The organism is Janthinobacterium psychrotolerans, assembly GCF_001677885.1.
In the GTDB taxonomy this organism is placed as follows: domain Bacteria; phylum Pseudomonadota; class Gammaproteobacteria; order Burkholderiales; family Burkholderiaceae_D; genus Janthinobacterium; species Janthinobacterium psychrotolerans.
Genome location: NZ_LOCQ01000052.1, coordinates 114618 through 171093 on the forward strand (window position 1 = coordinate 114618; position 56476 = coordinate 171093).

Genomic DNA, 56476 nt, shown 5'->3' on the forward strand with positions numbered 1-56476 from the left:
GTGACCGACCGCGATTTCGACGACGTTGGCGCCACCGGCTGGGATGCGCCACGCCAGGCCGACGGCAGCCTGCCGGTGCTGCGCAGCTATCACCTGCGCAGCAGCAGTGCCCTGATCGGCCAGGGCGTCGATGTCGGCCTGCCATTCAAGGGCACGGCGCCGGACCTGGGGGCGTTCAGCGCACCGTGACGAATACCGGATTCGAATAGAACCACAGGCTGCGGTAGTTGCGGTCGTTGATGTCGTTGAAGCGCTGCAGGTTGTCGGCGCCGGCCGTGCGCTGGTCGGCCAGCGGTTCGCCGCCCTGGGTCAGGCCGGCCACGTCCACGCCCAGGTTGGTGCCGCGCAGGCGAAAATACTGGCTTTTTGAAGCGACGGTGTCGTAACTGATGGTGTAATAGCCGTCCGCGCCCAGCTTCCAGTCGGCGCTGGTAAAGCGCTTCACCACGCGGGTAGATGCATTGGTGGCCACCGCATACGCCGCCGTGCCCTGCGCCGCTTTTGCGCCCACATCGCCGGCGATCAGGTCGACATGGTCGACCACCGGCTTGACGCTGGCGGCCATGCCGCTGTCGACCGGCTTTTCGTAGTTGTTTTTCGCCGGGCTCTTGAAGCGGATGGTAATGGTGACCTTCTCGCCGCTGACGACCTGGAGTTCGCCGCCCATTTCCTTGCGTTCCCTGGCGCCGGCCAGGTTGAAGTCGAGCGCGTTGATCAGGTCACCGTAGACGGAGAACATTTTCCCCGAGCGCAGTCCCTGCAGCAGGTCTTTCGCGGTGGCGGCGCCGCTGGCGCCGTTGAACACATAATTTTTTGCGTATTCGCCCGGGAAGTAACCGCTGCTGTTGTTGCCGACGATCTTGAAGTGGGTGTCCGAGTCGGTCAGGTTCCAGACCCGGCGCCCTTCGCCCAGCAAGGCGTCCCACACGCCACCGACTTTCGCCACCACGTAGTCGACGCCGCCATAGGCGCGCAGCGGCGCGTTCTCGGGCGTGTAGGCGGCGGTATAGCCGCCACGGTCCGGCTCCATCTGGTTGCCGACCATGCCTTCGATGGCGAACACGATGTTGGGCGCCAGGTCGTTGAAGCGGCGGAAGTCTTCCACCGTGTAGCTGCCCTTGTTGCGCGACGGGTGGTTGATCACCGCATAGCTGGTGTTCGGGTAATTGTCCTTGAGCCAGCCGATGGCCTTGAGCGCATCGTCGCCGGTCTTGTTGTAGCGCGTCGCGCCGTATTTGGCCTTCCAGGCCGCCACGTCGGTCGTATCGAACATGGTGGCGTCGCGGGTGGTAAACAGGTATTCGAATTCGCGCACGCCACCGGTGCTGACGGCCAGCTTGTCGCCGCCGTCGAAAATGCCGATGCCGATATGGTCATGGGTCGGCATATCCCATTCGAAGCCCGAGAAAATCAGCTTGCTGGCGTAAGCGGCGCCCGGCGCCTGCAGCGCGGCCAGGCGCGGCAGCTCGTAGCGCTCGACGCCGGTCGCCATCGGTATCGGCGCAGCCAGCAGATTGCCCTTGTCGTCACGGGTCGACACGCGCAGGTGATTGGTCACCGCCATCCAGTCCAGGCCATAGGTATTGAACGCCTTGCTCAATACCTTGTCCAGGGTCTGGCTGACGTCGGCGTCGGCCGACTGCGTGGTGTGGGTGTGCAGGTCGCCGGCGATCCAGCGGCCCTGGGCGATTGGCGGCACGACGAAGGTATCGTCGCCGCCGCAGGCAGCGGCGACGACGCCGATGGCAATCGCGGTGGGGATCAGCAGGTGGCGCGGGGACAGGCGTGGCAGGTGCGGCATGATGGTTTCCGGACGGTGGGTTGACAGTGCCGGCACGATAGCACCAGTCTGTTACCGCCTGATGACGACAAATGGTTACCATAAAAACAAGCGATGCCAGCAGGCAATTACGGCACGCTTTTAGTGCGCCGCACCATTTCGCTGTGCGAACGAATGTTTCACAAAACGGTTGACATGGGGGGTGTCGCTGGGCAAACTGAATGACAGGAGCGAGACAAAATGAACGCCAATCTGAACAATATGCAGCCTGCGATCGATCCGGAAATCGTCGTCTTCAGCGACGAGGACGAAGGCAAGGACCGCCAGTTCGTCAATGCGCTGGCGCGTGGCCTGGAAGTGCTGCGCTGCTTTCGTCCCGGCGAAATCTACCTGTCGAACGCCGACATGGCCAGGCGCACGGCGATCCCCAGGCCGACCATTTCGCGCCTGACCTATACCCTGACGAAACTGGGCTACCTCAATTATTCCGAACAGCTGGGCAAGTACCAGTTGGGCGCCGGCGTGCTGGCGCTGGGCTACCGCATGCTGTCGAACCTGGACGTGCGCAAGATGGCGCGCCCGCTGATGGAGGAACTGGCCGAGCATGCGCAGGCGTCGGTGTCGATGGGCACGCGCGACCGGCTCAGCATGGTGTACGTGGAAACCTGCCGCAGCAGCGCCAATGTCACCTTGCGCCTCGACGTCGGCTCGCGCATTCCCCTGATGACGACGGCGATGGGCAAGGCGCTGCTGTGCATCCTGCCGCAGTCGGAACGCGACTACCTGATGGACCATGCGCGCACCCACGACACCGAACGCTGGCCGCGCATCAAGGCCGGCATCGAGCAGGGTTTCAGGGACTACCAGGAGCGCGGTTTTTGCATCTCGGCCGGCGAATGGCAGAACGACATCCACGCCGTGGGCGTGCCCATGCTGGGTCTTGATGGCGAGCAGGTGATGGCCTTCAACTGCGGCGGCCCGGCTTTTCTGCTGTCGCGCGACAAGCTCGAATCGGACCTGGGCCCGCGCTTGGTGGCGCTGGTGAAAAACATCGAATCCAATCTGGGCCGCGGCTAGGCGCCCTTCCATCTACGCAAAAGGATCACATGATACGCGACGAAGAAACCCTCAATATCCTGCTCGACAGCATCAGCCGCTTCGTGCGCGAAGTGCTGGTGCCGAACGAACAGCTGGTGGCCGAAACCGACACCATTCCGCCGGCCATCGTGGCGCAGATGCGCGAACTGGGCCTGTTCGGCCTGTCGATTCCCGAAGCCTACGGCGGCCTGCAGCTGAGCATGGAAGAGGAAGTGCGCGTGGCGTTTGAAATCGCCCGCACCTCGCCCGCCTTCCGCTCGCTGATCGGCACCAACAACGGCATCGGTTCGCAGGGCATCGTCATCGACGGCACGGAAGAACAGAAACAATACTACCTGCCGAAACTGGCGGCCGGCGAGATCATCGGCTCGTTCGCATTGACGGAGGCCGGCTCCGGTTCGGACGCGGCGTCGCTGCGCACCACCGCCGTGCGCGATGGCGACTTCTATATCCTCAACGGCAGCAAGCGCTATATCACCAACGCGCCCGAGGCCAGCATTTTTACCGTGATGGCGCGCACCGACCCGACCAGGCGTGGCGCCTCGGCCATTTCCGCGTTTATCGTGGAAAAAAACACGCCGGGCCTCTCGCTCGGCAAGATCGACAAGAAAATGGGCCAACAGGGCGCACACACCTGCGACGTGATCTTTGAAAACTGCCGCGTACCGGCCGCCAACATTATCGGCGGCAAGGAAGGCGTGGGCTTCAAGACGGCCATGAAGGTGCTCGACAAGGGCCGCCTGCATATCGCCGCCGTCTGCGTGGGCGCGGCCGAACGCATGCTGGCCGACGCCCTGGCCTACGCCATGGAGCGCCAGCAGTTCGGCCAGCCGATCGCCCAATTCCAGCTGATCCAGGCCATGCTGGCCGACAGCAAGGCCGAGATCTATGCGGCGCGCAGCATGGTGCTCGATTGCGCGCGCCGGCGCGACAACAAGGAAGATATTTCGACGGAAGCGTCGTGCTGCAAGCTGTTCGCCTCCGAGATGTGCGGCCGCGTGGCTGACCGTTCGGTGCAGATCCATGGCGGCGCCGGCTATATTTCAGAATACGCGGCCGAGCGCTTCTACCGCGACGTGCGCCTGTTCCGCATCTACGAGGGCACGACGCAGATCCAGCAGATCGTCATCGCCCGCAACATGATCAAGGCAGCGCAAAAGTGAAGGAGGCCGCGATGGACGACATCCCCGCCCTGCTGGCCAGCTTGCCGGCGCGCCTGTCGGCGATCCCAGAGCGCTGGGCCGCCAGCACGCCCGAGGCGCCCGCGCTGCATGAAGGCGGCCGCCACTGGACCTATGCCCAGCTGCGGCACAGCGTGGAAGACGCGGCGCGGCGGCTGCGCGAGCTCGATGTGCGGCCCGGCGACCGGCTGGTGGTGGTCGGCGAAAACTGCGCGCTGCAGGTGGCGCTGATTTTCGCCGCAGCCCGCCTCGACGCCTGGATCGTCAATGTCAACGCGCGGCTGTCGGCGCGCGAGATCGATACCATCACCGCGCATTCGACGGCGCGGCGCGTGCTGTACCTGCACGCATCGTCAAAAGAAGCGGCCGCCCATGCGCAGCGGGTAGCCAGCAGCGCGGTGACCATCGACGGCATGGGCGAGCTGCTGGCCGGCCCCCTGAACCACGACGCGGTGGCCGAAGCCACGCAGCCGGGGAACGAACAGGTGGCGGCACTGATCTACACCACCGGCACCACCGGCCACCCCAAGGGCGTGATGCTGACGCACCGCAACCTGCTGTTTATCGCCGCCGTGTCGAGCAAGCTGCGCGGCCTGACGCAGCTTGACCGCGCCTATGGCGTGCTGCCGATCTCGCATGTGTATGGCCTGGCGTCGGTGGCGCTCGGCACGCTTTACGCGGGCGCGGCCCTGTTCCTGGTGCCGCGTTTTTCCGTCGAGGGCCTGCTGTCGGCATTGAAGGACGATGGCCTCACCATCGTGCAGGGCGTGCCGGCCATGTATGCCAGGCTGCTGCAGACGGTGGGCGGCTCGGGCACGCCATTGCCGACGCAACTGCGCTTTGCCTATGCGGGCGGCTCGCCGCTGGCGCCATCGCTGAAACACGAGGTCGAGCAGCTGCTGGGAACGCCGCTGCACAATGGCTACGGCATGACGGAGAGTTCGCCCACCATCAGCCAGACGCGCCTGGAGTCGCCGCGCCAGGATGACTCGGTCGGCGCGCCGATTCCCGGCGTGGAAACGCGCATCGTCGACGCCGATGGCGTCGATGTGGCGCCGGGTCAGCCTGGCGAACTGTGGATACGCGGGCCGAACGTGATGGCCGGTTATTACCGGGAGCCGGAAATGACGGCCGCCACCATGCGCGACGGCGGCTGGCTCAATACGGGCGACATGGCGCGCCAAGGCGAGGACGGCGCGCTGTTCATCGTCGGGCGCACCAAGGAACTGATCATCCGCTCCGGCTTCAATGTCTATCCGCTGGAGGTGGAAACGGCCTTGAACGCCCACCCGTCCGTGATCCAGTCGGCGGTGGTCGGCTGCGGCACGGCCGATGGCAATGAAGAGGTGGTGGCCTATGTGGAACTCGATCCGCGCCAGCCGGTCACCCTGGAAGCCTTGCAGGCCTGGCTGGCCGGCACGCTGTCGCCGTACAAATGCCCGAGCGACATTATCGTGATGGAGGCGCTGCCGGCGGCGGCCACCGGCAAGATCCTGAAAGGACAGCTGCGGCAGATGGCGCAGCAAAGAAAGCATCATTGATTTGCACTGAACGCCAATACACCCGACAATAAAACACCAGCGGGCTGCTTTGAACGAATCACAGAGGAGACAAACATGAAACGCACACTGACACGTATCGCCATGGCCACCCTGGTTGCGGGCGCCTGGATGTCCACCGCCGGCGCCGAGGAGTTCCTGGTCGGCGCCGAAATTCCGCTGACCGGCAACCTGGCGCGGGTCGGTGCCGGCATGCAGGAAGGCATCATGGTGGCGGCCGAGGTCTTCAACAAGACCAACGGCAAGCACACGGTGAAAATCATTACCGTCGATGACGAATCGGCGCCGGCAAAAGCCATCGCTGCGGTCGAAAAACTGGCCAGCCAGGGCGTGGTGGCCATTACCGGCGGCTACGGTTCGAACAATATCTCGCCGGCCTCGGACACGGCGAACAAACTGGGCCTGGTGTACATCACCTCGGGCGGCGTCGACGACAGCCTGGTGACCAGCGGACGCAAGAATTTTTTCCGCATCAATAACACGGCCGGCTACGAAAAAGCCATGCTGGGCATGCTGCAGGACGTGGGCGCAAAATCGGTCTCCATCGTCTATTCGACCAAGGACGCCACCACCGGTCTTGCCAAGGACGTGGAAAAAGCGCTGGCCGCAAAAGGCGTGAAAGTGACCTCGCATTCGTTCGATCCTGCGATTACCGACTTCAAGCCCATCATCAACAAGATCAAGCTGCAGGACAAGTCGGAAGTGGTCGCCATGGTCGGCTATGAGAACGATTATGTGGGCATTATCCGCGCCGCGCGCGTGCTGAAACCGAAGATCAAGGCGATGGTGGGCGTGTGGTCGCTGGCGACGCCGAAAATGGCGGCCGACTTCCCCGACCTGATGCCGAACGTGTTCGGCACGGCGCTGTTGCCCTTCCCGACCGAATTCAAGACGCCCGACGGCAAGGCCTTCAGCGACGCCTACAAGCAGCTGTACAAGAAGGAACCGGACTACCTGGGCCAGTTCGGCTATGTGCAGTCGATGCTGCTGTTCGAAGCGATCGCGCGCGCGGCCGACAAGGGCACGGTAAAAAAAGGCGGCGTGGCCGACGAGATGCGCAAGACCGACCGCGAGACCTTGATTGGCCGGGTGCAGTTTTCCGCCAACGGCGACAACCTGAATTTCGTGCACCGCATGGCCCAGCACCAGGACAAGAAAGTGGTGATCGTCTGGCCGAAGGAAAACGCCACCGGCAAGCTGGTCTACCCTGCCCTGCCCTGGTAAGCAGTCCTGCGCGCCAGCATTGGCCGCGCACCGATAAACGACAGCCCGGCCATTCGTCCCTTGCGGACACTGGCCGGCTGCCTGACGGGATAACGACATGACAGAATTAATCCTGCAGGCCCTGTATTCGGGCCTGCTGCAGGGCGGCTCCTACGCCCTGATCGCGCTCGGTCTGGCGCTGGTGTTCGGCACCATGAAGATCATCAACTTGGCGCACGGCGAACTGGTGCTGCTGGCGGCCTATATCGCCTACAGCGTGGAGTCCGGCCTGGGCCTGGGGCCGATGTTTGCCATTCCCATCGCGCTGGTGATCGTCAGCCTGACCTCGGTCGGCGTCTACTACATCGTCAGCCGCATCAAGAAGGATCGCGAAATCAATTCGCTGATCCTCACCTACGGCATCGGCGTCATCCTCACCAATTTCATTTTGCTGGTGTGGAAGGCCGACATCCGTTCGACCTCGTCGAGCTGGCTGCAGGAAGGCTTTGAGATCGGGCCCTTTTTCAGCATGCGCAGCGAAGTGATTTTCTTCGGCGTCAGCCTGGTGCTGATGGCGGCCCTGTGGCGCTGGCTGGCCACCAGCTGGTATGGCCGCGCCGTGCGCGCCGTCTCCAGCAACCGCGATGCGGCCAAGCTGATGGGCATCGACCCGGGCCGCACCGAGATGGTGTCGTTCCTGGTGGCGGGCATTCTGGCCGCGTTTGCCGGCGTGGCGCTGTTCAGCTATGGCGTGATCCAGCCGGCCTACGGCGGCGCGCTGACCGTGAAAGCTTTCATCATCACCGTGCTGGCTGGCATCGGCTCGATCCCGGGCGTGCTGATCGCCGCCGTGTTGCTGGGCGTGGCCGAAGCGCTGACGGTAACGCTGGCCAGTTCGGCGCTGCAGGAGTTGTCCGGCATGGTGCTGTTCCTGCTGGTGCTGTTCGTCATGCCGAACGGCCTGTTCGGCGCGGTGCGGAGGCGCGGATGAAATCTTCTTCCTTCATTTCCACCATCGGTCTGCTGCTGGCCGCTTACGTGGCCGTGCCGCTACTGCTTGGCAGCAATCAGTATGTGATGAGCATGGTGGTGGCGGCCCTGATCATCGGCGGCGTGGCGCTGTCCTGGGCCTTGCTGGGCAACCTGGGCGGCATGGTCAGCTTCGGCCATGCGGCGTTCTTCGGCGTCGGCGCCTATGTTTCGGCGCTCACCACCGTCAAACTGGGCCTGCCCGTGTTTGCCGCCATGCTGCTCGGCGGCGTCGGCGCGACGATTTCGGCCGTCATCATGCTGCCGGTCTTGCGCCTGCGCGGGCCGTATTTTGCGCTGGCCATCCTGGCCTACGCACATATCTTCCGCATCGTGGCCACCGAATGGAGCTCGCTCACCGGCGGCTCGGGCGGAGTGGCCAATATTCCCACCCTGCCCACCGTGTTCGGCGTGGACCTGGCCAGCAAGACCGGCGCCTACCTGGTGGTGCTGACGCTGGTGGTGGCCTGTGCGTTTGCCTACAGCCGCATCCGTTCGAGCCACTACGGCATCGCCCTGCGCGCCATGCACGACAGCGAGGATGCCACGCGCGTGGTCGGCGTCAACAGCACCTTGCTGAAAGGCGCGATGCTGCTGGTGTCGGCTTTCATGGCCGGCCTGTTCGGCGCCTTCAACGCCCACTACATCAACTTCCTGGAACCCGACTACGCCTTCAACGGCCTGTGGGTCACCTTGCCCATCGTGGCGGCGATCTTCGGCGGCTACCGCACCATCCTCGGCCCCGTGCTGGGCGCGGTGGTGGTCTACCTGGTCGACCAGCTGATCTTCAAGTCGCTGATCCCCACCGGCCACCAGCTGGTGCTGGGCGTACTGCTGGTGGCGATGGTCGTCTTCAGCCCGAACGGCCTGCTGCCGCTGCTGCAAAAATGGTCAGGCAAGGAGAAAAAACATGCTTGAACTTGATCATGTATCGGTGCGCTTCGGCGGCCTGACGGCCGTCGATTCGGTCACCCTCTCGATCGCCAGCAATGACGTGCTCGGCCTGGTGGGCTCGAACGGCGCCGGCAAGACCACGCTGTTCAATGCGATTTCCGGCCTGGTGCGTCCGACCAGCGGCGCGATCCGCTTCGAGGGGCGCGACGTGATGGCCACGCCGATGTACCAGCGCGCGCGCCTGGGCATCGGGCGCACCTTCCAGATTCCGCAGCCCATGCATGAACTGACGGTGCGCGAAAACCTGGTCGTCGCACAGCGCTTCGGCACCGGCAAGGTCGATCATCGCAAAATCGATGAAATCCTCGACTTCACCAGCTTGACCGCCAAGGCCGGACGCGATGCGGCCAGCGAACTGGCGCTGACGGAACTCAAGGCGCTGGAAGTGGCCAAAGCGCTGGCGACCGATCCGAAGCTGCTGCTATTGGACGAAGTGCTGGCCGGCCTGGAAACGACGGGCAAGCGCCGCTTCATGGGCATGCTGAAAGACCTGCACGCGAAGTTTGGGGTCGGCATCGTGATGATCGAGCACGATATCGAAACCATCAGCAATCTGTGCCCGCGCGTGGCGGTGCTCAATTTTGGCCAGCTGATCGCCGACGGCGCGCCGGACGCGGTGTTTCGCGATCCGGCCGTCATCAAAAGTTATACGGGAGCCGCGGATGCTTGAAGTGACCAATTTGCGCGCCGGCTATGGCGCCATCAATGTGCTGTGGGACGTCTCGTTGACCGTTCAGAAGGGCAAGCTGACGACGATTATCGGCCCCAACGGCGCCGGCAAGACCACCCTGCTGCGCGCCATCATGGGCCTGGTGCCAGCCAGCGCGGGCAGCATCAGCCTCGATGGCAAGGTCCTCAACGGCACGCCAACGTGGAAGATGAGCGACGCGGCCGTCACGATGATACCCGAAGGCCGCATGACGTTTCGCGACATGAGCGTGGAGGAAAACCTGATCATGGGCGCGTTTCCGAAGGCGCACCGCGCCCATATGCGCGAGCGGCTCGAGAGTTCCTACGCCATGTTCCCGCGCCTGCGCGAGCGCAGGAAACAGCTGGCCGGCTCGCTGTCGGGCGGCGAAGCGCAGATGCTGGCGATGGCGCGCGGGCTGATGTCGGACCCGCAGCTGCTGATCGTCGACGAGCCGTCGCTGGGCCTGGCGCCGCTGGTAGTGAACGAACTGTTCGAGATCCTGGCGCGGCTCAATGACGGCCAGCGCACCATCGTGCTGGTCGAGCAGAACACGGCGCGCGCGGTGAAAGTGGCCGACCACGTCTACCTGATGCAAAGCGGCAAGGTGGCGCTGTCGCAGAAGGCGAGCGAAGTCGATCTCGAACATCTGCACGAGCTGTATTTCGCCCGTTAGTATCTTTATTCCTCTTCGTCGACCAGCTTGTCGAACGCGGCCAGCGCGCCCCTGCCCAAGCCGGCCACCACGAACGGGTCGTCAGCATCGAGCTGGGCGGCATCGACCAGCATGCGCAGCTTGCTCAGGCGCTCGCCAAGCGCCAGCGCCTGGGCTTGCGGCGCCGAGCCGGCCTGCCCGGCCTGCGCAATGGCGCTGGTGACGGACTCGGGAAACTCCCACAGTTCGGCGATCCTGACCGACAGGATGCGCGCTTGCGCAAATACCTGGGCAATAAAGGCATCCGACTGGGGAAAGGCTTCGGGCACGTGCATCTGGTCGATCAGCCGGAACGCCACCACCAGGCCGACATTGACCATCAGGCCGGCAAGATAGGCGTCAAAGGCGCTGGCCTGCATGCCGGGGGCCACCAGGCTGGCGGCCAGCGCGCATTTTTCGGACTGGCGCCAGATCAGCGGCGCCGTGCGCACGGTCAGCCCGCCGTTTTTCATGCTGACGATGGGACGAAAGGCGACCCGGGCCAGCAGCATGCGCATATTGCTTTGCCCGAGCAGCGTGATGGCGCCTTCCATGGTGCTGATCGACGGGCTGGAATTGTAGCGCGAATGGTAGCTGGGCCGGTTCGCTTCGCGGTAGACCTCGGCGACCAGCACCACATCCTGCGCCAGCTGGCGCGACAGCTCGGTCGCGCTCATGTTTTCTTCTTGCAAGGTACGCATCAGTTGCGGAATGATGGCCGGAATGCGTGGCACCAGGGCGGCGCCAGCGATCGGTTCAGTGGCCAGGCGCGTCAATTCGTCCAGAATATGCTGCTCGGCCTGCGCCGGCGCCTGGGCCGAGCCCACAGCCGCCAGCCAGCGGTAGTAGATGGCATCGATTTCGGCAATGGTGGCCGGTTCGTGTTCGACCTTGGGCGACGCCGCCGCTGTCGTGGCTGGTGCAGGCTTGTTTTTGTCTTCGCCGCCGCTCAGTAATTTTCCTATCCAACCCATATTCTGTCCAAGCCCTGTATGCATCACTATCGGGAAATTCCAACCGTGATTTTACCTGATACAGTGGCGCCTGCGCGCAAAGCATCCCGGGCCGCGCCAGGAAATTGAACAGAGGTCATCATGCACAACAGCCTTGCCCATTACATCAGCACCCAGGCCTACAACAATGCCTGGGCCAACCATCGCCTGTACCAGGCGTGCGGCCAGTTGTCGCCGTCCGAGTTCCGGGCCGTGCGCACCAGCTTTTTTCCCACCATCCAGGCCACGCTGAACCATATCTTGACGTGCGACTGGTTTTACCTCGATGCGCTCGAACGCGAACTGCGCGGCGAGCCGCCGCATCCCGATTGCTACGTTTTCTTTGCGCAAGACGAACCGTTCGACAATTGCCCTGCGCTGCAGGCGGCCCAGCGCGCTTCGGATGAACGGCTGATCGCGCACTGCCGCCAGCTCATCGACGCCGACCTGGCGCGCCCCGTCACCATCCTGCGCGACACGCCGCAGGTCGATACGCGCATGCGCCTGCTGGCGCATCTGTTCCAGCACCAGATCCATCACCGGGGCCAGGTGCATGCCATGCTGGCCGGCACCCACGTCGAACCGCCGCAACTGGACGAATTTTACTGTGCCGGCGAGGCGGAGCTACGGGCGCAGGATTTTGCCGAGCTGGGCTGGACCGAGCCGGAGGTATGGGGCGCACGCTGAACTATTCCTCCTCGTGGCAGCACACGCACAGCTTGTTGCCATCGAGGTCGCGAAAATAGGCGCCGTAATAATGCGCGTGGTAATGCGGCCGCAAGCCGGGCGGACCTTCGCACACCGCGCCTTGCGCCAGCGCCGCCCGGTAGCAGCGGTCGACTTGCGCGCGGCTGCTGGCCAGCAGCGCCGTCATCTGGCCATTGCCGGGCGATGCCGCCTGGCCATCGTGCGGCGCACCGAGCACGAACAGCGGACGCGGCACGCCAGGCGTCATCCAGCCCGCCCAGGGCTTGGCCGGGTCGTGAAACTTCTGCACCAGGCCCAGTTCACCGAGCAGGTCAGTATAAAACGCGCAAGCACGTGCAAAATCATTGGTACCGAGACAGAGATGGGACAGCATGCAATTCCTTTCAACAGGCGGCGGTGCGAACGGTAAAACCCTTGCCTGATTATAATGGCGCATCTCTTTTTGATACGCCACCATGACCGACGCCCACCGCCTCGCCTTGCATCCCCCCACCCCCGCCGACACGCATGATCTGCTGGCGTTCGAACTGGACAACCGTGCCCATTTCGAAACCTGGGTCACGGCCCGTTCACCGTCGTATTACAGCGCGGACGCGATCGCCGCCATGATCGACCAGGCACAGCGCGAACGCGAGCAGGACCAGTCTTACCAGTTCCTGGCCAAGCTCGACGGGCGGATCGTCGGCAGGGTCAATCTGACGGGCGTGACGCGCCCCTACTTCAACAAGGCGCAGCTGGGCTACCGCATCGGCGCCCAGTTTGGCGGCCGCGGCTATGCCAGCCGCCTGGTGGCGCTGCTGCTGGAACAGGCGTTCGGGCCGCTGGACCTGTGGCGCCTGGAGTCGATCGTGCGCCTGCCCAACCTGGCCTCGGCGAAGGTACTGCAGCGCAATGGTTTTCATCAATATGGCATGTCGGAACAAGCCATGTATTTCGACGGCGCCTGGCGCGACTTGCTGTATTTCGAACGCCGCAGGCAGCAAGACCTCACCTAGGTCAAGAAAAACCGAGCAATTGCTCTGCAAAATGGGATTTTCTCCGTAAAAGTTATAAGCTGGGCATGAAGGCGCGCTCTCCCGGCGCTCGATGGCCTGGTCTTCTTGCGCACTGCGTGCGCTCACTTTTACGGAAAAAAGCATGACCCATACAACGAAAAAAGCCTGGCTGGTTGGCGGCGGCATCGGCTCGCTGGCGGCAGCCGCCTTCATGCTGCGCGACGGCGGCATGCAGGGCAGCAATATCACCATCCTCGAAGCGGCAAGCCTTGCCGGCGGCAGCCTGGACGGCGGCGGCAATGCCGAAGACGGCTACACCTTGCGCGGCGGCCGCATGCTGACCACCGACAATTACGAATGCACCTGGGACTTGTTCAAGAGCATCCCGTCGCTGGAAAACCCGGGCCAGAGCGTCCATGAAGAAACCATCGCCTTCAATCAGCGGCATCTGCCTCACTCGCGCGCGCGCCTGGTCGACCGCAACCGTTACAAGGTCGATGTCGGCAGCATGGGGTTCTCCATGCAGGACCGGCTGGAACTGCTGAAACTGACGGAAGCCGGCGAAGGCGCGCTGGGCAACAGCGCGATTACCGACTGGCTGTCGCCCGAATTTTTCGACACCAAATTCTGGTACATGTGGGCCACCACCTTTGCCTTCCAGCCCTGGCATAGCGCGGTGGAATTCAAGCGCTACCTCCACCGTTTCATGCTGGAGTTTTCGCGCATCGAGACGCTGGCCGGCGTCAAGCGCACCATCTACAACCAGTACGATTCGCTGGTGCGCCCGCTAGTCGCCTGGCTGCGCGGGCAAGGCGTGATCGTGATCCACGATTGCACGGTGACCGACATCGCCATCGACGAACAGGACGGCAAGCTGACGGCCACCGCCCTGCACTGCCAGCGCCGGGGCCTGGCCGACGTGATCGCCGTCGAGCAGGGCGACCTGGTATTTTTCCAGAATGGCTCGATGACGGATGCTTCCAGCCACGGTTCGATGCAGAGCGCGCCGCGCAGGCTGACCAAGGCCGACAGCGGCGGCTGGCGCCTGTGGGAAAAACTGGCACAGGGACGCCCGGACCTGGGCCGCCCTGCCGCCTTCAACAGCAGCATTCCCGAATCGTACTGGGCCTCCTATACGGTCACGCTGAAAGACCCGGCGTTTTTCGACAAGATGGAACAGTTCACGGGCAACCAGGCCGGCACGGGCGGCCTGGTCACTTTCAAGGACAGCAACTGGTTGATGTCGGTGGTGCTGGCGCACCAGCCGCACTTTGCCGGCCAGCCGGAAGGTGTGCAAGTGTTCTGGGGCTATGCGCTGCACCCCGACCGCATCGGCAACTTCGTCGCCAAGCCCATGTCCGACTGCAGCGGCGCCGACATCCTGCGCGAGTTGTGCGGCCACCTGAATTTCGACCTGGCGATTATGGACAGCGCCATTTGCATTCCCTGCCGCATGCCGTATATCACCAGCATGTTTATGCCGCGCAACAAGAGCGACCGCCCGCTGCCCGTGCCCGAGCGTTCCACCAACCTGGCCATGGTCAGCCAGTTCGTCGAACTGGCCGATGACGTCGTATTCACGGTGGAATACTCGGTGCGCGCCGCACAGACGGCCGTGTACCAGTTGCTCGACATACAGCGCGAAATACCCCCCATCCATGACCACGACAAGTCGCTCAAGGTCCAGCTCGATGCCATGATCAAGGCATTCAAATAAGCGGCTTTCCTGGCATCCAGACTGTTTTTTTCTTTGCACTGGCGACTTTGCGCCAGCGCAAAGCGTGGATGCGTTTGACTGACAGACTCAAGGTTCGGGAATCTTATCAACCTTGGCGAGTCCAACATGAAACTGCGCAATCGCCTGTTTGAACACGTGCTGCTGATGCTGCTGTTGGCCCTGGCCATTTTCGGCGCCGCCATCGTGCTGGCCTGGATGACGCAATGGGCTGAAACCCTGCAATTGCCGGCTTACCTGGTCTACGGCATGCATCTGATCGGCATGGTGCTGTTCTTTCTCGACGGCTGCGTCGTCATTGCGGCCAGCAGCATACTCGCGGCACGCCTGTACCAGTTCTTGTCGAAGGAGGACATATGACAACGTTACACCCGATATTCACGCTGCGCCACCCACGCCGATTCTGGCTGAGCTCGCTCGCCATCGCCTTGATCTGCGCCATCGTGCTCGCGCCATGGCTCGACAATTCTCCCTGGCTGGTGGCCATCCCCCTGGTGGTCGGCGGCCTGCTGGTGGCGCTGGGCGAACTGTGGGAAGAACTGCGTGGCCAGCCATTGCCGGGCGGCGGAAACGACCGCGCCACGCCTTGCCGGCGCCCCTGATCCCATTCCATGAGGCCGGCGCGCAACAGCTTCAGGCAATTTACAGCGGCCAGCGCGCCGTTTAAGAATGGCTTCAGTCTCGCCGGGCATCGTGGCCATGTGCTGCAAACAAGACAGCAGCCCCACCATGCCACCCTGACGAGAAAGAATGACCATGCCGATCAGCACCTAGCTGCGCGCCAACAAAGGTTTTATCCTGTTCCTGATGCTGTTCGGCGTATTCCGCACGGCCGTGGCTGACTGGAATCCCATCCCCTCGGCCTCAATGCGCCCCAACCTGCTCGAAGGCGACGTGGTCTTCGTCAACCGCCTGGCCTATAACGTCAAGGTACCGCTGACCGACATCGTGCTGCAGCAGACGGGCGAACCGGAACGCGGCGACATCGTCACGTTTTCGTCGCCCCTGGATGGCACGCGCCTGATCAAGCGCATCATCGGCCTGCCCGGCGATACGGTGGCCATGCGCAACGAACAGCTGTTCATCAATGGCCAGGCGGCGCAGTACGGCGCGTTTGACACGGTCGCCGAAACCGTCACCACGGTCGGCCAGTTGCAGGCCCGGCGGGTCAGCGAACAGGGCAGCGGACAGGCGCAGGCGCATCGCATCCAGTTGCTACCGCAATTGCCGGCGCGGCGCAATTTCGCCGCCGTCACCGTGCCCGCCGGCCACTACATGATGCTGGGCGATAACCGCGACAACAGCGCCGACTCGCGCTACTTCGGCTTCGTGCCGCGCGCACTGCTGATCGGCAAGGCCGAGCGCATCCTCGTGTCGGCCAATATCCAGGAGCATTGGCAGCCACGGTTCGACCGTTTCGGCATGAAGTTGCAGTAACACCATAGCGCATGCGCAAGGGATTTTTGGCGTAGCATGTGGGCATCATGCATACACCACTATCCCCCAGCCAGCCCTGCGCCAGCCACGGCGAGGCCGCCGATCAACTGGCGCAGTTCCTGCAACGCCATTCCGACGTGCTGCTGCTGACGGGCGCCGGCATCAGCACGGCGTCCGGCATTCCCGACTACCGCGATACCGATGGCGTGCGGCGCGGCAATGCACCGGTGCAAGGACCGGAGTTCCGCCGCCAGCCGGCCGTGCAGCGCCGCTACTGGGCGCGCAGCATGGTCGGTTATCCCGCCCTGGCGCGCGCGCAAGCCAATCCCGGCCACCTGGCCATCGCCCGGCTGGCCCAGCAGGGCAGCATCGGCGGCCTGGTCACGCAAAATGTCGATGGCCTGCACCAGCAGGCCGGCAGCAGCGGCGTCACCGAATTGCACGGCAGCATACATGCGGTGGTCTGCCTCGATTGCCACGCCCACTATGCGCGCCGCACGGTGCAAAACATGCTCGAATACGACAACCCGCAGATGATAGGGACTACCGCCACGCCCGCGCCCGATGGCGACGCCCTGCTCGAACCGGGCCAGCTGGCCAGCTTTATCGTGCCGCGCTGCCTGCACTGCGGCGGCATGCTGAAACCTGACGTGGTGTTTTTCGGCGACGGCGTCCCCGCCGCCTGCGCCGCCGAAGCGGCGCAAAAGATGCAGGACGCCAGCGCCCTGCTGGTGATCGGCTCGTCCGTAATGGTGTATTCGAGTTTTCGCCTGTGCCGCATGGCGGCGGAAAGCGGCAAGCCGGTGGCCGCCATCAACCTGGGCAAGACGCGCGCCGATGCGCTGCTGGCGTTCAAGCTCGACACCCCGGCGCAGGACATCCTGCCGCTTGTCGCCGCCTTGCTGGCATGACGCTGCGCGGCATGGCCGCACTGGCTATACTATGCAATTAACAAGGAGAATACATGCTGGAACTGTTGAGTGAACATGCCTGCTTTGGCGGCGTCCAACGCTTTTATCGCCACGCTGCGCAAGCGATCGGCTTGCCGATGCGTTTCTCGGTGTTTATTCCAGGAAGCGCCAAGGACACTGCACGCAAGTCTCCTGCCCTGTTCTACCTGGCTGGCCTGACCTGCACCGAAGAAACTTTCATGATCAAGGGCGGCGCCCAGCGCGTGGCGGCCGAGGAAGGCCTGATCCTGATCACCCCCGACACCAGCCCGCGCGGCGCCAATATCGCCGGCGAGAGCGATGCCTGGGACTTCGGCGCCGGCGCCGGCTTTTATGTCGACGCCACCGTCGCGCCATGGAGCAAGCACTACCGCATGTACAGCTACATCCTGGAACTGCGCGCGCTGCTGGAGCAGGAATTGCCGATCGACCCGCAACGCACGGGCATCTTCGGCCACTCGATGGGCGGCCACGGCGCGCTGGTGCTGGCCCTGCGCAATCCCGGACTGTTCCGCTCGGTGTCGGCGTTTGCCCCGATCGCCGCGCCTTCGCAATGCCCATGGGGCAAGAAGGCATTCACGGGCTACCTGGGCAGCGATGCGAGCAGCTGGCAGCAGTACGACGCCAGCGCGCTGATGGCAGCAATGCAAGGCCATGCTGTGCCGTTTCCGGATGGCATCTTGATCGACCAGGGGCTGGCCGACAAATTCCTGCCCGACCAGCTGTTCCCCGATGTCTTCGAAGCGGCCTGCCGCAACGCCGGCCAGCCTTTGGCCCTGCGCCGCCATGCAGGCTATGACCACGGCTATTACTTCATTTCCACCTTCGTGGAAGACCATCTGCGCTTTCATGCGCGCAACTTGCGCAGCGGCACCTGAGTCTCAGCCGCCGCTGGGGCGCCCGTTGAAATGGCGGGTGTACCAGTCGCAGGCCAGCAAGGCGGCCTGGTGGCGCGCATCGGCGCTGCCGGGCGCGGCGATCTGTTCCAGCTGCTTGTCGCAACGCAGCGCGGCAAAGGCCATGCGGTTCAGGCCAGCCACGTCGGGGTCGCGTCCGCCGACGATCAACAGCGAGGGCACGCGCACATTGTCCAACGCGGCCTTGCCGGCCAGTTCCACCTGGGCATCGCACACGGCCAGCGCCGCCACATCGCCGGCACGCCAGGCCGCCAATTGCATCACCACCGCCGCGCTGGCGCCATGGCCGTACAGGCCGCACGGCAGCTTGCGCGTGCTGGCATCGATGCGCAGCCAGCCCAGCGCTTTTTCGAGCTGGCGCGCCAGCTGGACGATATCGGCATGCACATAATAACGGTGGCCGCCATCGCCGCCGCCTGGCCCGATGCCGGACTGGTCAAAGCAGAGAGTGGCAAGCCCGGCGCGCACGAAGTCAATGGCGGTTGCTTGCGTGGCGGCATTGCGGTAGCCGCCATCGACGCTGGCGCCATGCGCAAACAGCACCACGCCGACCGGCCGCTCCGGCAACATGAGTATGCCGTCCAGTTCCACTTCGTCTGCCGTAATGCTGACAAATTGCTCTTGCATGATTGCCTCCCAAGCACAGGAACCGGACTTCCGGGCGGCACCTTGGCGGGAGCCTGGCCGCATGCTCAGTGTAGCAAAATCGCCGCGATGTTCAAACCGCGCCGTAGCGGTCCAGCCCCTTGAGCACGGCTTCGGGGCGGATCGGCAAGTGACGTACACGCGCGCCGACAGCGGCAAAGATGGCGTTGGCAATCGCCGGCGCCACCACCGTGGTCGGCGGCTCGCCCATGCCGGTCGACGCCTCGGTGCTGTGGATAAATTCGATATCGAGCTCGGGCACATCGGCGATGCGCAGCGGCGTATAGCTGGTGAGGTTGGTGTCGCGCACTTCGCCGTTCAGGAACGCCGTGCCTTCGTGCAGCGCCATGCTCACACCCCACAGCGCGCCGCCTTCGGCCTGCGCCAATGCGCCATCGGGGTCGATGATGGTGCCCGCGTCGATCACCATGGTCAGCTTTTCGACCTGCACCATGCAGGTGTTGCGGTCGACCCGCACGCGCGCCACGCACGCGGTCCAGGTCGGCATATCGCGCTCCTGGCCAAAGGTGGCGGCGATACCCAGGCCCGTGTCTTTCGGCATCGCCTTGCCCCAGAGCGCTTTTTCCGCCGCGCGCAGCAGCACTTGCGCCAGGCGCTGGGCGCCGCCAACGGCGTTCGGCGCGCTGCCCGCGTTGCGGCCCGTGGCCTGCAGCAGCGACAGGCGGAAGTCCAGAGGATTGACCTTGGCCGCCTGCGCCGCCTCATCGATAAAACTTTCCACCGCCCAGTTGGTCCAGCCAGGACCGACCGAGCGCAGCCAGCCTGGCCGGAAACTGCTGTTGGCCAGGTCATTCGACATGGCGCGCACGCGCTGCGCCCCCACCGTGTACCAATGGTCGGCGCCGGCGATCGCGAACGGGTCGTAAGGATGGCCCCGCTTGTCCTTGGCCAGCAAGCCGGGCGCCAGCGCCTGCGTCGGCCAGCCGGCGCTCGCTTCATGCTGCATGGCGGTGACCTTGCCGGCGCCGTCAAACGCCATGCGCAAGTGCTGCACCGACGGCGAGCGCGGTGAATCGAAGCGCGCATCGTCGGCGCGTGAACAGATCATTTTCACGGGCCGCCCCAGGGCTTTTGCGCCCAGCGCGGCCGGGATGCAATAGTCGCCGTTCAGGCGCCGGCCAAAGCCGCCACCGAGCAGGTAGGTATGCAGCACCACCTGGCTTTCCGGCACCTGCAGCGCCTTGGCCAGCACCGGCAAGGTCAGCGATTGCCACTGGGTGCCGGCATGGATATGCCAGACGCCATCGGCCAGCTGCGCCATCGCGTTCACCGGTTCGAGCTGGAAATGCAGCACGGTGGCCGTGGTGTACTGGCGCTCGAGCGTGAGGCCGGCATCGGCAAAGGCCTGCTCCACGCCGTCGTCATCGACCACGCGCGCGCCCAGCGTGGGGTCGGCGATTTGCCTGGCGCCGTAATGCAGGATGTCCTGCTCCGACACATGGGCCGCCGCACCGGCGCGCCATGTTACTTGCACCAGGTCGGCCGCGCGGCTGGCCGCCGCATAGCTGTCCGCATACACCAGCACCCAGCCCGGCACCGTGCCGCTGGGATCGGTCAAGGCTTCGGATTTCAGGTAGCCACGGATTTTTTTCGCCGCCGAGTCGTCGATGGACAGCACCTTGGCGCCATAGCGCGTCGGTGGAATCTTCGGCCGCGCATATACCAGGCCTTCGACCTCGTCAGCTATGCCGGCATCGATGCCGTAGATGGCCTTGCCGTTGGTTTTCCCCGGCACGTCGAGCGCCTGTGCGGGTCGCCCGATCAGCTTGCGCTGCGACGGTGTCTTGAGCACGATGGCGCCCAGTTGCTCGGGCGTATAGTGGCGGCCCAGCTTGCCACGCCGCACGATATCGCCATAGGCAATCGAGCGCCCGCGTCCATGCACCACGCCCAGCCTGGCCGAGCAGGCCGCGACCGGCACGCGCAGCAGCCGCGCGCCTTCTTCGATCAGGGCCAGGCGGCCGGCCGCGCCGGCGCGGCTCAGCGGCTCGAAACTCTGCCAGACGGACCAGCTGCCGCCGGTCACCATCAGGCCCCACTTCGGGTCGCTGTCCACGTAGTGCAGCTTGACTTTGGTCCAGTCCGCTTCCAGCTCGTCGGCGACGATGCGCGCCAGCGCCGTGCCGATATGCTGGCCCATTTCTGCCTTGGCAATATTGATGGTCACCAGGCCCTGCCGGTCGATCTCGAACCAGATGGTGGGATCGAACACGGACGCGCCATGAGCCACGGACGGCGCCACGGCCGGCCCGCTGGCCGCCAGTGTACTGTCGGCCCGCAAAAAGGCCAGCGTAAAACCGGTGCCGGCGGCGGCGATCAGGAAGCCGCGCCGCCCCGGCGAAGGGGGTGCGCCAGCGGCATGGTGTTGCGGCAGCTCAGGCATGCGGCGTCTCCCGCATGCCGGCGGCCAGCTTGATCGCCTTGCGAATGCGCACATAGGCCATGCAGCGGCACAGGTTGCCACTCATCACCGCATCGATATTGGCATCGGTCGGCTGCGGATAGTCGCGCAGCAAGGTCGCCGCCTGCATGATCTGGCCCGACTGGCAGTAGCCGCACTGCGGCGCCTGGGTGGCGATCCAGGCTTGCTGCAAGGGATGCTTTCCATCGGGCGACAAGCCTTCGATGGTGGTCACGGCAGAACCTGCCACAGCCGACACGGGCGTGATGCAGGAGCGCACGGCGCGGCCATTGACATGCACGGTGCAGGCGCCACACAGGCCGATGCCGCAGCCGAATTTGGTACCGCTCAGTTTTGCTTCGTCGCGCAGCACCCACAGCAATGGCGTGTCGGCGTCGACATCGGCGGCAAAGGGTACACCATTAATGATCACGTGATGCATGGGCTTGCTTTCGTAAAGATTTACTTGCCGGCGCGCACGCGCGCCACTTTCGCTTCGAGACCGATCCAGGCCGGCTGGTGGCTGCGGCTGCGGCGCAAATACGCTGCCAGCTGGGCAATGTCGGCGTCCGACAGCGAGTGGGCAAAGGCCGGCATCAGCGCGCCGGGCAGGCCCTCGTCCCTGGCCACGCCATGCAGGATGACCTGGATCAGATTGGACGGGTCGGGCGCGCCGACGGCGCTGTTCAGGCTCAGTTCCGGGCGCAGCAGCGAGGGCTGGCCATCGCTGTTCGAGTGGCAGGAAGCGCAGGCGGCCACGTACAGGCTGGCGCCACGGTCGTTGTCGACCATGGCGACCTTTTGCGAACGGCCGATGTTGGACTTGATCACCGCGGCGGCATCGACCGGCGGCCCGTCCGCATCCTGCGGCCTGGCCAGGTCGGCAAAATAAGCGGCCAGCGCGCGGATATCGGCGTCGGGCGAGGCCTCCATGCCCTCATGCACCACTTCCGACATCGGGCCGGCCGCCACGCCATGCAGGGCGGTGGCGCCAGTGCGCAGGAACGCATACAGCTCGTCCTTGTTCCATGGCAGCGGCGCCGTATTGGCGGCCGTCAGCGGTGGCGCATACCACTGGTCGATGGCGGCGCCCTGGTAGGCCAAGCCGGCAATTTCGGCGCCCAGCGCATTGCGCGGCGTATGGCAGGCGGCGCAGTGGGCCAGGCCTTCGGCCAGATAGCGGCCACGGTGCCAGTCGGCGCCTTGGGCGGCATTGCGCGGCATGCTGCCGGGCTTGAAGAACAGCAATTTCCAGCCGGCCTGCAGCGCACGCTGGTTCAGGGGAAACGGCACGGTGTTGGCCGGGGTCACCGCATACACGGGTGGACGCGTCATTAACCAGGCATACAGGGCGGCAATATCGGCCTGGCTGGCCAGCGCGAAGTGCGTGTAGGGAAATACGGGAAACAGGTGCTCGCCGTTGCGCGCCACGCCCTCGCGCATGGCGCGCTGGAACGCCGCCAACGACCAGCGGCCGATGCCGGTCTGCGGATCGGGCGTGATATTGGTGGCGTAAATGGTGCCGAACGGCGTGGCCATGCCGCGCCCGCCCGCATAGGCGGCGCCACCCTTGACGGTATGGCAGGCAGCGCAGTTGCCCATGCCGGCCAGGATGCGGCCCTGCTCGATCTCCTGCGCGGAAAACGAGGCCGATGGCGGCGGATCGACGGGCGCCAGCGCGGGGCGCCAGTAAGCGGCGCAAATGGCGCCGGCGGCAAGCACAAACAGGGCCAGCAGTATCAGCAGGCCGGTACAGATTTTCTTGAACAAAAAGGAACTTTCAGATAATAAAACAGGCGCACAGGCGGTGTGCGCCAAAGGCGGGATTTTACGCGGATTGCGACTTGTTGTATGCAAGCAAAGCTACTGGCTGCTGGCAAGTGCACAGCGGCCAGCGGGCGCGGCGGCATATAATCCTTGTTTAGCACACGCAACAGCCCTCTTCCTCCATGCATACCGTCACCATCATTCTCGTCCTGGTCCTGACCGTCGTCCTGTGCGGCTTTCTCGCCCGCTCGCGCTGGATCAAGCTGCCGCTGCCGCTGATCCAGATCGCCGGCGGCACCGGTCTGGCCCTGTTCGGCCTGCAAGTGCCGCTCGATCCCGGTATTTTCTTCTTGCTGTTTATTCCGCCGCTGCTGTTCCTCGACGGCTGGCGCATCCCCAAGGGAGCGTTTTTTTCCGACGCGCGCTCGATTTTGATGCTGGCCATCGGCCTGGTGCTGTTTACGGTGCTGGGCATGGGCTTTTTCATCGACTGGCTGATTCCCACCGTGCCGCTGGCGGTTGCCTTTGCACTGGGCGCCATCCTGTCGCCGACCGACCCGGTGGCGGTGTCGGCGATTGCGGCCGGCAATCCGATTCCGCCGCGCCTGATGCATATACTGGAGGGCGAGTCGCTGTTGAATGACGCGTCCGGCCTGGTATGCTTCACCTTTGCCGTGGGCGCCATGATGACGGGCGGCTTTTCCATCGGCGCGGCGTCCTTGAGCTTTCTGCAGGAAGCGGGCGGCGGCATCGTGATCGGCCTGGCGATTTCCTGGGGCGTGGGGCTGGCCAACAAATGGCTGGTCAGCAAAGTCGGCGAAGAGCCGGGCCTGCAAATTTTGATCAGCATCCTGATTCCGTTCGCGGCGTATCTCGGCGCCGAGCAGATCCATGGCTCGGGCATCCTGGCCGCCGCCACGGCCGGCGTGTCCATGCATTACGCCGACCTGATCGGCCGCCCCCTGGCCGCCACCCGCACCCAGCGCAAGGCCGTGTGGGATACCGTGCAACTGGTGTTGAATGGCGTGATCTTCGTCATGCTGGGCGCCCAATTGCCGACCACCATCACCAGCCTGCAGGCCGCCTCGGCCGAAGTGGGCGCCGGCAGCGCCTGGAAGCTGCCGCTGTACGTGGTGGCCATCACGGTGGGCCTGACCTTCATGCGGTTTGTGTGGGTGGCCATTTCGATGAAGCTGACCCTGTTCAGGCGCCAGAAAAAAGCCGAAAAAAGTGGCATGGCCCTGGAAGGCAAGGATGGCCCCAATCTGACCCGTCCCAGCCTGCGTTTGCTGCTGGTGGCCTCGTTTGCCGGCGTGCGCGGTGCGCTGACCCTGGCCGGCATCTTGACCCTGCCCCTGTTTTTGCCCGACGGCACGCGCTTTCCCGCGCGCGACCTGGTGATCTTCCTGGCCATGGGCGTGATTTTGCTGTCGCTGCTGCTGGCCAGCGTCACCCTGCCGCTGCTGACCAAGGGCCTGGTGTTCTCGCCGCCCACGCGCCGTTCCAGCGAAGAGCGCAACGCCCGTGCCGCCGCCGCCGAGGCCGCAGTCACGCGGCTGGAAAAAGTATGTTCGGGCCTGGGCGGCGACGGCAAGGAGCAAGTCGTCACCGAGGCGGCCAACCGCCTGATCGAGGCCTACCGGCGCCGCATGGCGTATGGCGAAAGCAGCAACGACGAAGCGGCCCGCATGCAGGAACTGGCCAGGGCCGAACGCGCCCTGCGCCTCGAAGCGCTCAACGCGGAACGCGACGAACTGTTCCGCAGGCGGATTTCCGGCGAACTGGAAGACGCCATCCACCTGCGCCTGCTGCGTGAAATCGACCTGCTGGAGGCGACGCTGGAGGAGTAATCGTGGCGCGCCATCACCACGCCGTGACGGGTGCTCTGTTGCTGGACAGAGCGCCATGCGCTGTGTAGACTGGCGCGCACTTAAACAAGGAATCCCATGAACGCACCGACGACCAAACCCGCCCCGGGCCCCGAATTCTGGGAGCGCGCCGACCAGGTGATCGCCCTGGCCAACGAGCAGTGCATGCACAGCCCCGCCAACGAGGTGGCCACTTCGCTGCTGTATGCGGCCGCCCGCTTCAACGCCTTCCTGGTGGCCAGCAAGACCAACGATGTGAGCAAGATGCAGCAGGAAAAAGACGATGCGGTCGCCTTTTTTACGGAGCAGTACAAGCGCATGCTGACCGACAACTTCAACGACTATATCGCCAACTTCGACAAGTACACCCAACCTGCGGCCGCACCGCAGGCATGAGCCCCTGGCCGGCCGTCCTGGCCGGTTTTTTTACAACAACATGATGCACGCTTGACTTTATTCAATCCTCGATTAAACTATTAACGAATTAGTTAATACGTGAAAAACCAGGAGGAGCAGGCCATGCAGGCAGACAAAATCTTCGAGGCGCTGGCCTCGACCGCACGGCGGCAGATCCTCGCCTATCTGTCCGAAGCGCAGCTGAGCACGTCCGAACTGGCGACGCGTTTTGCCATGAGCGCGCCGGCCATCTCGCGCCATTTGTCGGTCCTGGAAAATGCCGGCCTGGTCAGCAGCGAACGGCAAGGGCAGTTCGTGCTGTACCGTTTGAACCAGGATCGCCTGATCAACACCCTCAATAACTTTGCCTTTGAAATCTGTCCGGTGGCGCGTGGCCTGAAACGCGAATCGGCGGCCCTGAAGAAGCCGTTGCCATGATGGCGCACCGCGCCAGCGCGGATGGGCCCGACAGCGTCGTCGATGGCGTGGTGCGGTATGCGCCGCTGCAGTCGCTGTGGCTGAGCGGCATGCTGGCCGGCGCGGTGATTGGCGGCGCCCTCACCTTCAGCTGGCCGGCGCTGCTGCTGTTCGTGGCCAGCACGGCCACCGTGCTGCTGTTCGGCCACTCGCTGGGCAGCCACCGCAAGCTGATCCACGACAGCTTTCAATGCCCCATGTGGCTGGAGCGCTTGCTGGTGTACCTGGGCGTGCTGGTGGGCCTGGGCGGTCCGCTGGGCTTGCTGCGCCAGCATGAGCTGCGCGACTATGCGCAGCGCCAGCCTGTTTGCCACCCTTATTTGCGCCATGGCGGCGGCTTCTGGCGCGATTGCTGGTGGCAATTGCACTGCCGTTTGATCCTGGCCCAGCCGCCGCGGATCGCCATCGAGCCACGCATCGCTCAAGACCGCTTCTATCGCTTCCTGGAGACCAGCTTCATGGCGCAGCAACTGCCATGGGCCATGCTGTTCTTTCTGTGGGGTGGCTGGGGGTTCGTGTGGTGGGGCGTGTGTGCGCGCGTCAGCGCCGGCGTGCTGGGCCACTGGCTGATCGGCTATTTTGCCCACAACCATGGCGCCATGCATTTCGATGTGTGCGGCGCCGCCGTGCAAGGCAAAAATATCCGTTTTACCTCATTGCTGACCATGGGCGAATGCTGGCACAACAACCACCATGCTTATCCGGGTTCGGCCAGGCTGGGCCTGTTTCCAGGCGAATGGCCGGAATTGCAGCAACTTGATGTCGCAGCGCTTCAGGCGTCGTCCTTGCCCTCAAGATAATTGTTCTTGACGCGCACATAGTGCTCGGCGGAATAGCGCAAATACGCGATCTCGGCTTCGGTCAGCGCGCGCACCTTGGCGGCCGGGCGGCCCACATACAGATGGCCGCTTTCGAGCACCTTGCCGGGCGATACCAGGCTGCCGGCGCCCAGCATCACGTTTTTCTCCACCACCACGTCATCCATCACGATGCTGCCCATGCCGATCAGGCATTCGTCGCCGATAGTGCAACCGTGCAAAATCACCGAATGGCCGATGGTCACGTATTTGCCGATGGTCAAGGGCGAGCCGTCGGGCTTGGCGGCATTTTTATGCGACACATGGCCCATGGAAAAATCCTGGATATTGCTGCCTTCGCCGATCACGATGCGGTTGACGTCGCCGCGCAGCACGCTGTTGCACCAGATGGAACAGTCGTCGCCGATTTGCACGTCGCCGATCACTTGCGCCGTGCCGTGCAGGTAGACGCGCTCGCCGAGAACGGGACGCGTATTCAGGTAGGAACTCAAGGGCATGGTGGTCTCGCTTGATTGCAAATATAAATTGTATGCGGCGGCAGGAAAAAACGGGCAAAAAAAAATCCGGCCGCAGGCAGCCGGATTATGACGATGACGGTAAAGCTTAGAAACGGTAGCCGACGCCGAGGCCGAACAGATATGGATCAACCTTGACTTTGCTGACTTTCGCCCCCGAGATAAACACGTCGCTCTGGATCTGCACTTTCTTGACGTCGAAGTTCAGCGACCAGTTTTTGTCGAGTTTGTAGTCGACACCGGCTTGCAGCGAGTAGCCCCAGCTGTCGTGCTCCAGGCGGCCTGCGCCACCGAGCAGTTTGACGTCCGAGATATTGGTGTAGTTCACGCCGGCGCCCACATACGGGCTGAATTGTTTCTCGGGCATGAAGTGGTATTGCAGCGACAGGGTCGGTGGCAAATGCTTGAAGGTGCCGATCCTGGCGCCGTCGAGTTTCACATCGTGTTTTTGCGGATAGGTCAGGATCAGTTCAGCGGCGATATTGGGAGTGAAGAAATACGAGATATCGATTTCAGGAATGGTTTTATCGCTGACATGAAGGCGGTCGGATGCGCCGACGCCACCAACCGGAGCAGATTTATTGGCCGTATCGATTTGCACCACACGGGCGCGTACCAGCCATGGGCTTTCCTGCGCCATGGCGTTGCCGGCAAATGCGCCGATGGCGGCCAATACGATCGCTGCTTTGGTTGCGGACTTGTTCATTCTGTTTCCCTCTTTTTTGTCGTTAAGTAACGCAACGAAGTCTAAGAGTGCGGTGCAGCAAAAACTTTGATCCACATCAAAGAGTGCCGCAAGGTATAAAACAGCGCCTTTTTTCCTCGCACAGGTCAAGAAAATGATGCATTGCAACGTAATCCCGCTGGGCCGTACCCAACAAATGAGAATAGTAATGATTATCATTTGCGATATAATGCGCCCTTATCTGACGTTCATATAAGGGATGGGAGACATGGATATATTGAGGGAACTGCGTGAATCAGGGTTGAAAGTCACCATACCGCGCCTGCGGATTCTGCAGCTGTTTCAAGAAGGAAGCATCAAGCACCTGAGTGCGGACGATGTCTATAAACTGTTGTTGGCTGAAAAAATCGATGTGGGCCTGGCCACCATTTACCGTGTACTGATGCAGTTTGCCGAGGCCGGTATTCTGTTCCGCCGCCATTTCGAATCAGGCCACGCCGTGTTCGAGCTCAACGAAGGCCAGCACCACGACCACCTGGTGTGCACCGGCTGCGGCAAGGTCGACGAATTCGTCGACGAAGGCATCGAGTTGCGCCAGCACGAGATCGCCACCGAGCACGGCTTCGTGCTGCATGAGCATGCCTTGTCGCTGTACGGCACCTGCGCCGACTGCACGGCAAAAAAAGTCCCTCCCCGCAAGCCCTGACGACAGCCTTGCGCCAAGATGCTGCAACGCTGAAAGGAACCGCATGTATATCGGAGAACTGGCGCGCCTGACCGGCGCCACCCCCAAGGCCTTGCGCCACTATGAAACCCTGGGCCTGCTGAAAGGCGTGCGGCGCGCCGGTGTCTACCGCCGCTATACGCAGCAGGACCTGGCGCAGGTGACGTTGATCCGCCAGGCGCAATCGCTGGGCTTCAGGCTGGCCGAACTGCTGCCCATCCTGGCCGGCGACGACACCGACTGGGCGGCCCTGCGCCGCCATGTCGCCGACAAGCGCGCGCAATTGCACCAGGAGATCGCCCGCCTGCAACGGCTCGACGCGCAACTGCAGTCCATTGATACGGAAATCATCGATTGCCTGCAACGCGCTTGACTCTGCCCCATGGGGCAGGCTTTAGCATGGCGGCTGTTCACTACATGAAAGCTCCTCATGCGCAAACGCATCCTGGTCATCCTTGGCCATCCATCAAACCACAGTTTTTGCGCCGCCCTGGCCGGCGCCTATCTGGCATCGGCGCGCAGCGCCGGCCACGAGGTGCGCGAACTGCGCCTGGGCCAGCTCGCCTTTGATCCCATCCTGCACCAGGGCTACCGCCAGGTGCAGCCGCTGGAAGCGGACCTGGTGGCAGCGCAGGAAGCGATCAGCTGGGCCCAGCATCTGGTGTTCGCCTATCCGATCTGGTGGGGCGGCGCACCGGCCCTGCTCAAGGGCTTCGTCGACCGCGTCTTCCTGCCCGGCTACGCCTTCAAATACCGTCCCGGCAAGGCCTTCCCGGCGCAGCTGCTGAGCGGCCGCACGGCCCAGCTGCTGGTGACGATGGATACGCCGCCGTGGTATTTCCGCTGGGTCTACCGCATGCCAGGCATTCATCAGCTGCGCAAGACCACCCTGGAATTTTGCGGCGTCAAGCCCGTGAGCGTGGCCAGCTTCGGCCCGCTGCTCGGTTCGACCGATGCCAACAGGGAGCGCTGGCTGGCCCAGGCGCGCGCGCTGGCCAGCACACTGGCCTGACTGTAAAGCTTGCCGTGAAGCCATTTCAAATAAGCGTTTGGCAAGCTGGTAATCATCCTGTCATATTCGGCGGCTACCATATCGACATTGCCTTTTTGCCAGCCGCCTTGCGCTCCTGGCAAGCAGGCGCCGATTGTCTTGTAAAGGTAGCCGCCAGTGGAGTTCAACGCCTCTCGATTGCATCTTCCCCGTTATCGCTCTTCCGTTGCGGCCGACCTGTGCATCGCCACCGAATCGGTACAGGCCGACGCCAATAACTTTGCCGTGCTGGAACTGTTTACCGAACGGCGCGACATGATGAGTTTGCCCGTGACGGAGCAGGACCGGCCGATCGGCCTGATCAGCCGTAATATTTTCATGTCGCAGATGTCCAAGCCCTTCTATCACGAGGTATATGGCAAGAAGAGCTGCATCGCCTTCATGGACAAGGAGCCGCTGATCGTCGACGCCGCCATGAGCATCGAGGACCTGACTTTTCGCGCCGTCGAGGCGGGTGAAAAGGCGCTGGCCGACGGTTTCATCATCACCGAAGACGGCGTGCTGGCCGGGGTTGGCTTCGGCCTGCAGCTGATGAACGTGGTGGCCACCCTGCAGGCCGAGAAAAACCGCCAGATCATGCACAGCATCGATTACGCCAGCGTGATCCAGCGCGCGCTGCTGCGCTCGTCCTCGGCCGAGCTGCGCGCCGCCCTGCCCGACGCCCATCTGGAATGGCAGCCGCGCGATGTGGTCGGCGGCGATTTTTACCTGTTCGAGCGCCATGCGGGCGGCTGGTTCGCGGCGCTGGCCGACTGCACCGGCCACGGCGTGCCCGGCGCCTTCATGACCCTGATCGCCTCGTCCGCCCTGAGCCAGGCGCTGCGCGACCTCGGGCCGCACGACCCTGCCGCCCTGATCGGCGCCGTCAGCCGCGCCATCAAGACCTTGCTGGGCCAGGATGACGCCACTGTCGAAGCCGGCGCCGGCTCGAACGACGGCATGGACTGCGCCTTTATCTGCCATGACGACGCCAGCGGCCAATTGCATTTCGCCGGCGCCAAGCAGTCGCTGTACCTGGTCGCGCCCGGCCAGGACGAGGTGCAATGCCTGGATGGCGCGCGCATGGGCGTCGGCTATGTCGACACGCCGGCCGGCCACGCCTGGCAGAACCATGTGCTCGAGGTGGTACCGGGCAGCCTGCTGTTCCTGACCACCGACGGCCTGCTCGACCAGATCGGTGGCGCGCGCGATATCGCCTACGGCAAGCGGCGCATGCGCGAGCAATTGCTGGCGCGCCGCGCGGCGCCGGCCGGCGAGGTGGCGGCGGCCCTGCTGCACGACTTCGGCGCCTGGCAGGGCAAGCAGCCGCGCCGCGACGACCTGACGTTTTTCTGTTTCCGCCTGTAGCCCGGCGTGTCACTTTTACCCACCGCAGCGATCACCCTCCAGGAGCACTGACGTGCTGTATCAAGAATTCAACGAGTTTTGGGATGTGGCGCGCAAGCGCAATATCATCTTTTTCTACACGGGCTATTTTTCGCAGCACGTGGTGAGCGCCATTTCCGAAACCATCAAGGCGCGCCTGGATACGGCCGGCGCGGCCGGCCCCACGCGCCGGCGCATCTTTTCCTCGTTTATCGAAATGTCGCAGAACGTCATGCACTATTCGTCCGACAGCCTGACGCCGAACGCCCAACTCGACCAGCAGATGCGACGCGGCTCGTTTTGCATCGGCACCCGCGGCGACAGTTTTTTCCTGCTGTGCGCCAATCCCGTCTCGACCGAGAACGTGGCGCAGATCCGCAGCCGCCTGGAGCCGCTGCACACGATGACGATGGAAGAAATCCGCCTGGCCTATAAAAAGGCGCTGCGCGAGGAAGCGCCGTCCGACAGCAAGGGCGCCGGCCTGGGTTTCCTGACACTGGCGCGCGACGCCAGCGAACCGCTGGAATTCGAGTTCGCGCAGGACCCGCAAGAGCCAGGCAGCACCATCTTCTGCATCAAAGCCATCATCTGAAAGAGCCGACCCAGGAAAGCATATGCAATCACCGTCCCCTTTGCCACCGTTGTTCCTCGCCGCGACCCCGAGTTCGCCCGAAATCGATTTCCGCTTCGAACAGCACACCCTGTCGATCAAGGGTGAATCGTACCCCGAAAACGCGGCCGCCTTTTACGGGCCGCTGAACGCCGCCGTGCGCAACTACGTGGAAACCTGCCACGACGCGCAGATTACCGTGCATGTCTCGCTGGCCTACTTCAACAGCTCCAGCACCAAGATGCTGTTTACCCTGTTCGACATCCTGAACCAGGCCGCCATCGACGGCAACCGCGTGCGCCTGAACTGGTACCACGACGAAGACGACGACACCATCCTGGAGTTTGGCCAGGAACTGCAGCAGGACTTCACGGCGCTGGACTTCCACGACCACGCCGTGGGCGGCTAGCACATGGGTGCGCAGATGTCCGCCGCCAGCCTGGAACCCGATCTGTTTACCGAGGAAGCGGCAGCGCTGGCGGCCGCGCGCGAACTGCACGCCGACGACGGCGCCAGCGGCGAAGCGCAGCGCCGCATGCTCGGTGAATTGATCGTCCACTACGAACGCCTGATGCGCGAGACGCGCCGTTTGATACGCCGCAGCGACCGCGCCGAGCGCGACATGCATGTATTGAACCGCGAACTGCAGGCGCTGGCCGGCCAGCTGGAATACCGCGCCACCCACGATCCGCTGACCGGCGCGCTCAATCGTGGCGCCGTGATCGAACAGGCGTCACACTGCCTGGCGCACGGCGACATGGCGCTGATCGTGCTCGATATCGACCTGTTCAAGCAGGTCAACGACGACTTCGGCCACCCGGCCGGCGATGGCGTGATCCGCGCGGTGGTCGACTGCCTGCACGACCTGCTGGGACAGCACACGCCGATCGGCAGGGTCGGCGGCGAAGAATTCTCGGTGGTCTGGCCTACCTCCTCGCGCCAGGAAGCGCAGCAGGTGGCGCAGGATATCTGCGATGCCATCGCCGCGCGCGCGCAGCCGGCGCCGATCACGCGCCCGGTCACCGTCAGCGTGGGCGTGAGCTGGAACCGCGCCGGCACCGCGTTTGAACACGCCTACAGCCATGCCGACCAGGCGCTGTACCAGGCCAAGCGCGACGGGCGCAATTGCGTGCGCGTATGGCTGGATTAATTACTTGAGCAGATCGTGGCGCGCCATGGCGCCATCGCGGCGCATGGCCGCCACGGCGCGCTGCATGGCCGCATACTGGTTTTCCGGCAGCTGCCGGTTACAGGCCAGATACGTCTGCACGCGGTTGAAGGTCAGCAGCGGCACCACCATGCCCTCCCACTCCTTGCCGGCGAACGGCCGGCTGCCGGTCGCCATGCCCACCGCCCACAAGTCGATACGCCCCAGCAGCAGCTTTTGCGCGTTGATCCACTCCTGCGCGACGGGCGCCACTTCCAGTCCGCGCGCACGCAAATAAGCGTCGCGCGCGTCACCAAGCACGGTGCCGATCACCAGCCCGCGCGCATCGTCGAGGCTGCGCAAGCTGAAGTTGCGGCTGGCCAGCCCGTACAAGATCCATTCGGCTTCGTTCAGCGGCCCGACCCAGCGAAACAATGCTTCGCGCTCGGGCGTGCGGGTGGTGGAGTACACACAGGTGTCGGGCTCGCGCAGCGCTTGCGCATAGGCGCGCTTCCAGGGCAGCAGTTCGATGGTGTAGGCAATGCCGGCGCGCGCCAGCAGGTCGCGCACCTTGGCCGTTTCACGGCCGACGACAACGCTACCTTCCATCATGCTCGCCGGCGGCAGGAATTCGCTGACCATGCGCAGCGGCGTCTGCGCCGCCACCATGTCCGGCGCCGTCAGCACCGCGGCCAGCAGCCATGCGATAAGTCCTTGCTTCATGCTTGCTTTCCTGCCCTGAACGGTATTTAAGCGGCCGCAATCTCCAGCGGCCAGCCCTGGAACTGCTCGCGCACGGCCGGCGCCGGCTCGCCCCCGACGACGATGGTCGAAAACACGTCGAGCGGGCTGAAAAACGCCGTACGCACCCGTCCCAGCTTGCTCTCGTCAACCACCAGTATGCGCTCGCTGGCGCTGCGGATGGCGGCCTGCTTGACGGCCACTTCATGAAAATGGGAACAGCTGACGCCACGCACCGGATCGGCGCCACCGGCGGAAATGAAGGCCTTGCCGACACCCAGGCGGCCCAGGTACTGCACCGCCTCTTCCGAATAATAGGTTTCCGACGAGGCCTGGAACAGGCCGCCGAGCAGGATCAGCTGGGTGTTCCTGCGCTTGCTGAGGATGTTGGCAATGTTCATGGAGTAACAAACCACGGTCAGGGCGATATCGTCCGGCAAGACCGAGGCGAACTGCATCATGGTCGTGCCGCAATCGATGAAGAGCATGTCGCCGTCGTTGACAAAGGTGGCGGCGCGCTGGCAGGCCAGGCGCTTTCTCACCGTATGCTGGTCGAGCTCCTCGGCCAGCACGTATTTTTCCGCAGCAATTGGAAATGTTGCTTCCAAAACATAGCCACCGAGACAGGACAGCGTGCTGTCGCCGCCTGCCAGGTCGCGGCGTATCGTCATTTCCGTCACGCCGAGCAATTCGGCAACACGGCTCAACAATGCAGGACCCGAGCTTTTGACCAGGGCCTGCATCCGTTCCAGCCGCAGTTGGCGCGCCTTGGCGCCCGCAGTTTGTCGCATGGTGATACTTTCGCTCTTGATAACGTGTAAGTAGGGATTGTAGCAGCAACTAATCTGCATGTTATTAGAAAAAAGTGGTTGCACAAATAAATGTTATTGGCGTAACATAAAACCGTTGTGCAAATGTGTGAGTTTTCCTTGGAACCATTTGCCACCCCTTGGTAACAATAATGAAACGCGCTCAGTGCGTTCACGGAGATTCAAGCTATGCCTACCGCCCACCACCCATCGGACCGGCCTGTGCACCACTGCGCGGCGTCGCCACAACCATGACAACTACCTCCAAATCACCGCGCGTCGCCCCGGCAGCGCCCGCCCGCACCGCAGCGGCCGCAGTTGCGCCTGCATCGGCAGCAGCACCGGCCATCGTGCCGGCCAGCACCCACGGCCATGCGCGCAATCCCGGCGTGCCGTTTGACAGCAGCTGGTTCGACGATATCCGCGTCAACCTGTCGGCTGCCGAACGCCGCATCGCCACCCTGCCCGGCCGCCGTTCCGTCAAGAAAGACGCGCAAGCGGGCTGGCTGCTGAAGGCCATCAGCTGCATCGACCTGACCACCCTGTCGGGCGACGACACCACCGAGCGGGTCAAGCGCCTGTGCGCCAAGGCCATCACGCCAGTGCGCCAGGACCTGCTCGACGCGCTGGGCTTTGGCGAGCGCCAGCTGCACACGGGCGCCATCTGCGTCTACCACCGCTACGTGGCGACCGCCGTCGAAGCGCTGCACGGCAGCGGCATTCCGGTGGCGGCCGTGTCGACCGGTTTTCCGGCCGGCCTGATTCCGCATGATCTGAAACTGAAGGAAATCGAAGCGTCGGTGCGCGATGGCGCCGCCGAGATCGATATCGTCATCACCCGCGAACACGTCTTGACCGGCAACTGGAAAGCGCTGTACGCCGAGATGCAGGACTTCCGCGCCGCTTGCGGCGACGCCCACGTGAAAGCCATCCTGGCCACCGGCGAACTGAAAACCATGCGCAACGTGGCCAAGGCCTCGATGATCTGCATGATGGCCGGCGCCGATTTCATCAAGACCTCGACCGGCAAGGAAAGCACCAACGCCACGCCGCTGGTGACCCTGATCATGCTGCGCATGATCCGCGACTACGAGCAGCGCACCGGCTTCAAGGTCGGCTACAAGCCGGCCGGCGGCGTCTCGGCGGCCAAGGACATCCTCAACTACCAGATTCTGATGAAAGAAGAACTGGGACGCGAGTGGCTGGAACCGGACCTGTTCCGCATCGGCGCCTCGTCTCTGCTGGCCGATATCGAACGCCAGCTCGAACACCACGTTACCGGCCGTTACTCGGCTTTCCACCGCCACGCGATCGGATAATTCATATGAGCGTTTCACAATACTTCGACACCATGGACTACGGCCCTGCCCCTGAAAGCGACACCGACGCGCGCGCCTGGCTGGCGCGCCACAGCGACGGCTTCGGCCATTTCATCAACGGCGCGTTCACGCCCGCCACGGCAGGCTCGCTGTTCGACACCAACGAGCCGGCCACCGGCAAGCCGCTGGCGCGCATCATGCAAGGCACCCAGGCTGACGTTGACGCGGCCGTCGCCGCCGCACGCGCGGCCCAGGAAAGCTGGTTCGCCATCGGCGGCCATGCGCGCGCCCGCCATCTGTACGCCCTGGCGCGCATGGTGCAGCGCCACGCCCGCCTGTTTGCCGTGGTCGAGGCCCTCGACAACGGCAAGCCGATCCGCGAAACGCGCGATATCGACGTGCCGCTGGTGGCCCGCCACTTCTATCACCATGCCGGCTGGGCGCAACTGCAGGAACGCGAATTCGCCGACCAGGTGCCGGTCGGCGTGATCGGCCAGATCGTGCCATGGAACTTCCCGCTGCTGATGCTGGCGTGGAAAATCGCCCCGGCCCTGGCGCTGGGCAATACCGTGGTCCTGAAACCGGCCGAATTCACGCCGCTGTCGGCCCTGCTGTTCGCCGAACTGGCCGCCCAGGCGGGCTTGCCGCCTGGCGTGCTGAACGTGGTGACGGGCGACGGCGCTACCGGCGCGGCCATCGTGGCCCACCCTGGCGTGAACAAGATCGCGTTTACCGGTTCGACCGACGTCGGCCGCCTGATCCGCGAAAAAACCGCCGGCAGCGGCAAGTCGCTGACCCTGGAACTGGGTGGCAAATCGCCCTTCATCGTGTTTGACGACGCCGATATCGACGCCGCCATCGAAGGCGTGGTTGACGCCATCTGGTTCAACCAGGGCCAGGTCTGCTGCGCCGGCGCCCGCCTGCTGGTCCAGGAAGGCATTGCGCAGGACTTCTACGCACGCCTGAAACGCCGCATGGGCAATCTGCGTGCCGGCACGCCGCTCGACAAGACCATCGATATCGGTTCCCTGATCGCGCCGTCGCAGCACGAACGCGTGCGCAAGCTGGTGGAGATCGGCGTCAAGGAAGGCGCCACCTGCTACCAGCCCGACATTTCCATGCCGGTCGGCGGCAGCTACTTCCCGCCGACCCTCTTGACCAATGTGCATCCGGCCAGCACCGTGGCCAGCGAAGAGATCTTCGGACCAGTCCTGGTGGCGATGACCTTCCGCACCCACGATGAAGCGCTGGCGATCGCCAACAACTCGCGCTACGGCCTGGCCGCCAGCGTGTGGAGCGAAACCATCGGCCTGGCGCTGGCCGTGGCCCCCGCCTTGAAGGCGGGCGTGGTGTGGATCAATTCGACCAATCTGTTCGACGCCGGCGTCGGTTTCGGCGGTGTGCGCGAATCGGGCTTCGGCCGCGAAGGCGGCCGCGAAGGCTGCTACGAATACCTGAAGCCGCGTGCCTGGGCCAAGCGCGTGGCGCGCAAGGCGGCTGACGACAAGCCGGTCGCCGCCATCGTCGACAGCGTGGCAGCCAGTGCTTCCCTGCCGCTGGTCGACCGCACCGCCAAGCTGTATGTGGGCGGCAAGCAGGCCCGTTCCGACGGCGAGCAATCGCTGGGCGTATTCGGCGCCAACGGCAAGCTGGCCGGCGAAGTGGGCCTCGGTAACCGCAAGGATATCCGCAACGCGGTGGCCGCCGCGCATGCCGCCGCATCGTGGTCGGCCACCACGCCGCACCGCCGCGCGCAAGCCTTGTACTACCTGGCCGAGAACCTGTCGGCACGCGCCGCGGAATTTGCCGCGCGCCTGGTCGAACTGACCGGCGCCAGCACGGACGCGGCCAGCAAGGAAGTCGAGCAATCGATCAGCCGCCTGTTCGCCTATGGCGCCTGGGCCGACAAATACGAAGGCGCGGTGCACGTACCGCCGATGCGCGGCGTGGCCCTGGCCATGGTCGAGCCGATCGGCGTGGTCGGCGTGGTCTGCCCGGACGAGTCGCCGCTGCTGGCCTTTGTCAGCCTGGTCGCGCCATTGCTGGCGATGGGCAACCGGGTGGTCGTCGTGCCGAGTGCGCGCCATGCGCTGATCGCCACCGATTTCTACCAGGTGCTGGAAACGTCGGACCTGCCCGGCGGCGTGATCAATATCGTCACCGGTGCGGCGGCTACTTTGCTGCCGACCCTGGCCGAACACGACGATGTCGACGCACTCTGGACGTTTGGCGACGCGGCCCTGTCGGCCACCGCCGAGCGCCTGTCCACCGGCAACCTGAAACGCACCCTGGTCGACTACGGCCTGGCCACCGACTGGAACGATGCCTTGGCCGCCGAGGGGCCTGTATGGCTGCGCCACGCCACGCAGATCAAGAACGTGTGGGTACCTTACGGAGAGTAATGATCATGTCGCGCAGGTCGGATCAGCGCCTTCGGCGCGTAATCCGACAACACCACCGACATCAGCGCAAACTGTAACCGCAGTGCCAGGCAAGCCTCCGCAGAGGGGCAAGCTGGCGCAAACACTGCACAACATTGAATAATAGTCTGGAGACAACATGTTAAAGAATATCGACCCGCTGTTGAATGCGGACGTGCTGCAAGCCCTGCGCGCCATGGGCCACGGTGATGAACTGGTCCTGTGCGACGCCAACTTTCCGGCCGATTCGGTGGCCCGCCAGACGGTGCTGGGCAAGGTGCTGCGCATCGACGGCGTCGGCACCAGGGAAGCCGCGCGCGCCATTTTGTCCGTGATGGCGCTCGACACCGCCGTCGAGGTGGCCGCCCACCGCATGGAAGTGGTCGGCGAGCCCGACAACGTGCTGCCGGTGCAGCAGGAAGTGCAGCTCGAAATCAATCACGCCGAAGGGCGCGAGCGCATCATGGGTTCGATCGAGCGCTTTGCGTTTTATGATGTGGCGCGCACCGCCTACTGCGTGATCGCCACCGGCGAGCGCCGCTTCTACGGCTGCTTCGTCTTCAAAAAGGGCGTGATCGCCCCGGAGGCATAATGAGCGCCGTTCACAACCAGCGCGGCGTCGCCATCCTCGGCATCTATGTGGCCGACCTGGCCTTCCGCGCGCCGCACATGCCGGGCGTGGGCCAGACCATCGCCGGCTCCGGCTTTGCCATGGGCCCCGGCGGCAAGGGTTCCAACCAGGCCGTGGCGGCCGCACGCGCCGGCGCCGAGGTGACCTTTATCAGCACCCTGGGCCGTGACGCGTTCGGCGACCATGCGCTGGCCCTGTGGCGCGGCGACGGCATCACGCCACGCGTGAGCCAGGTCGACACGCATCCGACCGGCGCCGCCTTCATCTATCTGAACGAGAAAAACGGCGACAACGCCATCATCGTGGTGTCCGGTGCGGCCAGCCTGATCGGCGTGGCCGACGTGGAAGCGGCCGCCGACGCCATCGAACAGGCGCGCGTCTTTGTTACCCAGCTCGAACAGCCTGCCGACGCCGCCCTGCGCGGCCTGCAGATCGCCCGCGCGGCCGGCACCATCACCGTCTTCAATCCCGCGCCCGCGCTGCCGTTTGACGACGCCGTCTATCCGCTGTGCGACTTCATCACCCCCAACGAACACGAGGCGGCGATCCTGACCGGCCTGCCCGTCACCAACCTGGAAGAAGCGCGCGCCGCCGGCGACGCTTTTCTGGCGCGTGGCGTCGGCTGCGCCCTGATCACGCTCGGCTCGCAAGGCGCCCTGCTGCACAGCGCCAGCGAATCGGTGCTGATCGCGCCGTTCAATGCCGGCCCCGTGCTGGAAACGACCGGTGCCGGCGACGCCTTCAATGGCGGCTTTGCGGCGGCACTGGCCGAAGGCGCCACGCCACGCGTAGCGGCCCGCTTCGCCGCCGCGCTGGCCGCCATTTCGGTCACGCGGGCCGGCACGGCGCCGTCGATGCCGCAGCGCGCGGATGTCGATGCGCTGCTGGCGAAAGCCTGAGTTTTTCACGTTTTTTGAACACCTTTTGGAGTCGCCATGAAGCGCCAGTTTTCCGACCCACAGCTGAATTTTTTGGTGGGCATTAACGTCCTGATCCTGGTTGCCGCGACCGTGCTGTCGCATGGCGACTTCCTCGACGTGTACAACTTCCAGTCGATGGCCAGCCAGCTGCCAGAACTGGCCCTGCTGGCCATCGGCGTCTCGCTGGCCATGATCGCTGGCAACGGCGGCATCGACCTGTCGGGCCTGGGCATGGCCAACCTGGCCGGCGTGGTCGCCGCCACCGTGGTGCCGCTGCTGGTCGACGCCGACGCCACGCCGTGGGGCTATACCGGCACCTTCATTCTGGTCGCCCTGGTCACCGGCCTGCTCGGTGGCCTGCTCAATGGCTGGCTGATCGCCGGCGTGGGCCTGACGCCCATCCTGTGCACCCTGGGCACCCAGCTGATTTTTACCGGCGCCGCCGTCGTGTTGAGCCGCGGTTCCAGCGTGCGCCTGGCCAGCGCCGAGCCGATGTCGATGATCGGCAATGAAAACCTGTTCGGCGTGCCGATCCCCTTCATTATCTTCATGGTGGTGCTCTTGGCCATCGGCTGGCTGCTGCGCTACAGCCCCTTCGGCATCCGCCTTTTCCTGCTGGGCACCAACGCCAAGGCGGCCCGCTACGCCGGCATTCCCGGCACGCGCATGCTGGTCACCACCTACGCCCTGTGCGGCGTGCTGGCCAGCCTGGCCGGGGTGATCATCGCCGCCCGCACCGCCAGCGTCAAAGCCGACTACGGCAGCTCGTATCTCCTGATCGCCATCCTGGTGGCGGTGATGGCCGGCGTGCGTCCGCAAGGCGGTTACGGCCGCATGGTCTGCCTGTTCTTCTCGGCCACCGCCCTGCAACTGCTGTCGAGCACTTTCAACCTGCTCGACATCTCGAATTTCTTCCGCGATTGCGCGTGGGGCCTGCTGCTGCTGTGCTTCCTGGCTTCGGCCCGCATCAATTTTGCTGATTACCGTTTTTTCACACCGCGCAAAAGCGCAACGCTGACCCAGTCCCCTCCTGGTTCAACGAATAAATAACGAGGGTTTGGAGACAACATGCTTACGAAAACAAAATGCGCCGCCGCCATCATCGCCCTGGGTACCCTGTCGGTTGCCGGCGTGCTGCACGCACAGAATAAAAAACCGGTCGATATCGTCACGGTCGTGAAAATCACCGGCATGAGCTGGTTCAACCGCATGGAGGTGGGCGTCAAGGAATTCGGCGCCGCCAACGTCGGCGTGGTCAATGCGCGCCAGATCGGCCCGGCCCAGTCCGACGCCGCCCAGCAGCAGCGCCTGGTGGAAGACCTGGTGGCCAAGAAGGTCGACGCGATCGCCGTCGTCTCGATGGACCCGCTGACCCTGGAACCGGTGCTCAAGCGCGCGCTGGACCGCGGCATCAAGGTCGTCACGCACGAAGCGGATAACCAGAAAAATACCCTGGTCGACATCGAAGCGTTCGACAACACCGCCTACGGCGCGCGCCTGAACGAACGCCTGGCAGAGTGCATGGGCAAGACCGGCAAATGGTCGTCCCTGCTGGGCTCCCTGGGCAGCCAGTCGCAAGTGCAATGGGCTGACGGCGGTGCCAACAACGCCAAGAAATATCCGAAGATGACCCTGGTCGACGCGAAAAACGAGACCGCCAACGACGCTGAAAAAGCCTACGGCAAGGCCAAGGAAATCCTGCGCAAGCACCCGGACATCAAGGGCTTCCAGGGTTCGTCCTCGCTGGACGTGCTGGGCATCGGCCGCGCCATCGAAGAAGCTGGCCTGACCGGCAAGATCTGCGTCTACGGCACCGGCCTGCCGAGCGAAGCGGCCAAGTTCCTGGAGTCGGGCGCGGTCGGCGGCATCGCCTTCTGGGATCCGAAAGACGCCGGCATCATGATGAACAAGGCGGCGCTGATGCTGGTGCAGGGCAAGACGATCACCAACGGCATGGACATGGGCGTACCGGGCTATAACGCGGTCACCGTGAAAAAAGGTCCTGGCGTGGGCATTATCGTTACGGGCAAGGCGTGGGTCGAAGTAGACAAGAGTAACTACAAAAAATACGCGTTTTAAGTGACCGAGCACGCGGCTGGCGCGATCACGCGCTGGCCGCGTGCGGCAACGCCTATCGCAGAAAGAATCGATTCATGACCAGTACCACCCACAATCCTGCAACCAAGGCTGCGGCCAAGGCCTCGGTATTCCTGCAGCTCGAAGGCATCCATAAGCGCTATGCCGGCGTGCATGCGCTGCGCGGCATCGATCTCACCATCGAAGCCGGCGAAATTTATCATTTGCTGGGCGAAAATGGCTGCGGCAAGAGCACCCTGATCAAGATCATCTCCGGCGCCCACGCTCCGAGCGAAGGGCGCATCACCATCAACGGCCAGCCGCACGAGGCGCTGACGCCGCTGCAGTCGCTGGCCCTCGGCATCGAAACCGTGTACCAGGATCTGTCGCTGCTGCCGAACATGAGCGTGGCCGAAAACGTGGCCCTGAGCGAGCAGCTGGTCGCCGGCAACGGCCGCCTGGCGCGCCGCTTCGACCGCCGCGTGGTCGACGCCACCGCCGCACGGGCGCTGGCCGCTGTCGGCCTGCCGTCCGATCCGCATTTTCTGTCCACCCGCGCCGACGAACTGCCGATCGCCACGCGCCAGCTGCTGGCGATCGCGCGCGCCGTGGCCACCAGCGCGAAAATGGTGATCATGGATGAACCGACCACCTCGCTCACGCAAAAGGAAGTCGACAATCTGGTGTCCGTGATCGAAGGCTTGCGCGCGCAAGGCGTGGCGGTGCTGTTCGTCAGCCACAAGTTAGATGAGTGCTACGCCATCGGCGGCCAGGCCATCGTCTTTCGCGACGGCGCCAAGGTGGTGCAAGGGCCAATCGCCAACTTCACCAAGGCCGAACTGACGCACGCGATGACGGGCAAGCAGCTCGACGGCGGGCGTTACCGCGGCAGCCGTTCGCACACCGACGGCGACAGCGTACTGCTGCGCGTGCAGGGCCTGGGCCGGCGCGGCTATTTCTCCGGCGTCGACCTGAGCCTGCACAAGGGCGAAATCCTCGGCATCACCGGCCTGCTCGATTCGGGCCGCAACGAACTGGCGCTGGCCCTGGCCGGCGTGCACGGCGCCGACAGCGGCGCGATCTACCTCGACGGCCAGCAGATCACCCTGCGCAATCCCGGCGACGCGATTGCGCAGCGCATCGGCTATGTGCCGGAAGACCGCCTGAGCGAAGGACTGTTCCTCGACAAATCGATCCGCGAAAACATCATCACGACAGTGCTCAACAGCCTGCGCAGCCGCTTCGGCGCGCTCGACGCGGGACGCGCGCAGGCGCTGGCCGAAGCCACCGTCAAGGACCTGCAGATCGCCACGCCAGATGTCGACCGTCCGGTGCAGTCGCTGTCCGGCGGCAACCAGCAGCGCGTGCTGATCGGCCGCTGGCTGGCAATCCACCCGCGCGTGCTGATACTGCACGGCCCCACGGTCGGCGTCGATGTCGGCTCCAAGGACATCATCTACCGTATCATCCAGCGCCTGGCCGAAGACGGCCTGGCGGTGATACTGGTCAGCGACGACCTGCCCGAGCTGCTGCAGAACTGCGACCGCATCCTGATGATGCGCAAGGGCCAGATCGCCAATACCTTCGACGCCGAAGGCCTGGCCGAAGAAACCCTGTACCACGCCCTTATCTCCGACAGCAAGGTGGCTGCATGAATACGAGTACCCTGAAAAACAGCACGGTGACCATGACAGCGGCCGACCTGGGCGCGCCGAAAATCACCGTGCGCCAGCGCCTGGCGCGCCATCCGCAGCTGTTCACGCTGGCCCTGATCATCGCCGTCTGCCTGGTGGTGGGCGCCATCAACCCCGAGTTCTTCCAGCTGGCGATGGTGTTCGACATCGTGCGCGCCTGTACCGTGCTGGGCCTGTTCGCGCTGGGCGTGATGATCGTGCTGGCCGCCGGCGGCATCGACGTGTCGTTCGCGGCCATCGCGGCGCTGACCATGTACGGCATCACCAAGCTGGTGATGACGCAGTTCCCCGAGACCAGCATGGCGGTGATTCTGATCGCCGGCGCCGTCGGCGGCACCTTGCTCGGCGTGCTCAATGGCCTGATGGTCGACTGGCTGAAAGCGCCGTCGCTGATCGTCACCATCGGCACCCAGTACCTGTACCGCGGCATTTTGCTGACCTTTGTCGGCACCGTGTTCTTCATGAACGTGCCGCACTCGATGGACGCTTTCGGCAAGCTGGCCGTCTGGCGCCACGACACGGCCACCGGCGTGCACGCGGTGCTGCCGGCCACCGTGCTGGTGCTGGTCGCCGCGGCAGGCCTGACCTGGTGGCTGCTGAACCGCACCCTGATGGGCCGCGCCGTGTACGCCATCGGCGGCAGCCTGCCGATCGCCGAACGCCTGGGCTACAAGCTGCGCGCCGTGCACATCTTCGTGTTCGGCTACGCGGGCTTCCTGGCCGGCCTGGCCGGCATCGTGCACGTATCGAGCACCCGCTTGGCCAACCCTTTTGATCTGGTCGGCATGGAGCTCGACGTGATCGCCGCCGTGATCCTGGGCGGCGCGCGCATCACCGGCGGCAGCGGCAGCGTCAGCGGCACTTTGCTGGGCGTGCTGCTGGTCACCCTGATCAACAATGTGCTGATTCTGGCCGGCGTGCCGAGCACCTGGCAGAAGGTGATTGTCGGTACCTTTATCGTGCTGGCGGGGGCGGTGTTTGCCAGCAAGCGGTCGTCTTGAAGTGGTGTTGTCGGATTACGGCGCTTTGCGCCTAATCCGACCTACGCGGGTGTTTGCATGGCAGGTCGGATTAGCGGCGCATGGCGCCGCTAATCCGACAACATGGTTGGCGTTGATGTGCATGATATTGCAGAAAATGGCGGAAAACAGTAGGAGTCGAACCTACGGGAGAACGTCTGACGCCCTCCACCGGGTTTGAAGCCCGGCCACATCACCGGATGAGTGTGCTTTCCGCAGTGCAAGAACTAAGTGGCGGCGACGGGTGTGAATGACCACTGCGCGTTCGGGCGTAAAAGATGCCCATTGCCAACACGACGAGTATAACCGACCCGGTCGAAATATTCCAAGACCTGGATCGCCCGCTTTCGGCCCAGGCCGCTGGCGTCGCGGAAGGTGGCCGCGCCCACGGCGCCGGAGCCGGCCGGCAAGCCCGCCTCCCCTTCCGCCTGTTGCGCCAGCTGGCGCACCAGCAGCGCCAGTTCGCCCAGCGCGGCCGGGTGGTAGAACAGATCGTGCACCACCTGGCTGATCTGGCCCGCCTTGGCCAGTTTGCGCAGCAGGCGGCGGGTTTCGTCTTCTTCCACGACGAACCGGCGCGACAGGTCGCGCGTCCATGGCGGCTCGAAACGGCCCTGTTCCAGCGCAGCGAGGAAAGGCGCGGCGATGGCCTGCTCTTCGGGCGTCAGCTCGACGCTATGGCCAGGCAGGTGCAGGCTGGCGCCACGCGCCATGATGGCGCCGCTGGCCAGCAAGGCGTCGACCAGATGGCTCCACAGCGCGTCTTCCATGTCGGCGTCGACGATGCGCTTCAGGCGCCACAGTTCCGGCCCCGCCTCGTCGGGCGCGCGCGCATGGAAGGCGGCCAGGGCCGCCAGCACGCGCGCTTGCAAAGCCCCTAGTGCCTGCGGCGCCAGCAGCAAGGCGTCGGCGCCACGCAGGGCGATGCGGCGCGTGTCGTCGGGCAGCGCGATCACGGCGGCCGGCAGCAACGATAGCCGCACCAGCAAGGATTCCTTCAAGCCGAGGGGACTTTGCGCCAGCAGCGCCGCATAGTTGCCATGCGCAATGAACGCGGCCAGGGCGTCGAGCCAGGCCAGGCGAACCGGACTGCGCCGCTTGCGCGCGGGGCCGAACGGATCGAGCACCATGCCGCCGCCCACCGTCTGCGTGGCCTGCGCATTGCGCACCACGAAACGGTCGCCGGGCACGGCGTGCATGGGAGTATCGAACACCAGTTGCACGCGGGCCGTCTGGCCAGGGGACAAAGTGTCGCCATCGATTACCACGGCGCGCGCCAGCTGGTGCGCCGCGCCCAGGTGTACATGCAGCGGCGACCAGGCTTTCAGCTGCACGCCGCTGCCTGGCAGCAGGGTCAGTTCCACGTCGATGCGTTCCGAGCACTGCGCCAGTTCCGGCGCGACGATCCAGTTGCCGCGCTCGATGCGTTCACGCTCGATGCCGGCCAGGTTCAGCGCCAGGCGCTGGCCGGCCATGCCGGCGTCCGCCGCGCGATTTTGCGCATGGATGCTGCGCACGCGCGCCGTCTCGCCACCGGGCGCCAGCTGCAAGCTGTCACCCACCTGGGCCCGGCCAGCGAGCGCCGTGCCGGTAATCACCGTGCCCTGCCCCGACAACGTGAACACGCGGTCCACGCCCAGGCGGAACAAACGGCGCTCGTCGCGCCGTGGCAGATCACGCGCCACCTGCGACAAATGCGCCAGCAGGGCCGCCACGCCAGGGTCATTGTCCACGCTGGCGTTGGTGGCAAACACCGGACTGCCGGCCAGCGGCGTGGCCGCCAGCAGCGCGCTGATATCACGCTCGACCTGCGGCACCCGCTCGCCATCAACACGGTCGATCTTGGTCAGCGCCACGGCGCCGCGCGTCACGCCCAGCAGCTGCAGGATCGCCAGGTGTTCGCGCGTTTGCGGCATCACGCCGTCGTCGGCCGCCACCACCAGCAGGGCGAAATCGATGCCGGTGACGCCCGAGGCCATGGTGCGGATGAATTTTTCGTGTCCCGGCACGTCGATCACGCCCAGCACCGTGCCGTCCGCCAGCGGCAGGTAGGCATAGCCCAGTTCGATCGAGATGCCGCGCGCCTGTTCTTCCTTGAGGCGGTCGGTATGCACGCCCGTCAGCGCGCGCGTAAGGGTAGTCTTGCCATGGTCGATATGGCCTGCGGTACCGACGATCATGGGCGCAACTCACCGAGTTGCGCCAAAAATGCAGCCTGATGCGCCGCTTCCAGGCAGCGCAGATCGAGCAACAAAGTGTCTTGCGCGATGCGCCCGATGACAGGACGGGGCAAGGCGCGCAGGCGCTGTTCCAGTGTGCCCAGGGGGTTGCTCAGGCGCGCGCCTGGCGCGCTGCGGACGCCCAAGCCAAAGCTGGGCAACTGGTCGACCGGCAAGGCGCCGCTGCCGATCTGGCTTTTCATCGCCTCCATCGTGACGACATAGGCGGCGCCCAGCACCGCTTGCAATGGCGGCAGCAGGGTTTCGGCCTGGGCGCGCATGGCGGCCGCCGGGCGCGTGAGCAGGCGCAAGGTGCTCAATCGTTCGGCCAGCAGATCCGGCGCGCGGTACAGCCGCAGCACAGGCTCTAACGCGGCCAGGGTCAGCTTGCCGACCCGCAGCGCGCGCTTCAGGGGATTGCGCTTGATTTGCGCAATCAGGTCGGCGCGGCCGACGATCACGCCGCATTGCGGTCCACCGAGCAGCTTGTCGCCGCTGAAGGTGACCAGGTCGGCGCCGGCCGCTATCGTTTCACGCACGGTGGTTTCATGCGGCAGGCCATATGGGGCCAGGTCGACCAGGGTGCCGCTGCCCAGATCGACGGCGGTGGGAATCGCATGCTTGGCCGCCAGCGGCGCCAGCTCGTCCAGCTCCACGCTTTTGGTAAAGCCGGTAATGGCGTAATTGCTGCAATGGACCTTCATCAGCAAGGCGGTATGTTGATTGATACCCTCGGCGTAATCGTGCGCATGGGTGCGGTTGGTGCTGCCCACTTCGCGCAGCACGGCGCCGGCGCGCATCATCACGTCGGGAATGCGGAAGGCGCCGCCGATTTCCACCAGCTCGCCACGCGAGACGATCACTTCCTTTCCCTGCGCCAGGGTGTTCAACATCAGCAGCACGGCGGCCGCGTTGTTGTTGACGATGGTGGCCGCTTCGGCACCCGTCAGTTCGCGCAGCAGCTGCTCGACCAGGTCGTCGCGGTCGCCGCGCTTGCCCGTGTCGAGGTCGAATTCCAGGTTCATCGGCCACTGCAGCGCTTCCACCACGGCCTGCACCGCGGCGTCGGGCAGCAGCGCGCGGCCGAGGTTGGTGTGCAGCACGGTGCCGGAGAGGTTGAATACGGCGCGCAGCTGCGAGCGCGACTGCGACTGCAGCCGTTCGGCCATCTGCGCGGCGATCAACGCGATTGACGCGCCCTCTTCACAGACTGCGCCGGCCAGCATGGCGGCGCGCAACTCGGCCAGCAGCACGCGCGCGCAGGCCAGCGTCTGCACGCGGCCGTATTGCGCGATCAATTCCAGGCAAGCCGCGTCGCCCAGGATGCGGTCCACCGACGGCAGACGCACGGTTTGCCCGGTCGTCATGCTTGCTGATCCTCGCCCTTCCCCAGCCACAGCAGCGGATTGCCGCTGGCGCGCCGGTAGCCCGCTTCGCCGACCAGCAGATCGAGCATCAGGCTGGCCAGGTCGTCGGCCAGCGGTTCGACGTTGTAATCGTGCTCCTGGTTGAAGACCTTGCGGTAGGTATGGCAATCGTCACAGGTCTCCGCGCGCGCCACCTTTTTCGGGTCGTTCGCCTTGTTGGCCAGCTTGTCGTCCCTGGCCGTGACCGGGTCGAACGGCGCCGCATCGCTGGCGTCCAGGCCCTGGTAGGCGATTTTGCCGTTCTGTTCGCAGGTCGAGCACTTCACGCGCACCATATGCCATTCGCTTTCGCAAATGCCGCAGTGCAGGTAGCGATAGCCCTGCGACTGGCCGCCAATGCGGATCACGCTGGCCACCGGGTGCGAGCCGCAGACGGGGCACAGCGCGCCCGTCTCCAGGTCGGGCACGCGCGCCGCGCGCAGCCCGCTGGCCGAGCTGGACCACAGGATTTGCAGCGCGGCGGCGACAAACGGCGCGTGCATGGGGTTCAGGTTGTCGCCGTTTTCATCGAGCACGGCATCGGCGCAGGCGTCCAGCGCCACATTGTCCAGCGCGCGCAGCTGCGCCAGCACTTGCGTCAAGCCAGCCGACAGCGCCGGCTGGGTGGCGGCCGTGGCGGCCAGTTCGCCCAGCAAGTCACGGAAGATGTCGCGCCAGACCGGCGGACGCGCGCCGCTGACCGGCAGCACCGGCATGCGGTGCTGGACCGCGCGGCGCAGCGCATCGGCGTCGGCCACCGGCACGGTGCCAGGCGCCAGTTTGGCGACCACCGCCGCCTGCGCATCGGCCAGCGCGGCCATCAGCACCAGGTAGCCCTGCATGCCGGCATCGACCGGAATGCCCTTGATATTGCCCTGCGCCAGTTCGCGCAGACGCAGCGCGCGCGCGGTAAACAAGCTGGTGGGCTGCGGCAGCAGCAGGCGCGCAATCGCGTTGTGGTCCAGGCCTTCGATTTCGCCTGGCTGGAGTATGCGTTGTACCAATGGAGTTCCCATCAAAAAAACGGTGCTGTAAAGCATTTTAATCGATAAAAAGAAAGGGGCCAGTCCTGTGGACCGGCCCTGGCATGCAGACACGCCGGCGGCGGAGCATGTCGGCTTACGCAGCGCTAAGCCGAGCTACCCTGCTGCCTACTTTCTCGTAGTGCGGATGACCGCCTCGAACCACTTCGGATGGTGCTTGCGCGCCCAGCCATACGTGACGGTGCCGCGCACCATGGCGCCGATCGAGCCCTTGACCCACAGGGCGGCATAGATATGCACGATGATCGAACAGATGATGCCGAAGGCGCAGATCGCGTGCAGCAGCACCGCCGCCCGGATGACGGGAATCGGGAAGTAGAACGCAAAATACGCGCGCCAGATCACGATGCCCGACAGCAGCAGACCAACCATGCAGAACAGCAGCACGAAGAACAGGATCTTCTGGCCGGCGTTGTATTTGCCGACCTTCGGCAGCTTTTCTTCGCGGTTGTTGAGTACGTCGTCGATCTGTTTCAGCCACTGCCTGTCGCCGTCCTCGAACTGGTTGTGGTGCCAGAAGCGCAGCACCAGGATCGCGAAGGAGACGAACATCACCAGGCCGGCAAACGGATGCAAAATGCGCGTCCATTGGCCGCCGCCGAACAGCAGCGCCAGCCACGCCATCGACGGATGGAACATGGCCAGGCCCGACAGGGCCAGCATCACGAAGGTGATGGCGGTAATCCAGTGATTGCTGCGCTCATTGGGGTGGTAGCGCTGTATCAGCGGATTGCCGTCCTTGTCACGCAAGGGATCATTGTGCTGTTCACTATGATTCATGCTGTTCCTCCCGGATGCGGTTGGCCTCTGCCAAAGCTTCGCGCTCTTCTTCCCTGCTCACTTCGTTCGGACCGACACGCGTGTAGTGGAAGAAACCGGCCAGTGCGGTCGCGGCCATGCCGGCCACGGCCAGCGGCTTGGACCAGCCTTTCCAGAAGCCGACCATCGGGCTGATGCGCGGCCGGTCCGGCAGGTTGGAATACAGGCGCGGCTTGTCGGCATGGTGCAGCACATACATCACGTGCGTGCCGCCCACGCCCAGCGGGTCGTACAGGCCGGCGTTTTCAAAGCCGCGCGACTTCAGGTCGACGATGCGCTCTTGCGCATGGACCTTCATGTCTTCCTTGGTGCCGAACACGATGGCGCCGGTCGGGCAGGTTTTCACACAGGCCGGTTCCTGGCCGACGGCCACGCGGTCCGAACAGAGCGTGCACTTGTAGGCGCGGTCGTCCTTTTTCGAAATGCGGGGCACGTCGAAAGGACAGCCGGCCACGCAGTAGCCGCAGCCGATGCAGTTTTCCTGGTGGAAGTCCACGATGCCGTTGGTGTACTGCACGATGGCGCCCGGCGCCGGACAGGCTTTCAGGCAGCCCGGGTCTTCGCAGTGCATGCAGCCGTCCTTGCGGATCAGCCATTCGAGATTGCCGTCATTGCTTTCGTGTTCGGCAAAACGCATCACCGTCCACGATTGCGGCGTCAGGTCGGTCGGATTGTCGTAGGTGCCATGGTTTTCGCCGACTTCATCGCGCAAGTCGTTCCATTCCATGCACGCCGTCTGGCAAGCCTTGCAGCCGATGCATTTCGATACATCGATCAGCTTGGCCACCGTGCCGGTCACCGGCGTCCTCGCCTGCGGCGGGGTGACGGTGGTGGCGGACAGGCGCCGGATATCCAAAGATTGCAGTGCCATTATTGAGCTCCCATCATGCTTTTTCCACCTTCACCAGGAAGGACTTGAATTCCGGCGTTTGCGAATTCGCATCCCCCACGCCCGGTGTCAGGGTATTGATCAGATACCCAGGCTGCGCCAGGCCTGTAAAGCCCCAGTGCAGCGGCAGGCCGACGGTGTGCACCGGCTTGCCCTCGATCTGCAAGGCCTTGATGCGCTTGGTCACCACCGCCTTGGCGATGATATGGCCGCGCTTGGAACTGACGCGCACTTGCCCACCGGCCACCACGCCGATGCTTTTCGCCAGCTCTTCGCCGATTTCAACGAATTGCTGTGGCTGGATAATGGCGTTCAGGCGCGCATGCTTGGTCCAGTAATGGAAATGCTCGGTCAGGCGGTAGCTGGTCGCCACATGCGGATACTCCTCATGCGTGCCGAACATTTTCCGGTCATCGGCGAACACGCGCGCGGCCGGATTGCTGGTCGCCTGCGGGTTTTTCGGATGCATCGGATTGTAGCCGAGCGGATTTTCAAACGGCTCGTAATGCTCGGGGAACGGACCTTCGGCCATGGCGCCGCGCGCAAAGAACCGCGCCACGCCTTCGCCCAGCATGATGAACGGACCCATGCCATTTTCCGGCGGTTCGTCGACTTTGAAGTCGGGAATGTCGGCGCCGGTCCAGTTGCTGCCATTCCATTCGATCAACTTGCGGGTCGGGTCGAATGGCTTGCCCTTCAGGTCGCACGAGGCACGGTTGTACAGCACGCGGCGATTCGCCGGCCACGCCCAGGCCCAGCCCAGGGTCTGGCCGATGCCGGTCGGGTCGCTATTGTCGCGCCGTCCCATCTGGTTGCCCGCCTGCGTCCAGCTGCCGGCGAAAATCCAGCAACCGCTGGTGGTGGTGCCGTCGTCGCGCAGCTGCGCAAACGATGCCAGCTGCTCGCCCTTTCTGACCAGCAGTTTGGTGGCGTCCTTCGGATCGTACAGGTCGGCCAGTGCACGGCCGTTGAATTCGCGGGCGATCTCTTCCGGCTGCGGGTTATGCGGCTGGGCATAATTCCACGTCAGGTTGACGATCGGGTCCGGGAACTTGCCGCCCTCTTTCTGGTACAGGCTGCGTATGCGCAGGAACAGGCCCGACATGATCTCGAGGTCGCTGCGCGCCTGGCCCGGCGGTTCGGCCGCCTGCCAGTGCCACTGCAGCACGCGCGAGGAGCTGACCAGCGACCCGCGCTCTTCGGCGAAGCAGCTGGTCGGCAAGCGAAACACTTCGGTCATGATCTTGCTCGGATCGACTTCGTGATACTGGCCGTGCGGCTTCCAGAATTCACCGGTTTCCACCGCCAGCGGATCCATGATCACGAGGAACTTCAGTTTCGACAGCGCTTCCGTGACCTTCTGCTTGTTCGGCGCGGACGCCAGCACATTGAAGCCCTGGCAGATATAGCCGGTCATCTTGCCCTGGTGCATATTCTCGATGGCCTGCATCAGGTCATACGGCTTGTCGAGCTTGGGCAGGTAGTCGTAGGCGTAGTTGTTCTCGGCCGTGGCAAAGTCGCCCCACCACGTCTTCATGAAACTGACGTGGAATTTGCGGTAGTTGCTCCAGTAGCTGAGCTGGTTCGGCCGCAGCGGCTTGGTGGCGCGCGCCGCGATATAGCCGTCGAAATCCTGCTCACCCTCGTTCGGCAACGTCATGTAACCGGGCAGCAAATTCGACATCAGGCCCAGGTCGGTCAGGCCCTGGATGTTCGAGTGGCCGCGCAAGGCGTTCATGCCGCCGCCGGCGATGCCCATATTGCCCAGCAACAGCTGCACCATGGCGCCCGTGCGGATGGTTTGCGCACCGGTCGAATGGTGGGTCCAGCCCAGCGCGTACAGGATGGTGCCGGCGCGTCCCGGCACGGCGGTCGACGCCAGCGCTTCGGCCACCTTGTGGAACTTGTCGGCCGACACGCCGCACGTACGCTCGACCATCTCGGTCGTGTAGCGCGCATAGTGCTTCTTCATCATCTGATAGACGCAGCGCGGGTGTTCCAGGGTCGGGTCGACCTTGGCATAGCCGTCTTCGCCGATCTCGTAGTCCCAGGTGCTCTTGTCGGTGTACTGGCCTTTTTCCTTGTCGAAGCCCGAATACAGGCCATCTTCAAAGGCATAGTCTTCACGCACGATAAACGGCATGTCCGTGTAGTTGCGCACGTACTCATGCTGGATCTTGTCGTTCGTCAGCAGATAATTGATGATCGCGCCGAGGAAGACGATGTCCGTGCCGGTACGCGTGGCGCAGTAGTAATCCGCCACCGATGCGGTACGGGTAAAACGCGGATCGACCACGATCAGCCTGGCCTTGTTATGCGCCTTCGCTTCCGTGACCCATTTGAAGCCGCAAGGATGTGCTTCCGCTGCATTGCCGCCCATGACCAGGATCACATCGGCATTCTTGATATCGACCCAATGATTCGTCATCGCGCCACGGCCAAACGTCGGGGCAAGACCTGCCACCGTCGGTCCGTGTCATACACGCGCCTGATTATCAAAGGTCAGCATCCCCATGCTGCGCACTGTCTTGTGGGTCAAGTACCCGACTTCATTGCTGCCGGCGGACGCGGCCAGCATGCCGGTGGAGAGCCAGCGGTTGACGGTCTTGCCGTCGGCATTCTTTTCGATCAGGTTGGCGTCGCGGTCATCCTTCATCAGGCGCGCGATCTTGTCGAGCGCCACATCCCAGGAGATCGGTTGCCATTCGGTACCACCCGGTGCGCGGTACTCGGGCACTTTCAGGCGGTTCGGGCTGTGGATGAAGTCGATCAGGCTGGCGCCTTTCGGGCACAAAGTGCCGCGATTGACGGGGTGATCGGCATCGCCTTCCACGTGGATGATGCTGGAGACGGCGTTTTTCGCGCCGTCGCCCAGGCCGTACAACAGGACCCCGCACCCTACCGAACAGTAAGGACAGGTATTGCGTGTCTCGGTGGTCCGGGACAGCTTGTATTGCCGCACTTCCGCCAGCGCCTGGCCCGGTGCAAAACCGAGCATGGCGAGGCTGGAGCCGGCAATGGTCGCGCCAGTTACCCGGAGGAACTGGCGCCTGGACATCTGAACCATATCAGGCCTCTATGAGGTGAGTAAAAATAATAGTCATTACGGCAAGCCAGTGTCATATCGATAAAATATAAACAACATGCTTGTGCCATATAACAGCATTTTACGCCTCAATTACAGATACGGCTGAGTCACGAAATCAAGATTCATGAACGACAATATTTTCCTATACGAAAGTATAGTTTCTTTTATACAACAAACCCGGCTGCCGCCGCCAGCTGCAAGGTCAAATCGCCAGCCGGCAAGCTCGCTGCCAGGCGCGCCGCCTGGCCCGACCACAGCAGGCTGAAGTCGCCGCTGCCCTGCGCTTCGGCCTTTTGCTTGAGCAGCAGGGAGGCGCCGCCGGCCAGCGGAAAGGCCGGCGCCAGCGCCGACATCGGCCCGGCTTCGCGCACCAGCCGGTTGGCCAGGCCCCGCGCCGGCCGCCCCGTAAACACATTGGTCAGCCGCGTCTGGTCGTCGCGCGCGGTGGCCAGCGCGGCGCGGTGGATGGCCGAGGTGCGCGCTTCCGGACACAGCAGATAAGCCGTGCCCAGCTGCACCGCCGAGGCCCCCAGCGCCAGCGCCGCGCGCACGCCGCGCGCGTCGGCGATGCCGCCAGCCGCGATCACCGGCAGTGACACGGCGTCGACAATCTGCGGCACCAAAGCGAAGGTACCGACTTGCGCATCGATATCATCTGTCAGGAACATGCCCCGATGGCCGCCCGCTTCCCAGCCCTGGGCGATGATGGCGTCGCAGCCGTGTTGCTCCAGCCACAGCGCCTCGGCCACGGTGGTGGCCGACGACAGGACCACCGCACCGGTCGCCTTGACCCTGGCCAGCAGTGCCGGTGCCGGCAGGCCGAAGTGAAAGCTGACCACGCCGGGGCGCAGCTCTTCGACCAGCGCGCACATTTCCTCGCCAAACGGATGGCGCACGGAAGTGGGTATCGGCAAGGCCGGATCGACGCCCAGCTCCAAGTAGTAAGGCAGCAAGCGCGCGCGCCAGGCCGCTTCGCGCGCGGCATCGGCTTCGGGTTGCTGGTGGCAAAAGAAATTCAGGTTGACGGGTTTGTCGGTGGCGGCGCGGATCGCCTGCATTTCAGTGCGGATCTGCTGCGCATCGAGACCGGCGCAGGCCAGCGAACCGAGGCCGCCGGCCTGCGCCACCGCAATGACGATCTCGTGCATTGCGGCGGCCACCATCGGCGCCTGGATCACGGGCAGGTCCACGCCCAGCAGGCCGGTGATGCGTGGGTCGGGAAGATGTGGCGTCATGGCGGTCCTTTCGTCCAAAACGCCAGTATCCCACGAACCCCTGGCCTACAGGCTGTAGCGCAAGGTCAGCGCCACATTGCGCGGCGCGCCGGGCAAGCTCAGGTTCGGGCTGCTGCCGTGGCCGGAGACGATGTAGCGCGTGTCGCCCAGATTATTGACGTTCAGCTGCACCTCGTACCGGCCGCTGCGGTAGGCGGCCATGGCGTCGGCCGTCACATAGCCGGGCAGCAGCACCGTATTGCCCGGATTGGCATACCGGCTGCCGATGGCGTTGGCGCCGCCGCCGACCGTAAAGCCATGGCCCAGGTCCCTGGTCAGCCACAGATTGACGGTATTGCGCGACGTCAAGGTAGCACGCTTGCCCTTGATGGCGACCGCACTGGCGGTAGTTGAACCGGGCACATTGACACTGCGGTCGACGGCGATCGAATCGGTAATGGTGGCGTCCAGATACGCATAGCCGGCCGTCATTTTCCAGCCGCCGTGCAGGTCGGCGTTGAAGGTCAGCTCCAGGCCGTCGGTGCGCTGGGTGCCGACCGGCACGATGCGGTTGCTAACCGGGTCGCTGGTCTTGATATTGTCGCGTTCCAGGCGGAACAGCGAGACAGTGGCGTTGGCGCGCCCGCCGAGCAGATCGTATTTGGCGCCCACTTCGGTATTGCGCGTCGACTCCGGCGCCAGGTCGGCGTTGTTGGCGGCCAGCGCGAAATTTTCACCGCTGGGCTGGAACGAGCGGCTCCACGAGGCGTAATACGACTGCGTGGCGCCCGGCTGCCAGACCAGGCCGGCGCGCGGGCTCCAGGCCGCATCCGTGCGCGACAGGTTCGCCGTGGTAGCACCGGCCGCATTGAGCAGACGCGATTGCTGCTGGTAGCGGTCGTAGCGCAGGCCGGCCAGCGCCTTCCACTGAGCGCTGAAGGTGATTGCGTCCTGTACATAGCCGGCCGCCGTGTCATAGGTGCCGAAGGTGTCGCTGCGCACGCCCAGCCTGGTGCGCTCGACTCTCGGCAGCACGGGATTGAAGATGGAAATGTTGTTCGCCACCACGGTGGCGGCCCAGTTGCTGGCGTCCTTGCCCTGGGTACCGAATTCGGCGCCATACAGCACTTCATGGCGAACGTTGCCGGTCACCAGCTTTTGCGTCAGCTCGGTCTGGTTGAACCAGCCGTTTTCATCACGGTTCAGTTTGGCATGCCCGAGATTCATGGAGGCGCGCACTTCGTTGACATTGCCCGAGATATTCGTGTTGTTGCGGTCCAGGTGGTAGTCGTAGTAACGGAAGGCGTTGCGCAGTGACAGCGTATCGCTGAACTTGTGCGTCAGGGTGGCCGAGGTCGACACCACGCGCGACTGGGAAAAGTCCGCATCGCGCGCATTGGCCGCGCCAAAATACGTGCGCGGGTCGACGTCGACGGGACGCCCCTGGTACGACGGAATGCCAAAATCGGTCAGGCGGCGGTCTTCCAGGTAATCGCCCTGCAGCAGCAATTGCGTGTCGCCGGACAGGCGTATCGCCACCGAGGGCGCCAGCGCCGTGCGATTGAGAAACTGCTGATCGCGGTAGCTGCCGGACAATTCGCGCGCACCCGTCACGCGCCAGGAGACATCCTCGCCCACCCGGCCGACGTCGATTTCGCCACGGCGTCCTGCCGTGTTGGTCAGGCTCAGCGCCACGTCGGTGATGTCCAGGCCAGGTTTTTTGGTGATGCGGTTGACCAGTCCGCCCGACGAGCCGCGT

55 protein-coding genes and 1 tRNA gene (2 of these 56 only partly in view) are annotated in these 56476 nt (G+C 64.2%); 36 read left to right on the forward strand and 20 right to left on the reverse strand.

Translation table 11 applies throughout. The annotated features are described in order from the left end of the window. Positions 1-189, forward strand: partial view of a right-handed parallel beta-helix repeat-containing protein gene (locus ASR47_RS10330; protein WP_065307682.1) — the end only. 1122 nt of this gene lie to the left of the window's left edge; the window shows 189 of its 1311 coding nt (coding positions 1123-1311); its start codon lies off the left edge, out of view; it ends in the stop codon at positions 187-189. Here the strand turns inward: ASR47_RS10330 and ASR47_RS10335 are convergent. Continuing rightward, positions 176-1801, reverse strand: coding sequence for a CehA/McbA family metallohydrolase domain-containing protein (locus ASR47_RS10335; protein ID WP_065307683.1), 1626 nt, complete (start codon positions 1799-1801; stop codon positions 176-178). The genes ASR47_RS10330 and ASR47_RS10335 overlap by 14 nt on opposite strands. A 219-nt stretch (positions 1802-2020) precedes the next feature. Here ASR47_RS10335 and ASR47_RS10340 point away from each other — a divergent pair, with 219 nt between their 5' ends. From ASR47_RS10340 to ASR47_RS10375, 8 genes are all read left to right on the forward strand, one after another. Further along, positions 2021-2857 (forward strand): IclR family transcriptional regulator, encoded by an 837-nt coding sequence (locus ASR47_RS10340; RefSeq protein WP_245714316.1) that lies wholly within the window; start codon positions 2021-2023, stop codon positions 2855-2857. A 29-nt stretch (positions 2858-2886) separates the two neighbouring features. Next, positions 2887-4041: an acyl-CoA dehydrogenase family protein gene (locus ASR47_RS10345; RefSeq protein ID WP_065307684.1), complete on the forward strand. Its 1155-nt coding sequence runs from the start codon at positions 2887-2889 to the stop codon at positions 4039-4041. A gap of 11 nt (positions 4042-4052) precedes the next feature. Further along, positions 4053-5600, forward strand: a complete 1548-nt coding sequence (locus ASR47_RS10350; RefSeq protein ID WP_065307685.1) for a class I adenylate-forming enzyme family protein — start codon at positions 4053-4055, stop codon at positions 5598-5600. Between the two features lie 75 nt (positions 5601-5675). Then, positions 5676-6842, forward strand: coding sequence for an ABC transporter substrate-binding protein (locus tag ASR47_RS10355; RefSeq protein ID WP_065307686.1), 1167 nt, complete (start codon positions 5676-5678; stop codon positions 6840-6842). Positions 6843-6939: 97 nt separating this feature from the next. Next, on the forward strand, positions 6940-7812 hold the full coding sequence (locus ASR47_RS10360) for a branched-chain amino acid ABC transporter permease (protein WP_065307687.1): 873 nt from the start codon (positions 6940-6942) through the stop codon (positions 7810-7812). Next, positions 7809-8768, forward strand: a complete 960-nt coding sequence (locus ASR47_RS10365; protein WP_065307688.1) for a branched-chain amino acid ABC transporter permease — start codon at positions 7809-7811, stop codon at positions 8766-8768. Before ASR47_RS10360 ends, ASR47_RS10365 begins: the two co-directional genes overlap by 4 nt. Next, entirely contained in the window at positions 8761-9474 is a 714-nt protein-coding gene (locus ASR47_RS10370) for an ABC transporter ATP-binding protein (protein WP_065307689.1), read from the forward strand. The genes ASR47_RS10365 and ASR47_RS10370 overlap by 8 nt, the downstream gene beginning before the upstream one ends. Further along, positions 9467-10168, forward strand: coding sequence for an ABC transporter ATP-binding protein (locus ASR47_RS10375; RefSeq protein WP_065307690.1), 702 nt, complete (start codon positions 9467-9469; stop codon positions 10166-10168). The genes ASR47_RS10370 and ASR47_RS10375 overlap by 8 nt, the downstream gene beginning before the upstream one ends. A gap of 5 nt (positions 10169-10173) precedes the next feature. Here ASR47_RS10375 and ASR47_RS10380 read toward each other — a convergent pair whose 3' ends face one another. Next, positions 10174-11160 carry an HDOD domain-containing protein gene (locus ASR47_RS10380; RefSeq protein ID WP_065307691.1) on the reverse strand — a complete coding sequence of 329 codons (987 nt, stop codon included), beginning with the start codon at positions 11158-11160 and terminating at the stop codon, positions 10174-10176. Positions 11161-11280: 120 nt separating this feature from the next. Here ASR47_RS10380 and ASR47_RS10385 point away from each other — a divergent pair, with 120 nt between their 5' ends. After that, entirely contained in the window at positions 11281-11865 is a 585-nt protein-coding gene (locus ASR47_RS10385; protein WP_065307692.1) for a DinB family protein, read from the forward strand. Position 11866: 1 nt separating this feature from the next. On the opposite strand, the gene ASR47_RS10390 is transcribed toward ASR47_RS10385, so the two are convergent. Next, on the reverse strand, positions 11867-12259 hold the full coding sequence (locus tag ASR47_RS10390) for a VOC family protein (RefSeq protein WP_065307693.1): 393 nt from the start codon (positions 12257-12259) through the stop codon (positions 11867-11869). An 82-nt stretch (positions 12260-12341) separates the two neighbouring features. Here ASR47_RS10390 and ASR47_RS10395 point away from each other — a divergent pair, with 82 nt between their 5' ends. From ASR47_RS10395 to fghA, 7 genes are all read left to right on the forward strand, one after another. Further along, positions 12342-12881, forward strand: a complete 540-nt coding sequence (locus ASR47_RS10395; RefSeq protein ID WP_065307694.1) for a GNAT family N-acetyltransferase — start codon at positions 12342-12344, stop codon at positions 12879-12881. A gap of 91 nt (positions 12882-12972) precedes the next feature. Continuing rightward, positions 12973-14598, forward strand: coding sequence for an oleate hydratase (locus ASR47_RS10400; protein ID WP_082988854.1), 1626 nt, complete (start codon positions 12973-12975; stop codon positions 14596-14598). 126 nt (positions 14599-14724) lie between these two features. Next, positions 14725-14976 carry a hypothetical protein gene (locus ASR47_RS10405; protein ID WP_065307696.1) on the forward strand — a complete coding sequence of 84 codons (252 nt, stop codon included), beginning with the start codon at positions 14725-14727 and terminating at the stop codon, positions 14974-14976. Continuing rightward, entirely contained in the window at positions 14973-15218 is a 246-nt protein-coding gene (locus ASR47_RS10410; protein WP_065307697.1) for a hypothetical protein, read from the forward strand. The genes ASR47_RS10405 and ASR47_RS10410 overlap by 4 nt, the downstream gene beginning before the upstream one ends. A 205-nt stretch (positions 15219-15423) precedes the next feature. Beyond that, on the forward strand, positions 15424-16053 hold the full coding sequence (gene lepB / locus ASR47_RS10415) for a signal peptidase I (RefSeq protein WP_065307698.1): 630 nt from the start codon (positions 15424-15426) through the stop codon (positions 16051-16053). Positions 16054-16100: 47 nt separating this feature from the next. Further along, positions 16101-16964, forward strand: coding sequence for an NAD-dependent protein deacetylase (locus ASR47_RS10420; RefSeq protein ID WP_065307762.1), 864 nt, complete (start codon positions 16101-16103; stop codon positions 16962-16964). A 53-nt stretch (positions 16965-17017) separates the two neighbouring features. Then, on the forward strand, positions 17018-17881 hold the full coding sequence (fghA, locus tag ASR47_RS10425; protein WP_065307699.1) for an S-formylglutathione hydrolase: 864 nt from the start codon (positions 17018-17020) through the stop codon (positions 17879-17881). 3 nt (positions 17882-17884) lie between these two features. On the opposite strand, the gene ASR47_RS10430 is transcribed toward fghA, so the two are convergent. The 4 genes from ASR47_RS10430 to ASR47_RS10445 all read right to left on the reverse strand — a co-directional run bounded on the left by ASR47_RS10430 (position 17885) and on the right by ASR47_RS10445 (position 22757). Continuing rightward, complete coding sequence (locus tag ASR47_RS10430) at positions 17885-18547, reverse strand: dienelactone hydrolase family protein (RefSeq protein WP_065307700.1); 663 nt, start codon at positions 18545-18547, stop codon at positions 17885-17887. A gap of 91 nt (positions 18548-18638) precedes the next feature. Continuing rightward, entirely contained in the window at positions 18639-20969 is a 2331-nt protein-coding gene (locus ASR47_RS10435) for a xanthine dehydrogenase family protein molybdopterin-binding subunit (protein WP_065307701.1), read from the reverse strand. After that, positions 20962-21429 (reverse strand): (2Fe-2S)-binding protein, encoded by a 468-nt coding sequence (locus ASR47_RS10440; protein WP_065307702.1) that lies wholly within the window; start codon positions 21427-21429, stop codon positions 20962-20964. Before ASR47_RS10440 ends, ASR47_RS10435 begins: the two co-directional genes overlap by 8 nt. 20 nt (positions 21430-21449) lie before the next feature. Beyond that, positions 21450-22757, reverse strand: coding sequence for a c-type cytochrome (locus ASR47_RS10445; protein ID WP_065307703.1), 1308 nt, complete (start codon positions 22755-22757; stop codon positions 21450-21452). A gap of 179 nt (positions 22758-22936) precedes the next feature. Here ASR47_RS10445 and ASR47_RS10450 point away from each other — a divergent pair, with 179 nt between their 5' ends. The 4 genes from ASR47_RS10450 to ASR47_RS10465 all read left to right on the forward strand — a co-directional run bounded on the left by ASR47_RS10450 (position 22937) and on the right by ASR47_RS10465 (position 26295). Further along, positions 22937-24604 carry a Na+/H+ antiporter gene (locus tag ASR47_RS10450; protein ID WP_065307704.1) on the forward strand — a complete coding sequence of 556 codons (1668 nt, stop codon included), beginning with the start codon at positions 22937-22939 and terminating at the stop codon, positions 24602-24604. 96 nt (positions 24605-24700) lie between these two features. After that, positions 24701-25018, forward strand: a complete 318-nt coding sequence (locus ASR47_RS10455; RefSeq protein ID WP_065307705.1) for a DUF3144 domain-containing protein — start codon at positions 24701-24703, stop codon at positions 25016-25018. A 123-nt stretch (positions 25019-25141) separates the two neighbouring features. Beyond that, positions 25142-25456, forward strand: a complete 315-nt coding sequence (locus tag ASR47_RS10460; RefSeq protein ID WP_065307706.1) for a metalloregulator ArsR/SmtB family transcription factor — start codon at positions 25142-25144, stop codon at positions 25454-25456. After that, positions 25453-26295 (forward strand): fatty acid desaturase, encoded by an 843-nt coding sequence (locus ASR47_RS10465; RefSeq protein WP_065307707.1) that lies wholly within the window; start codon positions 25453-25455, stop codon positions 26293-26295. Before ASR47_RS10460 ends, ASR47_RS10465 begins: the two co-directional genes overlap by 4 nt. Here ASR47_RS10465 and ASR47_RS10470 read toward each other — a convergent pair. Both ASR47_RS10470 and ASR47_RS10475 read right to left on the reverse strand, forming a co-directional pair. After that, complete coding sequence (locus ASR47_RS10470; protein WP_065307708.1) at positions 26268-26810, reverse strand: gamma carbonic anhydrase family protein; 543 nt, start codon at positions 26808-26810, stop codon at positions 26268-26270. The genes ASR47_RS10465 and ASR47_RS10470 overlap by 28 nt on opposite strands. Positions 26811-26916: 106 nt before the next feature. Next, complete coding sequence (locus tag ASR47_RS10475) at positions 26917-27534, reverse strand: OmpW/AlkL family protein (RefSeq protein WP_065307709.1); 618 nt, start codon at positions 27532-27534, stop codon at positions 26917-26919. 247 nt (positions 27535-27781) lie between these two features. Between ASR47_RS10475 and fur the strand changes: the two genes are divergently transcribed. The 7 genes from fur (at position 27782) to ASR47_RS10510 (ending at position 32413) form a co-directional block, all read left to right on the forward strand. Continuing rightward, positions 27782-28219 (forward strand): ferric iron uptake transcriptional regulator, encoded by a 438-nt coding sequence (gene fur, locus ASR47_RS10480; RefSeq protein ID WP_065307710.1) that lies wholly within the window; start codon positions 27782-27784, stop codon positions 28217-28219. Between the two features lie 43 nt (positions 28220-28262). Next, complete coding sequence (locus ASR47_RS10485; protein ID WP_065307711.1) at positions 28263-28610, forward strand: MerR family transcriptional regulator; 348 nt, start codon at positions 28263-28265, stop codon at positions 28608-28610. Positions 28611-28667: 57 nt separating this feature from the next. Then, on the forward strand, positions 28668-29249 hold the full coding sequence (locus ASR47_RS10490) for an NAD(P)H-dependent oxidoreductase (RefSeq protein WP_065307712.1): 582 nt from the start codon (positions 28668-28670) through the stop codon (positions 29247-29249). A 177-nt stretch (positions 29250-29426) separates the two neighbouring features. Beyond that, positions 29427-30635, forward strand: a complete 1209-nt coding sequence (locus ASR47_RS10495; RefSeq protein WP_065307713.1) for a SpoIIE family protein phosphatase — start codon at positions 29427-29429, stop codon at positions 30633-30635. Between the two features lie 52 nt (positions 30636-30687). Then, positions 30688-31245, forward strand: a complete 558-nt coding sequence (locus ASR47_RS10500; RefSeq protein ID WP_065307714.1) for a SiaB family protein kinase — start codon at positions 30688-30690, stop codon at positions 31243-31245. Positions 31246-31267: 22 nt separating this feature from the next. Continuing rightward, positions 31268-31672 (forward strand): DUF1987 domain-containing protein, encoded by a 405-nt coding sequence (locus ASR47_RS10505; protein WP_065307715.1) that lies wholly within the window; start codon positions 31268-31270, stop codon positions 31670-31672. Positions 31673-31687: 15 nt separating this feature from the next. Then, on the forward strand, positions 31688-32413 hold the full coding sequence (locus ASR47_RS10510) for a GGDEF domain-containing protein (protein WP_245714318.1): 726 nt from the start codon (positions 31688-31690) through the stop codon (positions 32411-32413). On the opposite strand, the gene ASR47_RS10515 is transcribed toward ASR47_RS10510, so the two are convergent. Next, complete coding sequence (locus tag ASR47_RS10515; RefSeq protein WP_065307717.1) at positions 32414-33133, reverse strand: substrate-binding periplasmic protein; 720 nt, start codon at positions 33131-33133, stop codon at positions 32414-32416. A 26-nt stretch (positions 33134-33159) separates the two neighbouring features. Next, on the reverse strand, positions 33160-33942 hold the full coding sequence (locus tag ASR47_RS10520) for a DeoR/GlpR family DNA-binding transcription regulator (protein ID WP_065307718.1): 783 nt from the start codon (positions 33940-33942) through the stop codon (positions 33160-33162). 269 nt (positions 33943-34211) lie between these two features. Here ASR47_RS10520 and deoC point away from each other — a divergent pair, with 269 nt between their 5' ends. The 8 genes from deoC (at position 34212) to ASR47_RS10560 (ending at position 44021) form a co-directional block, all read left to right on the forward strand. Further along, on the forward strand, positions 34212-35279 hold the full coding sequence (gene deoC, locus ASR47_RS10525; RefSeq protein WP_082988856.1) for a deoxyribose-phosphate aldolase: 1068 nt from the start codon (positions 34212-34214) through the stop codon (positions 35277-35279). Positions 35280-35284: 5 nt separating this feature from the next. Then, entirely contained in the window at positions 35285-37681 is a 2397-nt protein-coding gene (locus ASR47_RS10530) for an aldehyde dehydrogenase family protein (protein WP_065307719.1), read from the forward strand. Positions 37682-37838: 157 nt separating this feature from the next. Continuing rightward, a complete protein-coding gene (locus ASR47_RS10535; protein WP_065307720.1) occupies positions 37839-38291 on the forward strand; it encodes an RbsD/FucU family protein in 453 nt (150 codons plus the stop codon). Continuing rightward, positions 38291-39229, forward strand: a complete 939-nt coding sequence (locus ASR47_RS10540) for a ribokinase (protein WP_065307721.1) — start codon at positions 38291-38293, stop codon at positions 39227-39229. Before ASR47_RS10535 ends, ASR47_RS10540 begins: the two co-directional genes overlap by 1 nt. Before the next feature lie 36 nt (positions 39230-39265). After that, entirely contained in the window at positions 39266-40300 is a 1035-nt protein-coding gene (locus ASR47_RS10545; RefSeq protein WP_065307722.1) for an ABC transporter permease, read from the forward strand. An 18-nt stretch (positions 40301-40318) separates the two neighbouring features. After that, a complete protein-coding gene (locus ASR47_RS10550) occupies positions 40319-41329 on the forward strand; it encodes a substrate-binding domain-containing protein (RefSeq protein WP_065307723.1) in 1011 nt (336 codons plus the stop codon). Between the two features lie 74 nt (positions 41330-41403). Then, positions 41404-42981 (forward strand): sugar ABC transporter ATP-binding protein, encoded by a 1578-nt coding sequence (locus ASR47_RS10555; protein WP_082988857.1) that lies wholly within the window; start codon positions 41404-41406, stop codon positions 42979-42981. 32 nt (positions 42982-43013) lie between these two features. Continuing rightward, on the forward strand, positions 43014-44021 hold the full coding sequence (locus ASR47_RS10560) for an ABC transporter permease (RefSeq protein WP_065307764.1): 1008 nt from the start codon (positions 43014-43016) through the stop codon (positions 44019-44021). 137 nt (positions 44022-44158) lie between these two features. On the opposite strand, the gene ASR47_RS10565 is transcribed toward ASR47_RS10560, so the two are convergent. From ASR47_RS10565 to ASR47_RS10610, 9 genes are all read right to left on the reverse strand, one after another. Beyond that, a tRNA-Sec gene (locus ASR47_RS10565) sits at positions 44159-44254 on the reverse strand. A 12-nt stretch (positions 44255-44266) separates the two neighbouring features. Beyond that, positions 44267-46219, reverse strand: a complete 1953-nt coding sequence (gene selB, locus ASR47_RS10570) for a selenocysteine-specific translation elongation factor (protein ID WP_065307724.1) — start codon at positions 46217-46219, stop codon at positions 44267-44269. Further along, positions 46216-47625, reverse strand: coding sequence for an L-seryl-tRNA(Sec) selenium transferase (selA, locus tag ASR47_RS10575; RefSeq protein WP_065307725.1), 1410 nt, complete (start codon positions 47623-47625; stop codon positions 46216-46218). The genes selB and selA overlap by 4 nt, the downstream gene beginning before the upstream one ends. Beyond that, complete coding sequence (gene fdhE, locus ASR47_RS10580; RefSeq protein ID WP_065307766.1) at positions 47622-48680, reverse strand: formate dehydrogenase accessory protein FdhE; 1059 nt, start codon at positions 48678-48680, stop codon at positions 47622-47624. The genes selA and fdhE overlap by 4 nt, the downstream gene beginning before the upstream one ends. 135 nt (positions 48681-48815) lie before the next feature. After that, on the reverse strand, positions 48816-49487 hold the full coding sequence (locus tag ASR47_RS10585) for a formate dehydrogenase subunit gamma (protein ID WP_065307726.1): 672 nt from the start codon (positions 49485-49487) through the stop codon (positions 48816-48818). After that, positions 49477-50397 carry a formate dehydrogenase subunit beta gene (gene fdxH, locus ASR47_RS10590; RefSeq protein WP_065307727.1) on the reverse strand — a complete coding sequence of 307 codons (921 nt, stop codon included), beginning with the start codon at positions 50395-50397 and terminating at the stop codon, positions 49477-49479. The genes ASR47_RS10585 and fdxH overlap by 11 nt, the downstream gene beginning before the upstream one ends. A gap of 13 nt (positions 50398-50410) precedes the next feature. Then, the gene (fdnG, locus tag ASR47_RS10595) at positions 50411-53482 is read right to left on the reverse strand and encodes a formate dehydrogenase-N subunit alpha (protein WP_082988860.1); all 3072 of its coding nucleotides are present in this window, start codon (positions 53480-53482) and stop codon (positions 50411-50413) included. A 185-nt stretch (positions 53483-53667) separates the two neighbouring features. Further along, positions 53668-54738 carry an NAD(P)H-dependent flavin oxidoreductase gene (locus ASR47_RS10605; protein ID WP_065307730.1) on the reverse strand — a complete coding sequence of 357 codons (1071 nt, stop codon included), beginning with the start codon at positions 54736-54738 and terminating at the stop codon, positions 53668-53670. 45 nt (positions 54739-54783) lie between these two features. Beyond that, on the reverse strand, positions 54784-56476 hold the 3' portion of the coding sequence (locus tag ASR47_RS10610; RefSeq protein WP_065307731.1) for a TonB-dependent receptor. The gene runs 458 nt beyond the window's last position; the window shows 1693 of its 2151 coding nt (coding positions 459-2151); its start codon lies beyond the right edge, outside the window — the gene reads right to left on this strand; its stop codon occupies positions 54784-54786.

Coding starts and splice junctions, on each gene's coding strand:
- ASR47_RS10470 (WP_065307708.1), bottom strand. CDS start 26,810: ATGCCCTTGAGTTCCTACCTGAATACGCGTCCCGTTCTCGGCGAGCGC.
- ASR47_RS10410 (WP_065307697.1), top strand. CDS start 14,973: ATGACAACGTTACACCCGATATTCACGCTGCGCCACCCACGCCGATTC.
- ASR47_RS10530 (WP_065307719.1), top strand. CDS start 35,285: ATGAGCGTTTCACAATACTTCGACACCATGGACTACGGCCCTGCCCCT.
- selB (WP_065307724.1), bottom strand. CDS start 46,219: ATGATCGTCGGTACCGCAGGCCATATCGACCATGGCAAGACTACCCTT.
- ASR47_RS10345 (WP_065307684.1), top strand. CDS start 2,887: ATGATACGCGACGAAGAAACCCTCAATATCCTGCTCGACAGCATCAGC.
- fur (WP_065307710.1), top strand. CDS start 27,782: ATGGATATATTGAGGGAACTGCGTGAATCAGGGTTGAAAGTCACCATA.
- ASR47_RS10380 (WP_065307691.1), bottom strand. CDS start 11,160: ATGGGTTGGATAGGAAAATTACTGAGCGGCGGCGAAGACAAAAACAAG.
- ASR47_RS10365 (WP_065307688.1), top strand. CDS start 7,809: ATGAAATCTTCTTCCTTCATTTCCACCATCGGTCTGCTGCTGGCCGCT.
- ASR47_RS10540 (WP_065307721.1), top strand. CDS start 38,291: ATGAGCGCCGTTCACAACCAGCGCGGCGTCGCCATCCTCGGCATCTAT.
- ASR47_RS10430 (WP_065307700.1), bottom strand. CDS start 18,547: ATGCAAGAGCAATTTGTCAGCATTACGGCAGACGAAGTGGAACTGGAC.
- ASR47_RS10385 (WP_065307692.1), top strand. CDS start 11,281: ATGCACAACAGCCTTGCCCATTACATCAGCACCCAGGCCTACAACAAT.
- fdhE (WP_065307766.1), bottom strand. CDS start 48,680: ATGGGAACTCCATTGGTACAACGCATACTCCAGCCAGGCGAAATCGAA.
- ASR47_RS10465 (WP_065307707.1), top strand. CDS start 25,453: ATGATGGCGCACCGCGCCAGCGCGGATGGGCCCGACAGCGTCGTCGAT.
- ASR47_RS10400 (WP_082988854.1), top strand. CDS start 12,973: ATGGCCTGGTCTTCTTGCGCACTGCGTGCGCTCACTTTTACGGAAAAA.
- ASR47_RS10370 (WP_065307689.1), top strand. CDS start 8,761: ATGCTTGAACTTGATCATGTATCGGTGCGCTTCGGCGGCCTGACGGCC.
- deoC (WP_082988856.1), top strand. CDS start 34,212: ATGACAACTACCTCCAAATCACCGCGCGTCGCCCCGGCAGCGCCCGCC.
- ASR47_RS10555 (WP_082988857.1), top strand. CDS start 41,404: ATGACCAGTACCACCCACAATCCTGCAACCAAGGCTGCGGCCAAGGCC.
- ASR47_RS10510 (WP_245714318.1), top strand. CDS start 31,688: ATGTCCGCCGCCAGCCTGGAACCCGATCTGTTTACCGAGGAAGCGGCA.
- ASR47_RS10520 (WP_065307718.1), bottom strand. CDS start 33,942: ATGCGACAAACTGCGGGCGCCAAGGCGCGCCAACTGCGGCTGGAACGG.
- ASR47_RS10490 (WP_065307712.1), top strand. CDS start 28,668: ATGCGCAAACGCATCCTGGTCATCCTTGGCCATCCATCAAACCACAGT.
- ASR47_RS10485 (WP_065307711.1), top strand. CDS start 28,263: ATGTATATCGGAGAACTGGCGCGCCTGACCGGCGCCACCCCCAAGGCC.
- ASR47_RS10405 (WP_065307696.1), top strand. CDS start 14,725: ATGAAACTGCGCAATCGCCTGTTTGAACACGTGCTGCTGATGCTGCTG.
- ASR47_RS10335 (WP_065307683.1), bottom strand. CDS start 1,801: ATGCCGCACCTGCCACGCCTGTCCCCGCGCCACCTGCTGATCCCCACC.
- ASR47_RS10340 (WP_245714316.1), top strand. CDS start 2,021: ATGAACGCCAATCTGAACAATATGCAGCCTGCGATCGATCCGGAAATC.
- fghA (WP_065307699.1), top strand. CDS start 17,018: ATGCTGGAACTGTTGAGTGAACATGCCTGCTTTGGCGGCGTCCAACGC.
- ASR47_RS10350 (WP_065307685.1), top strand. CDS start 4,053: ATGGACGACATCCCCGCCCTGCTGGCCAGCTTGCCGGCGCGCCTGTCG.
- ASR47_RS10375 (WP_065307690.1), top strand. CDS start 9,467: ATGCTTGAAGTGACCAATTTGCGCGCCGGCTATGGCGCCATCAATGTG.
- ASR47_RS10420 (WP_065307762.1), top strand. CDS start 16,101: ATGCATACACCACTATCCCCCAGCCAGCCCTGCGCCAGCCACGGCGAG.
- selA (WP_065307725.1), bottom strand. CDS start 47,625: ATGACGACCGGGCAAACCGTGCGTCTGCCGTCGGTGGACCGCATCCTG.
- ASR47_RS10585 (WP_065307726.1), bottom strand. CDS start 49,487: ATGAATCATAGTGAACAGCACAATGATCCCTTGCGTGACAAGGACGGC.
- ASR47_RS10355 (WP_065307686.1), top strand. CDS start 5,676: ATGAAACGCACACTGACACGTATCGCCATGGCCACCCTGGTTGCGGGC.
- ASR47_RS10475 (WP_065307709.1), bottom strand. CDS start 27,534: ATGAACAAGTCCGCAACCAAAGCAGCGATCGTATTGGCCGCCATCGGC.
- ASR47_RS10395 (WP_065307694.1), top strand. CDS start 12,342: ATGACCGACGCCCACCGCCTCGCCTTGCATCCCCCCACCCCCGCCGAC.
- ASR47_RS10360 (WP_065307687.1), top strand. CDS start 6,940: ATGACAGAATTAATCCTGCAGGCCCTGTATTCGGGCCTGCTGCAGGGC.
- ASR47_RS10450 (WP_065307704.1), top strand. CDS start 22,937: ATGCATACCGTCACCATCATTCTCGTCCTGGTCCTGACCGTCGTCCTG.
- ASR47_RS10440 (WP_065307702.1), bottom strand. CDS start 21,429: ATGCATCACGTGATCATTAATGGTGTACCCTTTGCCGCCGATGTCGAC.
- ASR47_RS10535 (WP_065307720.1), top strand. CDS start 37,839: ATGTTAAAGAATATCGACCCGCTGTTGAATGCGGACGTGCTGCAAGCC.
- ASR47_RS10390 (WP_065307693.1), bottom strand. CDS start 12,259: ATGCTGTCCCATCTCTGTCTCGGTACCAATGATTTTGCACGTGCTTGC.
- ASR47_RS10550 (WP_065307723.1), top strand. CDS start 40,319: ATGCTTACGAAAACAAAATGCGCCGCCGCCATCATCGCCCTGGGTACC.
- ASR47_RS10605 (WP_065307730.1), bottom strand. CDS start 54,738: ATGACGCCACATCTTCCCGACCCACGCATCACCGGCCTGCTGGGCGTG.
- lepB (WP_065307698.1), top strand. CDS start 15,424: ATGCTGTTCGGCGTATTCCGCACGGCCGTGGCTGACTGGAATCCCATC.
- ASR47_RS10560 (WP_065307764.1), top strand. CDS start 43,014: ATGACAGCGGCCGACCTGGGCGCGCCGAAAATCACCGTGCGCCAGCGC.
- ASR47_RS10505 (WP_065307715.1), top strand. CDS start 31,268: ATGCAATCACCGTCCCCTTTGCCACCGTTGTTCCTCGCCGCGACCCCG.
- ASR47_RS10435 (WP_065307701.1), bottom strand. CDS start 20,969: ATGCCTGAGCTGCCGCAACACCATGCCGCTGGCGCACCCCCTTCGCCG.
- ASR47_RS10455 (WP_065307705.1), top strand. CDS start 24,701: ATGAACGCACCGACGACCAAACCCGCCCCGGGCCCCGAATTCTGGGAG.
- ASR47_RS10515 (WP_065307717.1), bottom strand. CDS start 33,133: ATGAAGCAAGGACTTATCGCATGGCTGCTGGCCGCGGTGCTGACGGCG.
- ASR47_RS10545 (WP_065307722.1), top strand. CDS start 39,266: ATGAAGCGCCAGTTTTCCGACCCACAGCTGAATTTTTTGGTGGGCATT.
- fdxH (WP_065307727.1), bottom strand. CDS start 50,397: ATGGCACTGCAATCTTTGGATATCCGGCGCCTGTCCGCCACCACCGTC.
- ASR47_RS10460 (WP_065307706.1), top strand. CDS start 25,142: ATGCAGGCAGACAAAATCTTCGAGGCGCTGGCCTCGACCGCACGGCGG.